This is a genomic window from Actinomycetospora atypica, assembly GCF_042653685.1.
Taxonomy (GTDB): Bacteria; Actinomycetota; Actinomycetes; order Mycobacteriales; family Pseudonocardiaceae; genus Actinomycetospora; species Actinomycetospora atypica.
The window spans coordinates 1-55062 of record NZ_JBHSIV010000017.1 but is presented as its reverse complement, the minus strand read 5'-3'; the positions used below and the strand labels follow the sequence as shown (position 1 = coordinate 55062).

Below are 55062 nucleotides of genomic sequence, written 5' to 3'. Positions count from 1 at the left end.
GTCCGTCCTGACCGTCGCCGTCGTCGGCGCGAGCCTCGGCTCGTTCGCCGGCATCGCCACCGCCCACGAGGCCGCGCCGGCCAAGGGCTGCTCGAACGCGGCGAAGGCGGCGTCGGAGAACTCGTCGGGCCGGTCGCTCGGCGACACCACGGGCGGCGCGCAGGACATCAGCGGGTCGAACTTCTGCGACATCCTCAACGGCAACAAGGTCCTGAGCGACAACAACGTCGCGGGGGCCCTCGGGACGATCACCAACGGTGACACCACCGACATCACGCGGTCGTCCACCGACACCGACACCTCGACGTCCACCACGACGCTGGGCGACTAGTTCCGAAGACCACTGGACGGGCCTGCCCGTTCGGAGTCGGAGGGGTGGGCCGGCGTTCACGCCGGCCCACCCCGCTCCCCCTCCCTCGCGGGTGTCCGACCACCCGCACTCCGTTCGCCCCCGCCCGGGATGATCCCGGCCGGCTCATCCCAGGAGAAAACCCATGTCCGTCCTCCGTTCCGCCGTCCTCGCCACCGTCATCGCGGGTGCCGGCCTCGGCTCCCTCGCCGGTGTCGCCTCCGCCCACGAGGCCGCCCCGGCCGCCGGCTGCTCGAACGCCGTCAAGGCCTCCAGCGAGAACGGCGCCGGCCGCACCCTGGGCGACACGACCGGTGGGGACCAGGACATCTCGGGCTCGAACGTCTGCGACATCCTCAACGGCAACGAGATCGCCTCGGACAACAACGTGGCCGCGCTCGCCGGCACCATCACCAACGGCGACACCGTGACCCGCACCTCGACCGAGACCGAGGAGACCTCGATCGTCACGACGATCACCGGGCTCCTCGGCCTCTGATCCACGCCCGCCACACCGCCGGCCGGTGTCCCTCCCACCACGGGAGGGGCACCGGCCGTCGTCGTCGGGACTAGGTTGTGCCGCCATGCTGCTCGTCGTCGACCACCCGCTGGCCCGCACGCGCCTGACGACCCTGCGCGACGCGCGCACCGACCGCGCCGCCTTCCGCGCCGCCGTCGCCGACCTGACCACGATGCTCGTCTACGAGGCCCTGCGCGACGCCCCCGTCACCGAGACCCGCGTGACCACGCCCGTCGCCGACACCGCCGGCACCGAGCTCGCCGCCCCGCCGGTGCTGGTCCCCGTGCTGCGGGCGGGGCTCGGGATGGCCGAGGCCGCGTACGCCCAGGTCCCGGGCGCCCTCATGGGGTTCGTCGGGGTGGCGCGCGACGAGGAGACCCTGCAGCCCACGCCGTACATGGAGTCGCTGCCCGCCGACCTCGCCGGACGGCCGGTCTTCGTCCTCGACCCGATGCTCGCGACCGGCGGCTCGATGGCGCACACGATCGACCTGCTCGTCGCGCGCGGCGCCGACGACGTGACCGCGGTCTGCGTGGTGGCCGCGCCCGAGGGCGTGGACCGCCTGACGGGGGCGCACCCCACGGTGCGGGTGGTGACGGCGACGGTCGACGAGCGGCTCAACGAGTACGGCTACATCGTCCCGGGGCTCGGCGACGCGGGGGACCGGCAGTTCGGCGCGATGTAGTCGCGGCAAGCCGTCGCTGCCCCGGCCGCTCGTACCTCGCGCCGGATCAGCCGACAGCGCCGCGGAGGGCGCGCCGCGCCCGTCGGCGGGACCGGCGGGGGCGGTCCTCGACGGCACCGGGAGAATGGGTCCATGAGCGAGTCCGTGCTGACCGCCGTCGCGTGGCCCTACGCGAACGGCCCCCGGCACATCGGCCACGTGTCCGGCTTCGGTGTGCCCTCCGACGTGTTCTCCCGCTACCAGCGGATGGTCGGCAACCGGGTCCTCATGGTCTCCGGGACCGACGAGCACGGCACCCCGATCCAGGTCCAGGCCGACGCCGAGGGCACCACCCCCCGCGAGCTCGTCGACCGGTACAGCCGGGTGATCCAGGACGACCTGGTCGGCCTCGGCCTGTCCTACGACCTGTTCACCCGCACCTCCACCGACAACCACCACCGCGTGGTCCAGGAGCTGTTCACCGCGCTGTGGCGCAACGGCTACGTGCTGCCCGAGACGACGCTCGGCGCGATCAGCCCGTCGACGGGGCGCACGCTGCCCGACCGCTACATCGAGGGCATCTGCCCCATCTGCAACTACCCGCACGCGCGCGGCGACCAGTGCGACAACTGCGGCAACCAGCTCGACCCGGCCGACCTCGGGGAGCCCCGCAGCCGCATCAACGGCGAGACCCCCGAGTTCCGGGAGACCGAGCAGCTGATGCTCGACCTCCCCGCCTTCTCGCAGTCGCTGCACCGCTGGCTCGACACGCGGACCGCGTGGCGCCCGAACGTCCTCAACTTCAGCCGCAACCTCATCGACGACCTCAAGCCGCGCGCGATCAGCCGCGACATCGACTGGGGCGTCAAGATCCCGCTCGACGGCTGGTTCGACTCGCCGATGAAGCGCTTCTACGTCTGGTTCGACGCCGTCGTCGGCTACCTGTCGGCGTCGGTGGAGTGGGCCGAGCGCACGGGCGACAAGGACGCCTGGAAGCAGTGGTGGTGCGACCCGGCGGCGTCGGCCTACTACTTCATGGGCAAGGACAACATCACCTTCCACTCGGTGATGTGGCCCGCGATCCTGCTCGGCAACAACGGCGCGGGGGACCGGGGCGGGAACCCGGGCGAGCTCGGCACCCTGAACCTCCCCACCGAGGTGGTCTCCAGCGAGTTCCTGACGATGTCCGGGTCCAAGTTCTCGACGAGCCGCGGCACCGTCATCTACGTCGGGGACTTCCTGCGCGAGTTCGGGCCCGACGCGCTGCGCTACTTCATCGCGGTGGCCGGCCCGGAGAACCAGGACACCGACTTCACCTGGGACGAGTTCGTCCGGCGCACCAACTTCGAGCTCGCCAACGAGTGGGGCAACCTCGTCAACCGCTCCGTCTCGATGGCGGCGAAGAACGTCGGCGCGGTCCCCGAGCCCACGCGGCCCGAGGCGGCCGACGCGGAGCTGCTCGCGCAGTCCAAGGCGGCCTTCACGACGATCGGCGCGCACCTGCAGCGCTCGCGGTTCAAGCAGGCCTCGTCCGAGGCGATGCGCGTGGTGGGGGCGGCGAACGCCTACCTGAGCCACCAGGAGCCGTGGAAGCGCAAGGACGACCCCGAGCGGCGCGACACGATCCTGCACACCGCGCTGCAGGTGGTGCAGGACGCCAACACGCTGCTCACCCCCTTCCTCCCGCACGCCGCGCAGAAGGTCCACGAGGCCCTCGGCGGCACCGGGGTGTGGGCCGCGCAGCCGCACCGCGAGGACTCCGGGGTGACCAGCACGCTGGGCACCACCCACTCCGTCCTCACCGGCGACTACGCGGGGGAGCAGGCCCGCTGGGAGTCCACCCCGATCCCCGTCGGCCGTCCCCTGGCCCGGCCCACCCCGCTGTTCGCGAAGCTCGACCCCGGCCTGGGCGAGACCGGCCCGGAGTGGGCCCCGATCACCCCCGCATGAGCAGCAGCAAGGACCGGGTCCCCCCGCCCCTGCCGGAGCCGATCGACGGCGGCGTCGTCGACAGCCACACCCACCTCGACGCCTGCGGGGCCACCGACCCGGCCACGCTCGCGGAGGTCCTCGACCGGGCCACCGCGGCGGGCGTCGGGGCGATGGTGACGACGGCCGACGACCTCGCGTCTGCCCGGTGGGCGGCCTGGGCGGCCGGCACCGACCCGCGGGTGTACGCCGCGGTCGGCCTGCACCCCACGCGGTCGAACGACCTCGACGACGCCGCGCGGGCCGAGATCGAGGCCCTGGCCGCGGCCCCGCGCGTCGTCGCGATCGGGGAGTCGGGGCTCGACGACTACTGGACCACCCGCCGGGAGGACTGCGCGCCCCTCGAGGTCCAGCGCGAGGCGTTCGCCTGGCACGTCGACCTCGCCAAGCGCACCGGGCTCCCGCTGGTGATCCACGACCGGGAGGCCCACGACGGCATCCTCGACGTCCTGCGCGCCGAGGGGGCGCCCGACACGGTCGTCTTCCACTGCTTCTCCGGGGGACCGGACCTGGCGCGCGTCTGCGCCGAGCACGGGTGGCTCATGTCGTTCTCCGGGACCGCGACGTTCCGCAACGCGAACGCCGTCGAGCTCCGGGAGGCGGCCGCCGGTGCCCCGGCCGACCTCGTGCTGACCGAGACCGACGCCCCGTTTCTCACCCCGCACCCGTACCGCGGTAGGCCGAACGAGCCCTACGTGATCCCCCACACGGTCCGAGACCTCGCGGAGCTGCGTGACGAGCCGGCCGAGGAGCTCGCCGCGGCGGCCACCCGGAACGCCCAACGGAGCTTCCGGCTGGCCGAACAGCCTCAACCGTGACGCGCTGTCGAACGAAGGTGCACGCAGTGACCGCGCTCGTCGTCGCCCGACTGCCGCTCGGCGCACCACGAACGTGTCGGCTTGGTAACGACGGCTCGGTGGTCGTTACCGTGCCGTGACTCGCCGGGATGGAACCAACCCCCGGCATCCGGGATGACCCGGAACTCTCCCCAGGGTTCCCGGTCGGGGCTCGACCCGGATGCGGTTCCTGCCCGGACGCACGGATGAAGCGGATTTCTTCTGTGGCTCTACTGCGCTCCCCCCTCTCGTCGGTCCTGTCGTCGTCGGTCACCGCTCACGCCGTGGCCGCCCGATGAGCGCCGACTCGACGCGGACCGCCGTCCGCGACGACTCGCAGGCGGACACCGGCTGGTTCGACGCTCTCGAGGAGCGCTGGACCGACGACGGCTGGGACGGCCTGAACGCCGGGACCGCCGAGTGGCAGGCCCGCCGCAGCGACGCCGCGGCCCAGCAGGCCCCCCGCACGGGTCCGCTCCCCACCTGGGCCAGTGACATCACCGGTCCGTTGCCGGTCGCGGGGCCGGGCTGGGCAGCGCCCGGCACCGCGACCGTCGACACCGGGTCGACTGAGGTCCCCGACCTCGACGAGTGGAACGACCTCGAGTCGCGCACCGGGCTGACCGGCTCGGCCGCCACCCGCACCGCCGCGCCGCGGTCGGTCTCCGCGCCGGCCGGGCTCGACCCGCAGACCTACCGCGAGCGCGACCTCACCGACACCGGGCGCTACTCGCTCGCCGTCAAGGGCGGCGTCGCCGCGGCCCTCATCGCGGTGGCCGCCGGCGGCAGCACCGCGGTCGCGCTGGACAAGGAGGTGACGGTCTCGGTCGACGGCGTCGACCAGGTCGTCCACACCTTCTCCGGCACCGTCGCCGGGGCGCTCTCCTCCGGGGACATCCAGGTCGGCCCCACCGACCAGATGTCGCCGTCGCCCGACGCGCCGATCCGCGACGGCGACCGCCTCGTCGTCAACCACTCGCGCCAGGTCAACCTGGTGGTCGACGGCAAGCCGCAGACCATCACGACGACCGCCACGACGGTCGCCGAGGCCCTCGGCCAGCTCGGCATGCCGACCCAGGCGCTCGCCGCCTCGGCGCCCCTCGGCGCGCTCATCCCGTCGACCGGCATGAACCTCGCGGTCGCGCTCCCGAAGACGATCACCTTCGTCGACGGCGGCGGTGCCCCGCAGCAGCTCACGACGACGGCCACGTCGCTCCAGGACCTCCTGGCCCAGCGCGGTCTGCAGATGGGCCCGCTCGACGCCGCCAGCCAGACCTCCCTGGTCGACGGCGCGGCCATCACGATCACCCGCAACGCCGTCACCCAGGTCACCGAGACCAAGCCGATCGCGCCCCCGATGCAGACCGTCGAGGACCCGACGATGAACGCCGGGACCACGAAGGTCGACCAGCCGGGCCAGGCGGGCGAGCAGGTCCAGGCCTTCACGGTGAACACCACCAACGGCAAGGAGACCGCCCGCACCGCCACCGGTGCCCCGACGGTCACCAAGGCGCCCGTCGGCGGCGTGATCCGCAAGGGCACCAAGAAGGACGCCCCGGCCATCGGCAGCACGGCCAAGTGGGACCGCATGGCCAAGTGCGAGGCCGGCGGCGACTGGTCGATCAACACCGGGAACGGCTATTACGGCGGTCTGCAGTTCGACAAGCAGACCTGGAACGCCTACGGCGGCGGGAAGTACGCCGCCCGGGCCGACCTGGCCTCCAAGGAGGAGCAGATCGCGGTCGCGGAGAAGGTGCGCGACGCCCGCGGCGGCTACGGCGCCTGGCCGGTCTGCGGCAAGAAGTAGCTCCGGCGAGCCAGCAACGGCTCAGTGCTGTCACCTGACGTGAGGGTGGCGCCACTCGCGCATCGGGCCCTGGGATCATGGACCACGTGATCCCGGGGCCCGTGCGTCTGTTCGGGGCCGCCGACGTCCGGGCGCTGGCCGACGAGCTCGGTGTGCGCCCCACGAAGAAGCTCGGCCAGAACTTCGTCCACGACGCCAACACGGTGCGCCGGATCGTGCGCCTGGCCGAGGTGCGTGACGACGACGTGGTCCTCGAGGTCGGTCCCGGCCTGGGCTCGCTGACCCTCGCGCTGCTCGAGGCGGCCGCCTCGGTGGTGGCCGTCGAGATCGACCCGGTGCTCTCCGAGCGCCTCCCGCGCACGGCGGACGAACGCGCGCCCGGGACCGAGCTCCACGTCGTCCTCGCCGACGCCCTGCGCATCACCGCGGCCGACCTGCCCGGGACGCCCACGGCCCTCGTCGCGAACCTGCCCTACAACGTCGCGGTCCCGGTGGTGCTGCACCTGCTCGCGGAGCTCCCGACGCTGCGCCACGGGCTCGTCATGGTCCAGTCGGAGGTCGCCGACCGGCTCGCCGCCGGCCCCGGCGAGCCCGCCTACGGCTCGCCGAGCGCGAAGCTCGCCTGGTACGCCGACGCCCGCCGCGCCGGCCCCGTGCCGCGCGGCGTGTTCTGGCCCGTGCCGGGGGTCGACTCGGCCCTCGTCGCGTTCACCCGCCACGACGAGCCCGACGGGGATCGTCGGGCCGTCTTCGCCGCCGTCGACGCGGCCTTCGCGCAGCGCCGCAAGAGCCTGCGGGCCGCGCTCGCCGGCTGGGCGGGCTCCCCGGCCGAGGCCGAGCGCCGCCTGCGCGCCGCCGGGATCGACCCGAGCGAGCGCGGCGAGCAGCTCGGCATCGACCGGTTCGCCGCGCTGGCGGCCACCACCTGACGGAGCGAGCGGCACTCTCGCGCACATAGAAGCAGCGGGAGTGCCGCTCGCTCCTACGCCGCGGGCGCCGGCAGCAGCCGCTCCACGAGGTCGGAGAGCGTCAGCAGCCCGAGCGGGCCGTCGGGGCCCTCCACGAGCGCGAGGTGCGACCGGCGCTCCCGCATCGTCGTGACCGCGGCCTGCAGCGGGGTGTCGGCCTCGAGGCGCAGGACCGGGCGCATGACCTCGCGGGCGGTGGTGCCCGGCGGGCTGGTGAGGGTGTCGCGGACGTGCACGAACCCGACCGGCCGGTCGCCCTCGGACACCACGAGCCGCAGGTGCCCGCTCGTCCGGGCGGTCGAGCGCACCGTGGCCACGTCGTCGTCGGCGTCGACGCCCACCGGCTCGTGCACCAGGTCGCGCACCGGGGTGCGCTCCAGCTCGAGGGCGGCGAGCAGCTGGTCGCGGCGCCCGGGGTCGAGCGTGCCGGTCTCCGCGGAGTGGTCGACGAGCTCACGCAGGTCGTCGGGTCCGCGCCCACCGCCCATCTCGTCCACCGGCTCGACGCCGACGGCGCGCAGGCACCGGTTCGCGGCGCCGTTGAGCACCAGCAGCAGGGGCCGGGTGACGACCATGAACGCCCGCATCGGCAGCGCCAGCAGCACCGCGGAGCGCTCGGGGTGGGCGATGGCCCACGACTTCGGCGCCATCTCGCCGACCACCAGGTGCAGGAAGGTCACGACGATCAGCGAGAGCACGAACGAGGCGACCCCGGCGGCCGCGGCCGGTACGCCCCATCCGGTGAGCAGCGGGTTCAGCGCGTCGTCGACGGCGGGCTTGGTGATCGCGCCCAGCGCCAGGGTGCACACCGTGATGCCGAGCTGGGAGCCCGCGAGCAGCAGCGACAGGTCCCGCGAGCTGCGCAGGGCGGCCCGCGCGGAGGCGCTCGTCGCGGCCTGCTCCTCGAGGCGGTAGGACCGCGCCGCCACGAGGGCGAACTCCACGGCGACGAAGAACGCCGACAGCGCGATCAGCGCGATCGACACGACGATCTCGACGGCGCTCATCGGCCGGCCTCCTCGGCCGGCGCGGAGCCGGTCGTCTCCTGGGACACGGTCCACTCCAGGTGCACGGTCGAGGGCACCCGCCGCTCGACCTCCCGCACCGTGACCCGCAGCGCGCGGGCGGGCTCGTCGGGATCGTCGGCGGGGATCGTCACGACGACGGCGTCGCCGGGCTCGGGCAGCCGCCCCAGTTCCGCGACGACGAGGCCGCCGACGGTCTGGTAGCCGCCCTCGGGCAGGTCGGCGTCGATCAGCCGGGACACCTCGTCGACGTGGCGATCACCCGGCACCTCCCATCCCCTATCGGAGTGCTCCCCCAGCCCGCGCGCCATGTCGGTACCGGGAGGGTCGTGCTCGTCGGTGATCTCCCCGACGAGCTCCTCGGCGACGTCCTCCACGGTGATGACGCCGGCGAGGTCGCCGTACTCGTCGAGCACGCAGGCCAGCTCCTCGCCCTCGGCGCGGAGCCGCTCGAGGACCTGCGGCAGTGCCAGCGACGAGGGCACCAGCACCGGTGCCCGCATGAGGTCGGTGACGTGGGTGGTGTCGTGCGGGCCGTCGTGGGCGAGGACGTCGCGCAGGCGGACGACGCCGACGAGGTCGGGCGCCCGCCCGGCGCCGTCGTCGTCGGCGGTCTCCGGCGGGACACCGAGCACCGGGTAGCGGGAGTGCCCGCCCGCCATGAGCTCGACGAGGGTGGCGACGGTGTCCTGCGCGTGCACCCAGGCCACGCGGGGGCGCGGGATCATCGCGGCGCGGGCCGTGCGGTCGGAGAAGTCGACGGCGCGGTCGAGCAGCGCCGCGAGGTCGGGGCGCAGGTCCCCGGAGTCGCGGGAGTCGTCGATGATCGCCTCGAGGTCGCGGGGGGTGGCCGAGTGCTCCACGTCGTGGACCGGCTCGATGCGCAGGGCCCGGAGCAGCGCGTTCGAGGCGGCGTCGAAGAGCCGGATCAGCCAGCCGAACGCGCCGAGGTAGACCTTCGTCGAGAGCGCGAGGGCGCGGGCCACCGGTTCGGGGCGGGCGATCGCGAGGTTCTTCGGGAAGAGCTCGCCGAACACCATCTGCACCACGGTCGAGACCAGGAGCGCGATCACCGTGCCGACGGCGATCCCGACGGCCGTGGGCACGCCGACCCCGCCGAGCAGCTCGCCGATGCCGTCGCCGATCAGCGGCTCGGCGACGTAGCCGACCAGCAGCCCGGTGACGGTGATGCCGAGCTGGGCGCCGGAGAGCATGAAGGAGGTGCGGCGGGTGATGTCGAGGGCGCGGACGGCGCCGGCGTCGCCCTCGGCCGCGCGGGCGCGCAGCCGGGCCCGGTCGACGGCCATGTAGCCGAACTCCTGGGCGACGAAGTAGCCGGTCGCGGCGGTGATGAGGACCACCACGACGAGGCCGAGCAGGATGCCGAGGATCGTGCCGATCATCCGGGGGCCACCGCCCGGCCGGTCGACGGGGCGGTGATGGGACTGCCGCTGGGGTCCATGGCTCCTGACTCGGGGGGTGCACGGTGCGTCCCCCCGCCAACGTGTGTCCGGAATAGGAGGTTCCCGACGACGGGGGTGCGCGGGGACACCCCCGTCGGGGACGCCGTCCGGCCGGCGGTCCGGGAGAGGTCCGTACCCTGGCCGGGTGCTCTCCGCCGTCGGACCTCCGGTGACCGTCCGTGTCCCGGCCAAGGTCAACCTCCACCTCGCGGTGGGGGAACTCCGTCCCGACGGCTTCCACGACCTCGTCACCGTGTTCCAGGCCCTGAACCTGTTCGACGAGGTGTCGGTGGTGGCCGCCCACACCGCCCAGAGCCGCGGGCCGGTCACCCACATCGGTCCCGGCGGGCCCGGCGTCGAGCTGCTCGGCGACGTCGACGCCGAGGCGGCCGGGGTCCCGCTCGACGCCACCAACCTCGCCTGGCGGGCCGCGGTGGCGCTGGGGGAGGAGGTCGGGCGGGAGCCCGACGTGCGCATCGGCATCCGCAAGGCGATCCCCGTGGCGGGCGGGATGGCGGGCGGCAGCGCGGACGCCGCCGGCACGCTGCTCGCGCTCGCCACCCTCTGGCGGCTCGACATCGGGCGCGAGGGGCTCATGGAGGTCGCGGCGCGCGTCGGCAGCGACGTCGCCTTCGCCCTGCACGGCGGGACCGCCCTCGGCACCGGCCGCGGGGAGAACCTCGTCCCGGTGCTCTCCCGGCACACCTTCCACTGGGTGGTGGCCCTGCAGGACCACGGGCTCTCCACCCCCGCCGTCTTCGGCGAGCTCGACCGGCTGCGCGCCGCGTCCGACGTGAAGCGCATCGGCGACGTCGAGCCGGTCCTCGAGGCCGTGGCCTCCGGGGAGGCGCGCTCGCTCGCGCTGCTGCTCGGCAACGACCTGCAGGCCGCCGCCGTGAGCATGGACCCGGGGCTGCGGCGCACGCTGCGGGCCGGGGTCGCGGCGGGCGCCCTCGCCGGGGTCGTCTCCGGCTCCGGACCCACCTGCATCTTCCTGTGCACTGACGGCCCCACCGCGGTGCGCGTGGCGGCCGAGCTCGCCGGGGCCGGCGTGTGCCGCACGGTGCGCGTGGCCCACGGCCCCGTCCCCGGGGCCAAGGTGATCGACGGCGACCCGGCCCGTCCGCCCCGCGGCGGCCCGCCCGCGTCGGATCCCGGCCCGAACATGTACGCCTGAAAGGCTATCCGTGCCCAACCTCGTCAACCTCGAGAACGTCGCCATCTCCTTCGGCGGCCCGAAGCCCGTGCTCGACGGCGTCTCCCTCGGCATCGACTCCTTCGACCGCGTCGGGGTCGTCGGCCGCAACGGGGGCGGCAAGTCCACGCTGATCTCGATCCTCGCCGGCCTGCAGCTTCCCGACGAGGGCCGGGTCAGCCCGGTGCGCGGGCTGCGGATGGCGGCGGTGACCCAGCAGTCGCAGCCGAAGGGCGCCACGGTGCGGGCCTCCGTCCTCGGCGGGGAGGTCCCCGACCACGAGTGGGCGGCCGACGCGCGCTCGAGGACCGTGATCGAGGGCCTCCGGCCCGGCGGCGGCCGCGGCCTGGACGCGTCGGTCGAGGGCCTCTCCGGGGGCGAGCGGCAGCGGATCGCGCTCGCCGCGGCGCTGGTGCAGGACCTCGACCTGCTCGTGCTCGACGAGCCGACCAACCACCTCGACGTCGAGGGCGTGCGTTGGCTCGCCGCTCACCTGCTCGCCCGGCGCACCGCGGTCGTGGTCGTGACGCACGACCGCTGGTTCCTCGACACCGTCGCCTCCCGCACGTGGGAGGTCGTCGACGGCAAGGTGGAGCAGTTCGAGGGCGGCTACAACGACTGGATCTACGCCCGCGCCGAGCGGACCCGCCTCGCCGACGCCGCGGAGCAGCGTCGTCAGAACCTCGCCCGCAAGGAACTGGCCTGGCTGCGCCGTGGCCCGCCCGCGCGGACCTCGAAGCCGAAGTACCGCATCGAGGCCGCGGAGGCGCTGATCGCCGACGTGCCCGAGCCGCGGAACTCGGTCGAGCTGGTGACGATGGCCCGCCACCGGCTGGGCCGCACGGTCATCGAGCTCGAGGACGCCACGCTGACGGTGCCCAGCGATCCGCCGCGCACGATCGTCGACCGCCAGACCTGGCGGATCGGCCCGGGCGACCGCATCGGCATCGTCGGGATCAACGGCTCGGGCAAGACGACGCTGCTGCGCGCGATCGCGGGGGAGCGGGCGCTCGACGACGGCAAGCGCGTGCAGGGGACGACCGTGCGCCTCGCGCACCTCTCCCAGGACCTCTCCGACCTGCCGCTGCACCGCCGGGTGCTGCAGGCGGTGGAGGACGTCGCCGAGCGCGTGTTCATCGGGGGCCGGGAGCACACCGCGTCGGCGCTGGCCGAGCGGTTCGGGTTCACGGCCGCGCAGCAGTGGACGCCCGTCTCGGACCTCTCCGGCGGCGAGCGGCGGCGGCTGCAGCTGGTGCGCCTGCTGATGACCGAGCCGAACGTCCTCATGCTCGACGAGCCCACCAACGACCTCGACGTCGACACCCTCCAGCAGCTCGAGGACATCCTCGACGGCTGGGCCGGGACGCTCGTCGTGGTGAGCCACGACCGCTACCTCACCGAGCGGGTGTGCGACCGCGTGGTGGCGCTGTTCGGCGACGGGATCATCACCGACCTGCCCGGCGGCATCGAGGAGTACCTGCGCCGGCGCGACCAGCAGGTCGACGTCTCGGCCACCGCCACGGTGGCGTCCTCCTCGGCCCCGAACACCTCGGCGGAGGTCGACCGCCGCGCCGCCCGCAAGGAGATCGGCCGGATCGAGCGGCGCATCGAGAAGCTCGACACCCGGGAGAAGCAGCTGCACACGCTGCTGGCCGACGCCGCGAACGACCGCGCCAGGCTCATGGAGCTCGACGCCGAGCTGCGGGCCCTGATCTCCGAGCGCGAGGGCCTCGAGGAGGCCTGGCTCGAGGCGAGTGTGGACTGACGTCCTCGTGAGCACTTTCCGGGGCTATGACCCCGGAAAGTGCTCACCGGCGCGGAGCGCCCACGGAACATCCGCACCGCGGAACCCGTTGGGCGCGGCATGAGCACGACGGCACTGAACTGGACGGTGGAGGGGCCGGTGACCCCGGCCGACCGGTGGATCCGCGCGACCTTCCTGTTCGACCTCCACGACTACATCACCGCCGCGCGCGAGCTGGAGGCGCTGGCGGCCGACGAGCCCGCCACGGCGGCCGTCCGCCTGCTGCTGGCCCGGGCCTACTACCACTCGGCCCAGCTCGGACGGGCCGAGCAGACCCTGCGTGACCTGCTCGCGGACGCCCCGTCCGACGGGTACGCGCACCTCCTGCTCGGCCGGACGCTGCAGCGCGGGTCCCGCCACGACGAGGCGACGCCGCACCTGCGGCTGGCCGCCGCGATGGGTGTCGCGCCCGCCTGACCCGTACTCCGGGGCCGCTCACGCAGGGCGGCCCCGGAGTCGGCGGATGGCGAGGAGGCCGCCGATCGCGGGGACGAGGCAGAGCACCGTCGCCCGCGAGCGCCACCCGGCCCGGCTCACGGTGAGCGCGATCGCCGCCAGGTAGGCGCAGCCGTGGACCGGGCCCATCAGCGAGGCGACCGCGGGGGCGTGGACCGTCGCCAGGTTCGCCAGCAGCACGACGAGGCTGACCAGCTCCACCGTCGCGGCGATGCGCAGGGGTGCGGACGGCATCAGACCCCCGTGCTTGAGCCGGGCCGCACGATCATCAGCACCGTCACCGTGGCCCACAGCAGGTTGAACATCCCCGTCGCGCCCGCCAGGCGACCGGCCAGTTCGCCGACCCGCGCCCGGTCCGTGCCGACGGTGTCGAGCAGCGCGCGCTGCTGCGGCAGGATCCGCAGCGCGAGCAGGCCGGCGGCCGCCAGCGTCAGGACGATCGAGACGAGCACCCAGGGGTCGGTCAGCACGCCCATCGACGACGCCGTGGCCAGGCCGAAGACCGGGACGGCGATCCCGACGAGGGCGTAGGTCCGGCAGATGCGGACCAGCACCGGCAGCCGCCCGGCGTCGGCGACCTCCCCGCCGTCGGCCACGGCCCGGCGGGCCTCCGCCGGGACCATGCTCGCCGCCACGCACACCGGACCGATCGCGAGGATCGCGGCGAGGACGTGGACCGAGAGCAGGACCGCGGTCACGCGCCCACCACCGCCGCCCCGGCCGCGCACCGCGCGAGGGCGAGGACGTCGAGCGGGTCGAAGCCGTCGGACAACGCGATCTGGACCAGCATGTCCGTCTCCTCTGCGGTCGTCATGCAGTTTCAGTCTGACTGTAACTCTAGACTGCCGCACCGTGACCCGTAGCTCGCCGCCCGACGGGGACGGCGGTCCCCCCGCGAGCCCGGCGTTCCTGCTGATCGCGCTGGGCCGGCGCGTCCGCGAGCAGGTGGAGACGGAGCTGAAGGCCGAGGGGATGTCCCTGCGCCACCTCTCGGCGCTCGGCCACCTCGCGTCGAGCCCGGGGCTCTCCTACAGCGAGCTGGCTCGCCGGGCCGGCATCACCCCGCAGAGCATGCAGGCGACGCTGAACGCGCTCGAGGCCCGCGGCGCCGTCGAGCGCGTCACCGAGGCGGGGCGGGGTCGCACCGCCGAGCTCCGCGTCACGGCCGAGGGCGACCGGCTGCGTCGCGCCGCGCGACGGGTCGTCGCGGAGGTCGACGAGGGACTCCGTGCCCAGCTCGGGGACGCGTCCACCGACGAGCTGACGACGGCGCTGCGCACGCTCCTCCCGAGGCCACCACAGGTGAACTAAAGTCGGTTCGGTAACGCGCGTCGACGGAGGAGGACACCGTGATCGCCTACCGGATGGTGGCTCCCGGCCGGGCCGGGCTGACCGAGGTGCCGACGCCCGAGCCGGGGCCGGCCGAGGTGCGGCTCGACGTCCTCGCCGCCGGGGTCTGCCACTCCGACCTCGCGGTGCTCGACGGCGGGGCCGGGGCGGCGTGGGCGCTGCCGTTCACACTCGGGCACGAGGTCTGCGGTCGGGTCGCGGCCCTGGGGGCGGAGGTCGAGGGGCTCCGGGTGGGGCAGCAGGTCGTCGTCCACGCGCCGTACGGCTGCGGTGGGTGCCCCCGCTGCTCCCGGGGCCGGACGAACTACTGCGACCACCGCCGCACGCTGCCGGCGGCGGGCCTCGGGCTCGGGGTCGACGGCGGGATGGCGGACGCGCTGGTCGTCGACCGGCACCGGGTCGTGGACGCCGAGGGTCTGGACCCGGTCGTCGCGGCGACGCTGACCGACGCGGGCCTCACGTCCTTCCACGCCGTCGAGGGGAGCCGCGAGGCGTTGTCGGAGTCGGGCGCGATCGCGGTCGTCATCGGGGTCGGCGGCCTCGGACACCTCGCGATCGGCATCCTCCGCGCGCTCGGCGGAGTCACCGTCGTCGCGGTCGACACCCGGGAGGAGGCCCTGGACCTGGCGCGGGAGTGCGGGGCGGACGCGGCCGTGGGCCCGGCCGACGCCCCCGCGGCCGTGGCGGCCGCCCGGGGGAGCGGGGCCGACGTGGTGTTCGACTTCGCGGGGGCGCAGAGCAGCCTCGACCTGGCCGTGTCGCTGCTGCGGACCGCGGGCGAGCTGGTGGTCGTCGGCAGTGGCGGCGGGAGCGTGGCGGTGTCCAAGCCGGGGGTGCTGCCCTCCGGGGCCCGGCTCCGGCTGCCCTTCTGGGGCTCGCGGCCCGAGCTCGCTGCCGTCGTCGACCTCGCCCGCGGTGGGGGGCTGACCGCGCGGACGACGGCCTTCGCCCTGGCGGACGCGGACCGCGCGTTCGACCAGCTGCGCCGGGGGCGGATGGTCGGGCGCGCGGTCCTCGTCCCGGGACACGCCGGCTAGCGGGCCGACCAACCGCCGTCGACGAAGACTTCCGAGCCGGTGGTGTACCCGGAGTCGTCGCCGGCGAGGAAGGCCACGGCCGCGGCGACCTCCTCCGGGCGCCCGAGCCGGCCCATCGGGGTGTTGGCCAGCATCGCGGCGTGCCGCTCGGTGCCCGCGTAGCGCCCCAGGAGCGCGGTCGTCCCGATGAAGGCGGGGACGACCGCGTTGACCCGCACGCCGCGCTGCGCCCAGTGCAGCGCGGCGTTCATCGTCATCGACCGGACGGCGCCCTTGGCGGCGGCGTAGGAGAAGCTGTTCGCGAGCCCGCCGGTCGCGCCGAGGATCGAGCCGACGTTGACGATCGACCCGCCCCCGCCGCGCTCGATCACGGGCCCGACGTGCTGCATCCCGAGCCAGGTGCCCCGCTGGTCGACCTCGAGGACCTGGTCCCAGCGCTCGCGCGTCTCGGTCTCGACGGTGCCGGTGCTCCCGATCCCCGCGTTGTTGACCAGGACGTCCACCGTGCCCCACCGGTCCTGCAGCGCGCTCACGACCCGCTGCCAGTCGTCCTCCCGGGCGACGTCCAGGGCGAGGACGGTCGTGTCCCCGCCCAGGGACGCCGCGACGTGCTCCAGCGCGGACCCGTCGACGTCGGTGAGGGCCACCGAGGCGCCCTCGTCGAGCAGCCGGCGCGCGATCGCGGTGCCGAGCCCCCCGGTGGCGCCGGTGAGGACGACCCGTCGACCCTCCAGTCCGCGCACGGTGGTCACCGGTCCGCGGGGGTGGGCACGGCCGGGGTGACCGGGGCGTCGGCCGCGGCCGGCGCGACGCCGCTCGCGAGCTCCTTGCCGGAGCTCTCGTGGATGGCGAGCAGCACGAGGAGCCCGACCGCCGCGGCGAACACGGCGTAGAAGGCCGGGGCGATCGTGACGCCGGTGGCCGCGACGAGGGAGGCCGCCACGAGGGAGGCGGTCCCGGTGCCGATGATGCCGCCGAGGTTGAAGCCCAGGGACACCCCGGAGTACCGGACCCGCGTCGGGAACAGCTCCGCGTACATCGTGTAGACGACCCCCTGCTGGATGGCGAAGGGGACGTTGAGGATCAGCGCGGCGACGACGGCGAGCGCGAGGGAGCCCTGCTGCATGAGCCAGAAGCAGGGCACGGACAGGACGACGAAGCCGACCATGCCGGTGGCGAGCAGACGCTTGCGCCCGAAGCGGTCGCTCAGCGCGCCGGCCCACGGGATGATCCCGATGGGGACCAGGATGATGAGGACCGTGAGCCAGAGGCTGCTCGAGAGCGAGTACTTCAGGACGCCCGAGAGGTGCACCACCAGGTAGATCGACGCGAGGGCACCGGTGGTCAGCGTCGAGTACGCCAGGCCGATGAGCCGGAACAGGCCCCCCTTGTGGTCGCGCACGACCTCGGTGAGCGGTGCCTTCGGCGGCGCCGCCTCCTCGACCATCTGCAGGAACAGCGGCGAGTCCTCCACCTTGAGCCGGTAGATCACGGCGGCGACGAGCAGCGGTGCGGCGATGAGGAACGGCACGCGCCAGCCCCAGGCGGCCATCTGCTCGGCGGTCGTCAGGGCGCTCACGGTGCCCACGACGGCGGCGGCGCCGGCGAGGCCGATCGCGACCCCGATCGAGGTCGCGGACCCGAACAGCCCCCGTCGCTTCGACGGGGAGGACTCGGTGGACAGCGACACGGCGCCGCCGACCTCTCCGCCCGCCGACAGTCCCTGCAGCAGGCGCAGGACGGTCAGCAGGATCGGGGCCGCGACGCCCACCGAGGCGTAGGTGGGGAGGAGACCGGTGAGCGTGGTGGCGATCCCCATGAGGGCGACCGTCGCGAGGAGCACCGTGCGCCGGCCCCGCCGGTCGCCGAGGCGACCGAAGAGCAGGCCGCCGATCGGCCGGATGACGTACGCGCCGGCGATCACCCCGAGCGTCGACAGGAGCGCCACGAAGCCCTGGGTGGCGGGGAAGAAGAGCTTCGCGAGGACGACCGCGAGGGAGCCGTAGATCGCGAAGTCGTAGTACTCGATGGCCGTGCCCACGGCCGCGGCCGTGCTGGCCCTGCGGGCGACCACGTCGCGGTCGCTCCGGGTGTTCGTCGTCATGCGGCGCTCCTTCGCGCTCCGCCGCCAGGACCCTTCGTCACCGCGGCGAGGCGACGGTAGCCACCAAACTGACATCAGTTCAAGTAGCACCATGAAGCCGATCACTGGCCCTCGACCACGCTCGACCGGCCCGCGGCGCGGGGTTGACAGGGGCTCGTCGGTCGGCCCATGCTTTGACCTGAATTCAGTTCAACATGGAGGTTCCGATGGCTGCCGAGGACGACATCCAGTTCGAGCGGGACGGGCACATCGCGCGGGTCTGGTTCAACCGGCCGCACAAGCGCAACTGCATCACCGTGCCGATGCTGCACCGGCTCGACGAGATCATCACCGAGATCGAGGCGGACGACGAGATTCGCGCCGTGGTGGTCCGTGGCCGGGGGAACACCTTCTCCTCGGGCTTCGACCTCGACAGCCTGCAGGCCGACTTCATCGGCACGAGCACGGCGATGGACGTGGCCGTGGTCTCCGCGAAGGTGTGCGACCGCTTCTACAACATGTCCAAGCCGTCGGTCGCGGTCCTCGAGGGCTACGTCACCGCGGGCGGGTTCGAGGTGATGATCTCCTGCGACTTCGCGATCGCGGACGAGACCGCCCTCATCGGGGACTTCCACATCCGCCGCGCCCTGTTCGGCGGCGCGGGCCCGATCTACCGGCTCCCGCGCATGATCGGCATTCGCAAGACCAAGGAGCTCATGCTCACCGGCAAGCTCCTCACGGGCAAGCAGGCCGAGGCCTTCGACCTGGTCAACGCGAGCGCGCCGGCCGACCAGCTCGACGAGTGCGTCGAGGAGTTCGTCAGCCACCTGACGGACAAGAGCCCGTTCCAGATGAAGCTCACCAAGATGGCGGTCGACCGCGGCCTCGACGCCGACATCGCGTCGCTGATGGTCATGGAGCACCTCGCGGTCGGCGTGACCCTCAACTCCGACGACGCCGCCGAGGGCGTGGCGGCCTTCCTGGAGAAGCGCGACCCCAAGTGGACGGGTCGCTGACCCACGCACGACGACGCCGACGGCCCGCCCGGGCCGCCGGCGGGTCCGCCCGGGCCGACGACGATCCGGTGGGAGGAAACCGATGACCCAGCAGGCGGTGTCCGTGGACGCGGACCCGGAGCTCGCGGCCCGTGTCCGGGCGTCCCTGGGTGCGCCGGGCGCCGGTCCGTTGACCGTGCTCGAGGGCGGCCGGTCCGGGCTGACGTACGTCCTGCGCGACGGCGACGCCGGCGTCGTCGTGAAGGCCGTCCCACCGGGCCGGCCCGCCCGGGGACGCCACGACGTGCTGCGGCAGTCGCACGTGCTCTCGGCGCTCGCCGGGCACGGCCTGCCGGTCCCGGCGGTGCTGGCCCGCGACGAGGTCGAGCCCGCCTGGTTCGCGATGGAGCTCGCCGACGGCGAGGCCGTCGAGCCGGTGCTCGACGTCGCCACCGCGATCCCGCCGGACCTGGCGCACGAGCGCATGGTCGCCGCCGCCCGCGTCCTCGGCGCCCTGCACGCGGTGCCCACCGACCGGCTGGCCGACGACGTCCGCGCGGCGGGCGGCGTGCTGCCCGATCCGGCCGGACCCGGCGACGAGCTGGACCGGTGGGAGCAGACGATGCGGGCGGTGCCGGTGGAGCTCCGGCCCGGCTCCGAGGAGCTGCTCGGGGCGCTCCGCGAGGACGTCCCCGATGCCGTCACGCCGGTGCTGGTGCACGGCGACTTCCGGCTCGGCAACCTGCTGTGTCGGGGGACCACGCCCACCGCGCTGGTCGACTGGGAGATCTGGGGCGTCGGGGACCCGCGCATCGACCTCGGCTGGTTCGGGGTCTTCACCGACGGGACGCTCTTCCCCGGGGTCGGACGGACCGTCGAGGGCCTCCCGACCGAGGACGAGCTCGTCGCGCCCTACCGGGAGGGCGGCGGACCCGTGCTCGAGGCCGGACCCGGACGACGGTGGTTCCGCGCGCTCGCCCGCATGAAGATGGCCGCGATCATGGGGCACAACCTGCGCCGTCATCGCGAGGGCCGCCACCACGACCCGGTGCAGGAACAGCTGCCGCCGACCGTCGCGGCCCTCATCTCCTCCGCCCGCTCCCTGCTCGCCGGGGGTGCCGCGTGACCGCCGCGGCCCCGGCCGAGCTGTTCGACCTCACCGGCCGCACCGCCGTCGTCACCGGCGCCTCCTCGGGACTGGGGGCGCGCTTCGTCGAGGTGCTCGCCGCCGCCGGCGCGACCGTGTGGACCTCGGCCCGCCGCGACGCGAGGCTCCGCGAGCTCGCGGCGGGCCGCCCCGCGATCCGTCCCGTCGCCGCCGACCTCGGCACCGAGGACGGCCGGGAGTCGCTGGTCGCGGCGGTCCGGGAGGGCTCCGGGACGATCGACCTCCTGGTCAACAACGCCGGGGTCGACAGCGGGGCGAAGCCGGCCGACGAGACCTCGGCCGGGTTCGCCGAGGTCCTCGGCACCAACCTCGTCGGGCCGTTCCACCTGGCCCGGCTCGCCGCCGAGGCGGCCGGGCCGCAGGGGCTGGCGGTGATCAACGTCAGCTCGATCCTCGGGCTGGTCTCGGCCGCGCCGCTGGGCGGGGCGAGCTACGCCGCCTCGAAGGCGGGACTGCTGGGCCTGACCCGCGAGCTGGCGGGGCACTGGGGCGGGCGCGGGGTGCGGGTCAACGCGCTGGCCCCCGGCTGGTTCCGCACCGAGATGAACGAGGCGCTCTTCGACGACGAGCGCTCGGTGCGCTGGATCGGCCGCAACACGATGCTCGGGCGCGCCGGGGAGCCCGCGGAGCTCGATACCGCGCTGCTGTTCCTCGCCTCGCCCGCCACCAGCTATCTCACCGGACAGATCCTCACCGTCGACGGAGGGTGGACGGCACGATGACCACCGTCAGCGAGACCGAGCTCGACGAGTTCACCGACCGCGCGCGGAAGTGGCTCGCCGAGAACGTGCCTCCCCGCGGGGAGGAGGGCCGCCGGTCGGTGGCCGTCTTCCACGACCTGCCCGACGACGACGAGCGCCGGCTGCTCGGGCGGATCCGGGACTGGCTGCGCACGAAGTACGACGCCGGCTACGGGGCTCTCTCGTGGCCTATCGAGCACGACGGCGCCGGCCTCTCGGCGCTGCACGAGGAGGCCTTCGCCGAGGCCGAGCGGGAGTTCGAGACGCCGGGTCAGCACGAGCTGACGTCGGTGTCGACGGCCCTGATCGCTCCGACCGTGCAGCTCTTCGGCACGCCGGAGCAGACCGCACAGCTGGTGCAGCCGCTCCTGCGCGGCGACACCACGGCCTGCCAGCTCTTCTCGGAGCCCTCGGCCGGGTCCGACCTGGCCGGGCTGTCCACCCGCGCGGTCCGCGACGGGGACGCCTGGGTGGTCACCGGGCAGAAGGTCTGGAGCTCCGGGGCGCAGTTCGCCGAGTGGGGCGAGCTGATCTGCCGCACCGACCCGGACGTGCCCAAGCACCAGGGGCTCACGGCGTTCCTCCTGCGCATGGACACCCCTGGCGTCGACGTACGGCCGCTGCGCCAGATGTCGGGCGGGTCGTCGTTCTGCGAGGTGTTCCTCGACGACGTCCGCGTCCCGGACGCGTGGCGGCTCGGGGAGGTCGGTGGCGGCTGGGGCGTCACGCTCGCGACGCTCGGCTTCGAGCGCGGGCACTCCGGCGCGAACGCCGACCTCGGGGGCGGCTTCGACCAGCTCCTCGACGACGCCCGCCGTTACGGCCGCCTCGACGACCCCGAGGTCCGGCGACTGCTCGCCGGTGTCTGGGCGGCCGAGAAGGTCGCCGCCGTGTCGGCCCGCCGCGACCGCGAGGCCCGTCTGGCCGGCGTGGAACCCGGCCCGATCGGGTCCCTGCGCAAGCTGGCGTGGACCCAGCGCCTCACCGCCGTGTCGGAGGCGGCCGCCGCGATCCTCGGGTCCCGGCTGATCGCCGACGCCGGCGACGGCAGCTACCGCTGGACCGAGCACGTCCTGGGCGCCCCGGGCTACCGGATCGCGGGCGGGTCGGACGAGGTCCAGCGCACGATCATCGCGGAGCGCCTGCTGGGGCTGCCGCCGGAACCCCGCGCCGACCGCGGCGTGGCGTGGAAGGACATCCCGAGATGAGCGCATCGGTGACCGAGGCCGTCGCGGCGGTCCGGGCGGACACGGCGCCGCTGGCCGGGCGGACCGCCCTCGTGACCGGCGGCTCCCGCGGCCTGGGGCGGGAGATCGCGATCGCGTTCGCCGCCGCGGGCGCGGACGTCGCGGTGGCCTCGCGGAAGAAGGACGCGTGTGCCGCGCTCGCCGAGGAGCTCTCGGCCGCGACGGGCCGCCGGGTGACCGCCCACGCGGCCCACGTGGGGCAGTGGGACCAGGTGGGCGACCTGCTCGACGAGGTCGAGCACGAGCTCGGGCCGGTCGACGTCCTGGTGAACAACGCCGGGATCGCCCCGACCTACCCCTCGCTCGACCAGGTCTCCGAGGAGCTCTTCGACAAGGTCTTCGCGGTCAACGTCAAGGGCCCCTTCCGGCTCACCGCGCTCGCGGGCCGACGGATGGCCGGGCGGGGCGGCGGGGTCGTCCTGAACATCTCGTCGATGGGGTCGGGCCGGCCCACGGCCGGGGACCTGCCGTACACCGCGGCGAAGGCGGCGCTGAACACGCTGACCGCCGGGTTCGCGCAGGAGTACGGGCCGACGGTGCGGGTCAACACGATCCTCGCCGGCCCGTTCGCCACCGACATCAGCCGGTCCTGGGACCCCGACGCGGTGGCGGCGATGGCCCGCAGCTGGCCGCTGGAGCGCGTGGGCGAGCCCGCCGAGATCGTCGGGGCGGCGCTCTACCTGTGCGGACCGCACGCGAGCTACACCACCGGCGCCCTGCTGGCCGTCGACGGCGGACGGCTGGCCGCGCCGTGAGCGCCCCGAGGTTCGTCGACCCGTCCCTGCTCACCGAGACCGCGGAGGGCCCCGCGCTGCGGGGGAGCCGCTGCCGCGACTGCGACGCGTACACCTTCCCCGCCCAGGACGGCTGCCCGCGGTGCACCGGCTCGGGCACCGAGGACGTCGCCCTGTCCCGCACCGGCACGCTGTGGTCCTGGACCAGCCAGGGCTTCCGCCCCAAGCCGCCGTACACCGGCACCGCGGAGCACGAGCCGTACGCCGTCGGCTACGTCGAGCTGCCCGGGCAGCTGATCGTGGAGTCGCGGCTGGTGGAGACCGACCCCGACCGCCTCGAGATCGGGATGCCGGTCGAGCTCGCGCTGGTCCCGTTCCGGACCGACGCCGACGGGCCGGTGCACACGTTCGCGTTCGTCGGGAGGGCGTCATGAGCGAGGTCGCGATCGTCGGGATCGGGATGCACCGGTTCGGGCGCACCGAGGGGGTGTCCGGGCGGGCGCAGGCCGTGCACGCGGCCCGCGGGGCGCTGCGCGACGCCGGGCTGCGGTTCTCCGACATGCAGTTCGGCTTCGGCGGGTCGCACTCCGCGGGCGACGCCGACACCCTGGTCTCCGAGCTGGGGCTGACCGGGCTCCCGTTCATCAACGTCGCCAACGGCTGCGCCACCGGCGGCTCCGCGCTCATCGCGGCCGACGCCGCGATCCGCTCGGGGCAGCACGACATCGGCATCGTCATCGGCTTCGACAAGCACCCGCGCGGGGCGTTCGACACCGACCCCGCCGAGCACGGCATCGGGTCCTGGTACGGCGAGACCGGGATGATGGTGACGACGCAGTTCTTCGGGATGAAGATCCAGCGCTACCTGCACGACCACGACATGAAGCCCGGGGTGCTGGCCGAGGTCGCCGCCAAGGCCTTCCGCAACGGCGCCCGCAACCCGATGGCCTGGCGGCGGAAGCCGATGGACGTCGCGGAGATCGCCGGCGCGACGATGATCTCGGACCCGCTGACGCAGTACATGTACTGCTCGCCGGCCGAGGGCGCGGTGGCCCTCGTGCTCTGCCGCGCCGAGGACGCCCGGCGCTACACCGAACGTCCGGTGTACCTGCGCGGGGCGACGTTCCGGAGCCGCCGCTACGGCTCCTTCGAGGTGTTCTCCCCGTGGCTCGCGACCGAGCGCGCCCCGTCCCCGACGGTCGAGTCCGCGGCCGCGGTGTTCGCGGCCGCCGGGATCGCGCCGTCGGAGGTCGACGTCGCCCAGGTCCAGGACACCGAGTCCGGCGCCGAGCTCATGCACATGGCCGAGACCGGTCTCTGCGAGCACGGCGAGCAGGAGGAGCTCATCGCCTCCGGCGCCACCGCGATCGAGGGCCGGCTGCCGGTCAACACCGACGGCGGCTGCCTCGCCAACGGCGAGCCGATCGGCGCCTCCGGGCTGCGGCAGGTCTACGAGAACGTGCTCCAGCTGCGCGGCGACGCGGGGGAGCACCAGGTACCGGGCGACCCGCAGGTCGGGTTCACCCACGTCTACGGCGCGCCGGGCATCTCCGCCTGCACCGTGCTCACACGCTAGGAGTCGCACGACATGAGTTGGGGATTCGAGTCCGAGCCCGAGGTGGCCCGGGAGCTGGAGTGGGTCGAGGAGTTCGTCCGCGAGGAGGTCGAGCCCGTCGACCAGGTCGTCGAGCACGCCTGGAACCCGCGCGACCCGGTGCGCAACGCGCTCATCCGCCCGTTGCAGCAGCAGGTGCGCGAGCGCGGGCTCTGGGCCGCGCACCTCCGTCCCGAGCTGGGTGGCCAGGGCTACGGGCAGCTGCGGCTGGCCCTGCTCAACGAGAAGCTGGGCCGCACCCACTCCGGCCCCGTCGTGTTCGGCTGCCAGGCGCCCGACTCCGGCAACGCCGAGATCCTCGCCCACTACGGCACCGACCACCTGAAGAAGACCTACCTCGAGCCGCTCATCGAGGGCGACATCGTCTCGAGCTTCTCGATGACCGAGCCGCACGGCGGGTCCGACCCCACCGGGTTCCGCACCACCGCCGTGCTCGACGGTGACGAGTGGGTCATCAACGGCGAGAAGTGGTTCTCCTCGCACGCCCTGTTCGCGGAGTTCCTCATCGTCATGGCCGTCACCGACCCGGACGCCGAACGCCACCGGTCCATGTCGATGTTCGTCGTGCCGGCGGACACCCCGGGGGTCGAGCGGGTCCGCGACGTCTCGGTGTGGGGGCACGACGAGCCCGTCGGCACCCACCAGTACCTGCGCTACACCGACGTCCGCATCCCCGCCGACCACATCCTCGGCGAGCGCGGCGAGGCCTTCGCGGTCGCGCAGACCCGACTGGGCGGGGGCCGCATCCACCACGCCATGCGCACCGTCGGGCTGGTGTCGGCCGCCTTCGAGATGATGAAGCGCCGCGCGGTCTCGCGGACGACGAAGGGCCGGCGGCTGGCCGACACCCAGCTCGTCCAGGAGATGATCGCCGACTCCTGGATCCAGCTCGAGCAGTTCCGCCTGCTGGTGCTGCGCACAGCGTGGCGGATCGACCAGTACGACGACTACCGCCGGGTCCGCGCCGACATCTCCGCGGTGAAGGCGGCGATGCCCAAGGTGCTCGCCGACGTCGCCGGGCGCGCCATCCAGATCCACGGCTCGCTGGGCATCTCCAAGGAGCTGCCCTTCGGCAAGTGGGTCCTGGAGTCCTTCCACATGGGGCTCGCCGACGGCGCGACCGAGGTCCACAAGATCAACCTCGCGCAGGCCCTGCTCCGCGGCACCGAGCCCGACGACGGCCTGTTCCCCCCGTACCTGCTGCCCACCCTGCGGGCGGAGTCGCGGGAGCGCTACGCCGAGGTCCTGGCCGCCGTGGCCGACGAGGAGGGGACGCCGTGAGCCTGCGCATCACGCCGGACGCCGACGCCGAGGACCTCCGGGCGGTCGTCCGGGACTTCCTGACCCGGCGGACCGAGCCGTCCGCCGATCCCGACCGGGGCTGGGACCCGGACGTGTGGCGCCGGTTCGCGGGCGAGCTCGGGCTGGTCGGCCTCGACGTTCCCGAGGAGCTCGGCGGGGCCGGGGCGAGCTTCCGGGAGGTCGCGGTGATCGCCGAGGAACTGGGACGCCGCCCGGTCCGGCTGCCGTGGTTCTCCACGGCGGTGCTCGGCGTCGGCGTGCTCCTCGCGCTCGACGGCACCGACGACCTGCGCCGCGAGCTGCTCGCCGACCTCGTCGAGGGGGGCCGGACCGCCACGTTCGCCCACCGGGAGGACCACGACGCGTGGGACCCCGACCGCGTCCGCACGCGCGCCGAGGGCGACGACGACCACGGGTGGCGGCTGACCGGGACGAAGCTCCAGGTCGTGGAGGGCGCGACCGCGGACCTGCTGTTCGTGGTCGCCGCCATGGAGGGGGAGCCGGCGGTGTTCGCCGTGGACGGCGACGCCGAGGGTCTCGTCCGCACCCCGCTGCGGGCGCTCGACCCGAACCGGCAGCTCGCCGACGTCCTGCTCGACGGGACGCCCGCGCGGCGCGTGGGTCACCCCGGGGACGCCCGGTACGCGGTCGAGCGGGTGCTCGACCGGGGGCGGGCGGCGCTGGCCTGCGAGCAGACCGGCGGCGCCATGGCCGCGATGGAGCTGTCGGTCGACCACGCCCGCCAGCGGGTGCAGTTCGGTCGCCCGATCGCGACGTTCCAGGCGGTCAAGCACCGCTGTGCCGACATGGCGGTCCGGGTGGAGGCCGCCCGGTCCGCGTCGGGGTGGGCGGCCGCCGCCCTGGCGGACGCTCCGCCGGAGGTCCCCGCGGCCGTCGCCACCGCCGCCCTGGTCTGCGGGGAGGCCTACGGCTGGGTGGCGGCCGAGACCGTGCAGGTCCACGGCGGGATCGGGTTCACCTGGGAGCACGTGGCCCACCTGCACGTGCGGCGGGCCGCGAGCAGTGCGGCGCTGCTCGGGACGGCCGGCGCGGACGCCCTGCTCGCCGCGATCGGGATCTGACGCGGTGAACCCGGTTCAGGTGCTGGCTAGGGTGGGTGCCACCAGCCAGCCGAAGGGGCCGAGCATGAGCATCGAGGCACTCACCGAGGTCGACGACGGCCCCCGGTCGAAGCGGCCCGCGATCCTGGCGGCCGCGGTCGAGTGCTTCGGGGAGACCGGGTACGAGGGCACCAAGTGGTCCGCGGTCGCCGACCGCGTCGGCATCGGCCAGACCGCGCTCTACCACTACTTCGAGTCCAAGGCCCACTGCCTGCTGACGGTCATGCGCCTGGGTCTGCGCAACTCCGACGTGGCGTTCCGCGAGGCCACCGACGGCGCGCCGACGGCGCTCGCCGGGCTCCGCGCGGCGGTCGGCGCGGCCTACGCGCTCTCGCCGCAGGACGTCCAGCAGAACCGGATCCTCGTCGCGAACATCGGGCTGCTCGCGGGCGCCCGGGTCTCCGCGCGCGAGGAGTCCGAGCGCGAGGCGTGCCGGGTGCTCGTGGCGCGCGTCGAGCGCAACTGGGTCGAGCTGATCGAGCGCGGGATCGCCGACGGGGAGTTCCCCGACCGCGACCCGCAGGTCATGGCGCGCAGCCTCCTGGGGCTGATCGTGGGCGTCTGGCGGTGGTACCGCCCCGGCGGCCCGCTCGACCTCGCCGACATCTCGACCTTCGTGGAGGGCTGCGCCGTCCGCATGATCGCCGGGCGCGACGAGACGCCCTGAGGTGCGACCGCCGGTCGCGCCGACCCACCCGTGACCGACGAGGAGGACGGCACCGTGGTCATCGAGGAGTACTACGAGCGGCTGGACGGCCCGGACCCCCTGCGGGGACTCGAGCTGGTCGACCCGGACGTCGAGTTCCTGATCGCGATCCCCGGGGCGGACGTCCGTGGGACCGGTCGGGCCGACCTGGAGGCCTACGTCGCGGGACGCCCGGCCGTCGGCCGCCGCCATCAGGTCCGGCGCAGCAGCGTCGACGGCGACCTCGAGATGGTCCACGGCATCGTCACCGAGGCCGACGGCCGCGGGACCGGCTCCTTCACCGCCACGGCCCTGGTCGTCGACGGCCGGGTCGTGCGCTACCAGGCGTTCTTCCGGCCCGACTTCGGCATGTTCGAGCTCCCGGCGGGCGGTGCCTGAGCGATGGAGATCGACGAGGTCCTCGCGACCACCCGCGCGGTCCGACGCCGCCTCGACCCGGGCCGCCCCGTGCCGGTCGAGCTCGTCCGGGAGTGCGTCGAGCTGGCGCTCCAGGCGCCGGCGGGCTCCAACGTGCCGCGCGCCCGCTTCGTCGTCGTGCGGGATCCCGACCTGCGTGCGCAGCTCGCCGGGATCTACAGCCAGGTCTACGAGGACACCTACCGCGGGTCCGAGGGCTACATCGGGCGCGTCGAGGTCGACGACCCGCAGGCCGCGCAGACCCAGGAGCGCACCGCTCGCAGCGCGGACGCCCTCGAGCGCGCGTTGCACGAGGTGGACACCATCGTCATCGCCTGCCTGGACGGCGCCCGGCTCGACCACGTCTCGGCCATGGCGAGCGCCTCCCTGCTCGGCGGCGTGCTGCCGGCGGTGTGGAGCTTCATGCTCGCCGCCCGCGCCCGCGGGCTCGGGACCTGCTGGACGACGATGCACCTGAACCGGGAGCGCGACGTCGCCGACCTGCTCGGCATCCCCTACGGACGCGTCCAGCAGGTGTGCCTGACCCCGCTGGCCTTCACCGTGGGCGAGCGGTTCGGCCGGGCGCGCCGACCCGCCGTCGACGACGTCGTCCACTGGGACGGGTGGGACGAGGCCCTGCCGAGCGCCCCCGACGTCCGCGGCCTCGCCGCCCGCTGACCGCTCTTGTCAGCCCGTGTCCTCGAACCTAGTCTCGGTACTGAAGTGAAGTCAGCTCAACTTGCTACACCGTCAGAGAGGACGGCCGGGATGACGACCGACAGCCCGCCCGGGACCACGGCGCCCTTCCTCCGCCGCTGGTTCGCCAGCCTGGACGGGGACGCGCCGGACGACATCCTCGACATGATCGCCCCGGGCTTCCGCTTCTCGATCGTCTTCGGGACGGGCGGCGGGGCCGCGCGCGACTTCGCGGGGGGACGCGAGGCGATGGAGGGCTACCTCGCGCAGCGGGAGAAGGGCGTCCTGACGCACCACGTCCTCAGCGCTTCGACCGTCGGCCCGGACGAGCTCGTCCTCGGGCAGGCCCGCCGGGCAGGCGAGTTCGAGTCGACGTTCGTCGCCGCCGCGAGGCTGGGCCCGGACGGGCGGGTCACCGACCTGATGATCGGCCGCTCGCCGGAGCTCGACGTCGAGGCCACCGGTACCGACACCCCGAGGAGTCGATGATGTTCAACCTGGTCCTGCTGGCCGCGCGTCCCCCCGAGTGGACCCACGACCAGTTCATCTCCTGGTGGCGCGGCGAGCACGCCGAGATGACCTACCCCCTGCCCGGTCTCCGGGCGTGGCGGCACACGGCCGTCTCGAGCGCCCTCGAACCGCGCTCGGAGGGCTGGGACGGCCTGTCCGTCCTCACCTTCGACGACGAGGAGGCCGCGCGCGCGGCGCTGGCCAGCGACGAGTGGGCCGCGGCCGTGAGCCACGTCGGCTCCATGCGCGGGAAGCGGATCGCCCTGCTCGGCGACGAACGCGAGATGTTCCGGGACGGGCGATGAGGCAGCTGGTCGCCGACCTCGACCGGCGGGCCGCCGACGCGCCCGACGACGTCGTCGCCGTGGACGCCGACGGGCCGCACCGGCTCGCGACCGTCCTGGCGCGGGCCGACGAGTTCGCGGCGCAGCTCCGGGCCCGCACGGGACCCCGTCCGACGCTGATGGTGCAGGCCGACAACTCGGTCCGGACGGTCGTCGCGGCGCTCGCGGTCGGCCGGCTCGACGGCACCCTCGCCCTGATCAGCCACCACACCACGCGCCAGGAGTTCGTCGCGGCGTGCGAGGACGTCGACCCGGACGCCGTCGTCGTCTCGCCCGCCGTCTCCGCGGAGCTGGCGCTCCCGGAGCACCGGCCCGTGGACGGCGAGGCCCTCGAGGGCTGGCACCTCGCGGCCCGCCCGGCCCGCCCCGCGGAGCGCTGGCGCGGCGGCGCGGTCATCGGCCTGACGTCGGGATCGACGGGCCGGGCCAAGGGCGTCGTCCAGACCGAGGACGCCCTGCGCTACGCCGGCCGGGCCACGATCGACGCCTCCGGCCTGCGCCCGGGCGACACCGTCGCCGCCCTCGTCCCCCTGTCCTCGGCCGCCGCCGTCTGCTTCGGGCTCTACCTGCCGCTCCTGCTCGGCGGCCGCGTCCTCCTGCTGGACCGCTGGGACGCGGCCGGGGCGGTCGACCTCATGGCCGAGTACGACGCGCGGTGGACGATGTGCGTGCCCACCATGGCGCTGCAGATGGGTGCCGCGGCCCGCCGCGGAGGCGAGCTGCACGCGATGACGGCCATGACCGTCGGGGGCGGCCCCATGGACGCCGGCGCCCTCGGCCGGGCCGAGCAGCGTCTCGGTACCCGGTTCCTGCGGGTGTTCGGCATGTCGGAGTGCCTCGGGCACACCACCTCCCTGCCCGGCGACGCCGCGGAGGTCCGGCTCGGGACCGACGGCACGCCCTTCCCCGGCACCGAGCTGCGGGCCGTCGACGAGGCCGGGGAGCCGCTGCCCCCGGGCTCGACCGGCCGGGCGCAGGTGCGCGGGCCGTCGCTCTTCGTCGGCTACGCCCGCGCCGGCGAGGTCGTCCCGCCCGCCCTGACCGACGACGGCTTCCTCCCGACCGGCGACCTCGTCGAGATCGCGCCCGACGGCACCGCCTCGATCCGGGGCCGGGAGAAGGAGATCATCATCCGCGGGGGCCGCAACATCGACGTCTCCGAGGTGGAGGCCGCCGTGGCCCGGCACCCGCACGTCGACCAGGTCTGCGTGGTCCCGGTGCCCGACGAGGTGCTCGGGGAGCGGGTCGCCGTCCTGGTCGTCACCGACCGGGACGACCTGGAGCTCCCGGAGCTGCAGCGCCACCTCGGCGACCTCGGCCTGACCAAGGGCAAGTGGCCGGAGTACGTGTTCCGGGTGGGGACGCTCCCGCAGAACCGGGTCGGCAAGCTCTCCCGCGCCGACGCCGCGCGCATGGCCCACGAGATGCGCGAGGGGGCCCGGGCGTAGGTGGGGTCCTCGCCGATCCCCGCCGTCGGACCGAGGCGCGGTGGACGATCGCGTAGGCGTCCTGGAGTCCCGACGATGGGCGCGGGCGCCTCGGCCGCCCAGGCTCGGGTCATGGACATCGCGGTACTGGCGGGGACGGGCAAGTCGGGGCGGCGGCTCGCGTCGACGTTGCGGGTGGCGGGCCACCGGGTCCGCGTGGCCGGGCGGCGCGGCCCGGTGCGGTTCGACTGGGACGAGCCGGCGACGTGGCGCGGCGTGGTCGTGGGCGCCGACGCGGTGTACGTCGTCGCCCCGTTCGCCGACCCCGATCCGATCAAGCCGTTCGTCGACGAGGCGGTCGCTGCCGACGTGCAACGGCTGGTGATGATCTCGGGCCGGGGGCTCGAGCACTTCGCCGGCCACTTCGGCGACACCATGGCCGTGACGGAACGGGCGGTCCTCGCCACGGGGCGCGGCACGATCCTGCGGGCGTCGAACTTCGCCCAGAACTTCACCGAGGACGTGCAGACCCCGGGCGTGCGCGCCGGACGGCTCGCGCTGCCCGGAACAGGGATCGCGGACTCCTTCGTCGACCTGGTCGACGTCGCGGCCGTCGCCGCGCGGGTGCTCACGGAGGACGGGCACGAGGACCGGACCTACGAGCTGACCGGCCCGGACGTGCTGACGTTCGAGCAGGCCGTCGACGTCCTCGCCGCCGCGTCCGGCGGGGAGATCAGGTACGAGGCGGTGGCCCCCGACGACTACGCGGCCGAGCTGCGTGCCGAGGGCGTGGACGAGTTCGCGGTCCGCGAGCTCGTGGGTCTGTTCACCGTCATGGCCGAGGGCCACATGAACGGCGTGAGCGACGACGTCCCCCGCCTGCTCGGCCGGCCCGCCCGCGCCTTCACGGACTGGGCGGTCGAGCAGGCCGCGCTCGGGGCGTTGGGCTGACCGGCCGGCAGCCGCGAAGAGCCCGGCCCCGTGATCAACAGGCCCTCACGTCGCTCGGAGGGGGCCGGGGAGACCCGTGAGGGTCCGTTGATCATGGGTTGCGGCGTGGGATGCCCGCAGGACGGACCGCCGTCCGGGCTGACCGTGTGCGCGCCGCAACGCTCACCGGCCGCGGTGCCCGGCGCGGTCGCCGCCACCGGGCTCGTGTGCCTGCACGCCGCTCCCGCGGCCCGCTACTTCCCGCACCCCGGGGTCCGCTACCGCCCCGTGGCGGGCGGCCCTGCGAGGTCGCGGTCGCCACCCGCGAGGGCGACGAGCGACCGGCGGTCACGGCGTTCCGGGCGACCGCGCGGGCGGTCGCCGGAGCCGGCTGAGGCCCGACCAGGTCAGGCCCGGACGGCGGCGCGGAACCGGAAGCGGTCGCCGTTGCTCTCGACGGTGACGTCGACGAAGCCGGCGGTCCGGAGCCGCCGCTCCAGGTCGGCCGGCTCGGACGGGGCGAAGACGTCGCCGACGTGCAGGGCGCGTCGGGACGGGGTGTCCTGCCCGTCGGTGCCCATCAGGAACCCGCCCGGGCGCAGCACCCGCGCGGCCTCGGCGAGCACGAGGTCCTGGAGCGCGTGGGTGGGGACGTGGTGCAGCATCGTGAAGCACGCGACGGCCGAGAAGCGGTCGTCGGCGAACGGCAGGGCCGTGGCGTCCGCCGTGACCACCTCCACCGCGTGCCCGGCCATGCGCGCCTCCAGGGCGGTCGCGAGGTCGGGGTCGATCTCGACCGCCGTGACCTGGGCGGCGCGGTCGACCAGCAGGTCGGTGACCAGGCCCGGGCCCGCACCGAGCTCGAGCAGGTCCTCGCCGAGGTCCTCGTCGCCGAGGACCCAGGGCAGGAGCTCGTCCCGCACCAGGGCCGCCCACTCGGCGCTCGCGCACAGCCGGAGGTGTTCGTCGTTCACGGGTGTCCGCCTCTCGTCGACCGGTCCGCACCAGCATGGCGGGGCCGTCCCGCTCCACCCCGCCCGGTCACCGGAGGATCAGTCGCGCAGCATCGCGACGTCGCTGACCATCACGACGTGCTCCTGCATGGCCCGCGCGGCCCCCTCCGCGTCGCCCGCGCGGATCGCCTCGGCGACCCGCCGGTGCCCGTGCAAGGAGTCGGCCGGACGCTCGGGCTGCGACAGGGACGCGATCCGCGTCTCCCGGATCAGGTCGCTGATCTCGGCCATGAGGCGCGCCAGCAGACCGGAGTGGCCGGCGGCGGTCACCGCCGCGTGGAAGCGCTCGTCCCCCTCGACCCCCCGGCCGCCCGCGGCCACGTCGCGCTCCATCACCTCGAGCGCCTCGTCGATGGCCGCGAGGTCGGCGTCGGTGCGGCGCTGTGCGGCGAGGCCGGCGAGCTTGGTCTCGAGGGCGTCGCGCGCCTCGATGATCTCGGGGAGCTGCTGGGCGTGGCGGCGCAGCGCGTTGACGACCTTCGTCGAACCGACGGGTTCGACGAGGACCACCCCGTCGCCGTGGCGGACGGACACGAGGCCCGCGACCTCCATGGCCACGAGGGCCTGACTGACGGTCGCCCGGCTGACGCCCAGCCGGGTCGCGAGCTCCCGCTCGGGCGGGAGGTGGTCGCCGACCTGCAGCCCGTTGTCGGTGACCCAGGACTGGATCTGCGCGACGACCTGCTCGTAGAGACGTGGTCGGGTCACGGGGCGGAGGGTGTCGCCGGCTGCCATGCCCCGAGTCTATTGACACAGTGGTTCACACTGCTATTGGCTAGGCCACTGAGCCAACGAGCCAGTCGCCCCCGCCGTGGCTCACCGTCGAACCACCACCCGGGCCCGCGGGCCCCGGATCCGAGGTCCCGCCATGTCACCTGAGCTCGTCTCGATCATCGCGCTGGTCGCGTTGTTCGTCGTCGGCACCGTGCTGCCGATCAACATGGGAGCCCTGGGCTTCGTCGCCGCCTGGCTGGTGGGGATGTACTCCCTCGGACTCTCCGAGAGGGAGATCATCGGGGGGATCAGCGGAGACCTGATCCTGACCCTCGTCGGGGTCACGTACCTGTTCGCGATCGCCCGCAACAACGGGACCGTCGACCTGATCGTGCGGGCGGCGGTGAGATCGGTGGGCGGCCGGGTGGCACTCATCCCCTGGGTGATGTTCGGGGTCACCGCCCTGCTCACCGCGATCGGCGCCGCGAGTCCCGCCGCCTGCGCCATCATCGGCCCGATCGCCCTCGGGTTCGCCGGTCGTTACCGGATCAGCCCGCTGATGATGGGCATGCTCGTGGTGCACGGGGCCCAGGCCGGTGGCTTCTCGCCCATCAGCATCTACGGCGTCATCACCAACTCCGTGATGGCGGAGAACGGCCTGCCGGTCAGCCCGGTCGTCGTGTTCCTGGCCAGCTTCCTGTTCAACCTGGTGATCGCCGTCGCGCTCTTCCTGACCCTCGGCGGGCGCAGCCTCTGGTCGCGGCGCCTCAGCAGGGACGAGCTCGACGACGACCGCGGGTCCGAGGACGACGCCCCGGACGACGGCACCGGCACGACGACCACCGGCACCAGGACGCCCGCCGGCGGCGTCGCCACCGCGGAGGCGACCGGCACGACGACGACGCGGCGCCGGCTGCTCGACCAGGTCATCACCCTCGTCGCCTTCGCCATCGTCGCGTTCGTCGCGCTCGTGTTCGAGAAGAACATCGGCTTCACCGCGATCACGGCGGCCGTCGTGCTGACCGCGCTGTTCCCGAAGGAGCAGAAGGGCGCCATCAAGCAGATCGCGTGGCCGACGGTCCTCCTGGTGGCCGGGGTCAGCACGTTCGCCACCATCCTGAACGAGGCGGGCGCCCCCGAGGCGGTCGGCACCTGGGCCGCCACGCTCGGCACGGTCCTCATCGGGGCGCTGGTCCTCTGCTACGTCGGCGGCATCACCTCGGCGTTCGCGTCGTCGACCGCGCTGCTCCCGATCATCGTGCCGATCTCCGTCCCGCTGATCGCCACGGGCAACGTCAGCGCCGTCGCCGTGGTCGCGGCCCTCGCGATCGCCTCGACGATCGTCGACGTCAGCCCCTTCTCCACCAACGGCGCCCTCATGGTCGCCAACCGCCCCGACACCATCACCGAAGAGGCCTACTACGGCCAGGTCCTGAGATACAGCGTGCTGGTCACGCTGGTCGGACCCCTCGTCGCCTGGGCCGCCCTCGTGGTCCCCGGCTGGATCTGAGAGGCATGACGATGACCGACGACTCCGCCGGCCCCCTGGCCGGGACCCTCGTGGTTGACCTGTCCCGCGCCCTGGCCGGCCCCCACGCGACCATGATGCTCGGCGACCTCGGTGCCCGGATCATCAAGATCGAGGTGCCCGGCACGGGCGACGACACCCGGGGCTGGGGCCCGCCCTTCGTCCAGCCCCCCGGCACCTCCGACCCGGCGGACCGGCAGTCCACCTACTTCCTGTCGGCCAACCGCAACAAGGAGTCGATCGCCCTCGACCTCAAGGCCGACGCCGACCGGGAGGTCCTCCTCGACCTCGTCCGGCGCGCCGACGTCCTCGTCGAGAACTTCCGCACCGGGGTGCTCGACCGGCTCGGTCTCGGCTTCGAGGCGCTCCACGCGGTCAACCCGGCCCTGGTGATCCTCTCGATCACCGGGTTCGGGCACGACGGCCCCGAGGGCGGCCGGTCGGGCTACGACCAGATCGCGCAGGGCGAGGCCGGGCTCATGTCGCTGACCGGGTCCGGCCCCGACGACCCGCAGAAGGTCGGGACCCCGATCGCCGACCTGCTCGCCGGGATGTACGGCGCCTACGGCGTGCTGGCCGCGCTGCGCGGACGGGACCGCACCGGCGTCGGCACGGTGGTCCGCACCTCCCTGCTCGCCGCGGTCGTCGGGGTCCACGGCTTCCAGTCCACCCGCTACACCGTCGCCGGCAAGGTCGGGCGCGCCCAGGGCAACCACCACGCGTCGATCGCGCCGTACGGACTGTTCCGCTGCGCGGACGGCGCCGTGCAGATCGCGGTGGGCAGCGAGGGGCTGTGGCGGCGCTTCTGCGGCGCCTTCGACATCGATCCCGCGACCCCCGGCCTCGCGACCAACGGGGAGCGGGTCGCGGCCCACGAGCGCCTGGTCGCCCTCGTCGAGGACGTGTTCGCCCGGTGGGAGGCCCCGGAGCTGCTGGCCCACCTCGACGAGCACGGGGTCCCGGCCGGGAAGGTCCGCACCATCGACGAGGTCTACGCGTGGGAGCAGACCCGCAGCCAGGGGCTCCTCGTCGACGTCGAGCACGAGACGCTCGGGACGGTGCAGCTCGCCGGCCCGCCGCTGCGCTTCTTCGACCCCACGGGCGACGAGACCACCCGCACCGGCCACGTCGCGCCCCCGGTCCTCGACGCCGACGGCACCGCCATCCGCGAGTGGCTCGCCGACTCCTGACGTCGGTGCCCGCCCACGTCCCCGACCTCGAGAGGAGGCTGCGGTGCAGCCCTTCGTCATGAACAGCCACGGGCGGATGGTCTTCCCGTCGAACTTCCTGCCCGAGCTCGACTTCACCGTCCTCGACGACCTCGACCAGCTGTCGGCCGTGATCCGCCGCGACTTCGAGGACAAGGCGCCGAGCGGCACCGAGATCCTGCGGCGGATCGAGCTGGGCAGCCACTACGGCTCCCGCTACGAGCTCATGCGCGACGTCGCGCTGAACCTGTTCTGGAGCAACCGGTTCGCGATGACGATGTACGAGAAGCGCCCCACGCGCTGGCGCGACGTCCCGCGCCACCGGGACGACGTGTTCCTCCCGGTGCTCACCCCGTGGGAGGACGCCGACCGCAAGGCCGCCGCCGTGCAGAACGCCTACGGTGCGCTGCCGGCGACCTGGGACGAGGCCGCCGAGGACCGCATCTTCGCCGTGCTGTTCGACGTCTGGCGCTCGCGCCGCTTCCACGCGACCGAGCTGCCGGCGATCAAGCCGACGGTCGCCCAGGCCCTCGTCGTCCCCGAGCAGCTCACCTACCGCCTGGCGTCCTACGACCCGAACTACCCGGTCTACGCCCAGCAGGAGATCCTCGACGCGAGCCAGGACGTCGCCGAGCTCGAGGCGCTCGACCGGTGGTCGATGGTCCTGCACAACCAGTACCCCTGGCAGCGCAGCGAGACGTCCCTGGTGCCGGTCGGCGAGCTGCACGACGACGACTACGTGGTGGTCTTCCACCCGCGCGACCACCACGTCCTCGACTTCCTCCGCCGGGCGTCCCGTCCGGCCCCCGCCACCCGGCGACGCCGGTTCGGGCGGTCGCGGGACATCGAGGCGACGCCCCCGGTGCGGCCCTACCCGCCGGTCCGGGTGGCCGAGCAGTTCGAGGTCCTCCCGCGGATCGAGGCGCTCGCCGCCGTCCGGGGCGAGCACCTGTGTACCAACGACGACCTCATCCGCAACTCGGCCTACAGCTGGTCGCCGATGTCGGCGCAGGAGATCGTCGACAAGACCGGCATCGAGTCGCGCGTCTACACCGAGCGCCCGCTGGAGGACCTCGCCCTCCAGGCGGCCGAGGCGGCGCTGCAGCACTCCGGGCGTCGCCCCGAGGAGATCGGCGCCGTCCTGTTCTGCACCTGCACGAGCGCCCGCCTCATCCCCTCGGTGGCCACGTGGCTGACCGGTCAGCTCGGGATGCACCAGACGCACGCGTCCTGCGACATCGTCGCCGCGTGCGCCGGGCTGCCCTACGGGCTCTCCGAGGCGACGCGGCTGCTCCAGGAGGTCCGCCGGCCGGTGCTCCTGATCTGCGGCGAGAAGTTCTCCGACAAGATCGGCTCGGTGCGCACGTCCCGCATGATCTTCGGCGACGCCGCCGCGGCGATGGTCGTCGGCCCGGTCGAGGACGGTGGCCGGTCGGACGTCGAGGTGCTCCAGACCTACGCCGGCGGCCCCGTCAGCGAGGTCAACTCGATCATCTGGCCGAACCCCGAGTTCGACAACAACATCACGGTCTACGGCCCCGAGGTGCGCTCGCTCGCCGGCCGCTACCTGCAGCAGATGATCGACGAGCTCCGGGACCAGCCCGCTCCCGAGGGGCGGGCGGGCACCCTGCTGGACGGCATCGACCTCGTCGTGCCGCACCAGGCCAACAAGACCATGGTGGTGGGCCTCGCGGGCTCCGCCGGGCTGTCGCCGGAGCAGCTCTACTTCAACATCGCCACGGTCGGCAACACTTCGGCCGCCTCCATCCCGCTGGCCCTGGTCGACGCCGTCACCGACGGCGTGATCACGGAGCCCGTGCGCGTCTTCGCTCCCGGGTTCGGGGCGGGCGCGGTCGGCGGCTACGCGGTGATGACCGTCGACCCGGCGGTCGTCGCGCCCGAGTCGTCCGCCCGCGAGGTGGGATCGGAGTCGCCGCAGCCCGACGACGGGACGCCCTCCTCGGACCACGTGCAGGCCGCCTTCGGCTGAGCGGGACGCCGGCAGCCCCCGGTCAGGGCCCGTCGTCGGGGGGCTGCAGGCCGGCGAGCCAGACGTCGGTCATGGCGTCGAGCACGTCGTCGGCGGTGAACTCCGCGTCCTCGCCGTCGACGGGCACGCGGAACGCGAGCGCGGCCCGGAACTGGTTGGTCAGCAGGGCGATCCGGGTGCGCGCCTCGTGGCGTCGCCGCTCGGGCCACCGCGCGAGCCAGCGGGGCATGCAGGCGACGAAGGCGTCGACGGCGCGGAACGACTCGGGCCCGGCGAAGGCCGCGGCGCTCTCCGGCGCGGTCATCACCGCGCGGTTGGTCTCCATCCACGCCAGGGCGCGGGCCATCCAGTCGCGCATCGCCTCGCGCGACCCGCCCGCGAGCACCTCGTCGAGCTCGGCGTAGAACGCCCGGGCCTCCACGGCCAGGCGCCCGTTGAGCTCGATCACCACGTCGGCCTTGGTGCGGAAGTGCAGGTAGAAGGTCGCCCGGCTGGCCCCGGCGGCGCCGACGATGTCGTCGACGGTCGCGGCGGCGTACCCCTTGCGCTCGAAGATCTCCGCCCCGGCGCGCACGAGGCGCTCGCGGGTGTACGCGCGCTGCTGACCGCGCAGCGACACCGTCCCGCCCGCCTCGCCCACGGGCCGGATCGTAGCCGCGCCCCGTGGCAGGTCGTCGTGCCCATTGACCAGACAGAGTGTCCATCTTAGCGTCGTGGGTCACACGACGAGGTGAGGGAGGCGCACCGGGATGGTGGCCTTGGACCGCAGGGTGCGGCTGCTCGGACGGGCGATGCGGCGGGCCGCCTCGATCTCGTCGATGACGCCGGCGGACATCGAGAAGGCCCAGCAGCAGGGCGCCCCGCCCGCGCTGCTCGCGCGGCTGTTCGGTCGCCGTCGCCCCGGGGTCGACGTCGAGAACCGGGTCGTCGACCTCTCCGGGGGCCGGCGGCGCCTGCGGATCTACCGGCCCAGCGGCACCCCGCGGGCGAGCCGGCCCGTCGTCGTGAACTTCCACGGCGGGGGCTGGACGCTCGGCTCGGTGGAGGGCGGGGACTGGCTCTGCTCGGGCGTCAGCGCCGACCTCGACGCCGTGGTGGTCTCCGTCGACTACCGGCTCGCGCCCACCGACCGCTTCCCGGCCGCCGTCGAGGACTGCTACGAGGCGACCCGCTGGGTGGCCGAGCACGCCGCCGAGCTGGGCGTCGACACGGACCGGCTCGCCGTGATGGGCGACAGCGCCGGCGGCAACCTCGCGGCCGTGGTCTCGCTGCTCGCCCGCGACCGCTCGGGCCCGGCGATCGCGAGCCAGATCCTGATCTACCCGGCCACCGACCTCACCCTGGCGAGCCCGTCGCTGACGACGAACGCCGAGGCGCCGGTGCTCTCCACCGACGAGGTCCGCGCCTTCCGCGGCCACTACCTGGGTGACGACGAGGCCGTGGCGCTCGACCCCCGCGCGTCGCCGCTGCTCGCGGACGACCACACCGGGCTGCCGCCCGCGCTGGTCCAGGTCGCCGAGCACGACCCCATCCGCGACGACGGCGTGCGCTACGCCGAGGCGCTCCGCGACGCCGGGGTGCCGGTGCGGATGACCGAGTACGTCGGGATGCCGCACGGCTACATGAGCCTGCCCGGCGTGTGCCGGTCGGCGCCCCAGGCCCTGCACGAGGTGGTCGCCGAGCTGCGCGACCGCCTCGTCGCGCGCCACCCCCACCGGCAGGAGGCGCGATGAGCGACCAGGTCCCGAGCAGCGTCGACGTCGCCGTGGTCGGGGCCGGCTTCGCCGGGCTCTACACCCTGCACCTGATGCGCGAGCGGGGACTGAGCTGCCACGTCTTCGAGGCGGCCGGCGACGTCGGCGGCACCTGGTACTGGAACCGCTACCCCGGCGCGCGCTGCGACGTGGAGAGCGTCGACTACTGCTACTCGTTCTCCGAGGACATCCACCGCGAATGGGCGTGGAGCGAGCGGTTCGCCACCCAGCCCGAGATCCTGCGCTACGCCGAGTTCGTCGCCGACCGCCTCGACCTGCGCCGCGACATCAGCTTCGACGCCCAGGTCACGTCGGTGGAGTGGGACGACGACGACCGCACCTGGGCCCTGGGCACGAAGGACGGCCGCGGCACCCGCGCCCGCTTCGTCGTCGCGGCCGTGGGTCTGCTCTCGGCGTCGAACACCCCGCGCGTCCCCGGGCTCGACCGGTTCGCCGGCGAGGTCCTGCACACCGGGCACTGGCCGCACGAGGGCGTCGACTTCACCGGACGCCGGGTCGCGGTGATCGGCACCGGGTCGTCGGGGGTCCAGGCGATCCCCGAGATCGCGGCCGACGCGGCCCACACCACGGTCTTCCAGCGCACCGCGAACTACGTGATCCCCGCGCGGAACCGGCCGCTGACCGCCCGGGAGATCTTCCACGCCCAGCTCGACCGCGCGTTCATCCGCGAGCAGGCCGACATCACGCCGGCGGGCTACTACACCTCCGGCACCGGCCGCGCGGCGTTCGACGACACCCCCGAGCAGCGCGAGACCGAGCTGGCGCGGCGCTGGCAGGCCGGCGGCACGGAGTTCGTCGGGACCTACGCCGACGTCGTCACCTCGCGCGAGGCCAACGAGGTCGTCGCCGAGTTCGTCCGCGAGCGCATCCGGGAGACGGTGCACGACCCCGAGGTCGCCGCGCGCCTCGAACCGCACGACCACCCGATCGCCTCGAAGCGGCCCACCGTGGGCACCGACTACTACGAGACGTTCAACCGCGAGAACGTCGAGCTCGTCGACGTGCGCCGGGAACCGATCGTCGAGATCACCGAGCACGCCGTGCGCACCGACGCCGGCGAGTACCCGGCCGACACCCTGGTGATGGCGACCGGCTACGACGCCATGACCGGCCCGCTGACCCGCATGGGCATCCGCGGCCGCGACGGTGCCGACCTCGCGGTGGAGTGGGCCGACGGCCCGCTGAGCTACCTCGGCCTGGCGACCGCGGGCTTCCCCAACCTGTTCACCGTCACGGGCCCGCTCAGCGCCACCGCGCTGACCAACGTCATGCGCTCCATCGAGCACCACGTCGAGTGGATCGCCGACTGCCTGACCCACCTCACGCGCACCGGCGTCACGACGATCGAGGCCGACGCCGCCGCGCAGCAGCAGTGGGACCAGCAGGTCGACGCGGTCGGCGGCTACACGTTCCACCGCGAGGTCGCGTCCTGGTACACGGGCGGCAACATCGAGGGCAAGGCCCGCAAGCTGATGATGTGGGTCGGCGGGCTGAACACCTACAAGCAGATCTGCTCCCACGTCGCCGACGGTGGCTACGTCGGGTTCCGGCTCGACGGGGCCGACCCCGTGCCGCCGCCGCAGGCCCCGCCGGAGCCCGCGCCGTCGTCGGAGGAGCTCACCGCGGCGGCCGCCACGCCGTAGGTCCCGCCGGCTCACTCACCGCCGGCGGCCCGGCTGCGGTGCGCGCGGACCCGGTGGCGGACGCCGCAGACCGCGGCCGAGCACCACCGGCGGCGTCCGGTGACGTCGTCGTAGAGCATCGCGCAGTCGTGGTCGTCGCAGGTCCGCAGGCGGGCGGCGGTCGGGCCGGCGAGGTGCTCGGCGGCCTGCCGCGCGACGCGGGTGAGGGCGTCGGCCGCCGTCGCCGGGGGTTCCGCCGCCAGTCCGGCCGTCAGCCGGATCGGCGTGTCCCGCGCGAGGACCGCGTTGAGGGCGTCGACGTGGGCGGGATCGGGAGCGCGGCCCGCGGCCGCGGCGAGCCCGAGCGGACGGAGCAGCTCGCGCAGCTCGCGCGCGCGGACGACGTCGTCGGGACCCGGCGGGGCCACGGGGGAGAGGCCCTCGTGCTCGAGCCACTGCACGAGGAGCTCGACGCTGCCCATGCGGTCGACCGGGTCGGGCCCGTACGCGCTGCCGACCGTCGCGAGGAGATCGAGCCAGACCGCGCCGGTGTCGAAGCGCTGGGCGGGGTTCGGTCGCACGTCTTCATCGTAACGGATCGACCTGTTACGTTCCTCGCCATGTCGAGTAACACCTCCAGTTGTTACGCCGCGGTCACTCCACCCCGGGTGAGCTCGGGCCGCCTCGTCGGTCTCGCCCTCGCGACCGGGTTCGTGCTCATCTGGACGAGCGGCTACCTCGTCGGCGACCTGGGGACGAGCGCCAGCCCGCCACTGACCCTGCTGTTCTGGCGCTTCCTGCTCGCGACCGCCGTGATGGGGGCGATCGCGTTCGCGACCCGGGCTCCCTGGCCGACGCGGGTGAGGGACTGGGTGCGGCCCGCGGCGGCGGGGGTGCTCCTGCTCGACGTGCAGTTCACGGGCATCTACGTGGGCCTCTCGCTCGGCGTGTCCGCGGGCCTCGCCTCGGTGATCGTGAGCGCGAGCCCGCTGGTCATCGCCCTCGCCGCCGTCGCGTTCGACGGCGAGCGGCTGCGACCCGCCGGGTGGGTGGGGCTCGCCCTGGGATTCGCGGGGGTCGTCGCCGCGGTGGGCACGGAACTCTCCGGCGGGGCGCGCACGGCCGGGGTCGTCCTGGTCGTCGTCGGCCTCGCGGGCTTCGTCGGCGGCACCCTGCTGCAGAAGCACGCGCCCGCCGCGGCCGACCTGCGGACCGGCACGACGATCCAGATCGGCGCCGCGACGATCGTCGCCGTGCCGCTCGCGGCCGCCACCGGGGGGTTCGCGCTGCCACTGACGCCGACCGCGATCGGGTCCGTCGTCTGGCTCGCCGTCGTCAACTCGGTGGGTGGGCTGCTGCTGTTCTTCGTCCTGCTCCGGCGCCGCCCCGGCGCGGGGGCCACCAGCAGCCTCTTCCTCGTCCCACCCGTCACCGCGCTGCTCGCGGTCCCGGTGCTCGGTCAGCCGCTGCACCTCGCGGCGCTCGCCGGGGTGGCGCTGGCGGCCGTCGGGGTCGGGCTGGTCAGCCGGTCCGAGAGGACGATCGCCCGGGGAGGCGTCGTCCGGACGGGGCGGGGTTCGCGGGCGGGGCGGGGTTTGCGGGCGGGGTTAGAACGCCGATCACGGGCGGCGTGAGCGACGACGAGTACGTGCACTGGCAGGACGTCACGACCCGCTGGAACGACAACGACACCTACGGGCACCTGAACAACGTGGTGCACCACGACATCATGGACAGCGTCGTCAACCGGTGGATGATCGAGAACGGCTGCCTCGACCCGCACGACGGCGACACCGTCGGGCTCGTCAAGCAGGTGCACTGCGAGTACCGGGCGCAGGCCGGGTTCCCGGACGTCGTCTCGGTCGGGCTCCGGGTCGGGGAGATCGGGCGGTCGAGCGTGCGCTTCGAGCTGGGGATGCGCCGCGGCGACGGCGAGCTCTTCTTCGAAGGCAGCTTCACGCAGGCGTTCATCGACCGGTCGAGCGAGGAGACGGTCCCGATCGAGGGTGACCGTCGCGCGGCGCTGGAGACCCTGCAGCTCGGCTGATCGAGCCGGGCCGTCCGGCCCCGGCGGGTGCCGGGGCCGGGACCGGCGTCAGGGCGCGGTCGTCGCCGAGGAGTCGCCGTCCTCGTCGAGGTCACCGGCGGTGGGGTCCTCCTCGAGGGCGCCCTCCAGGGTCGCCGAGGAGTCGCCGTCCTCGGCCTCGGTCTGTCGTCCCATGGACGTCGGGTCCATCACGCACCTCCGGGTGGAGCGGGGTCGGGCCGCGGACACGGTCCCGACGACGGCGCGGGCTGGCTGCCGCGCCGGGCGCGGGTGCCCACCGCGCACCGGCGGGCACACGCCGGACCGGGCGGCGGGTCACCCGGTGATCCCCGACGACGTGGTCCGGCCGATGATCTCGCGCAGGGCGGTGAGGAACCGTTGCGGCGCGGAGGCCGACTGCTCCCGTCGGGAACCGGTGACCGTGAGGATGCGGGACCCGACGTCCACCGACGCCGGGTAGACCGTCACCCCCTCCGTGCTGAGGTAGGCGAGGGTGAGGTCGGGGACGATCGCGGCGCCGAGGCCGGCCGCGACGAGGGCGAGCATCGTCTGGGACTCGGTGCAGACGTGCTGCGCCCCCGGCGTCACGCCGTGCTGGGTGAGGAGCCGGTCGAGCATCTGCCGGGGTGCGTGCCCGGCCGGGGAGGTCACCCAGGTCCCGGCCAGCAGCTCCTCGAGGCTCCCGGGGACCGGCCACAGCTCCGGGAGCACGATGCGGAACGACTCGCGGAAGAGCTCGTTCTCGACGAGGCCCGGGTACGGCGGGGGCGCGGGGCCGGTGGTCTGGACGTAGCGCTCCCCGAGGAGCAGGTCGAGGTCGCCGGCGCGGAGCAGGTTGGTGCCCTCCCGGGCGTTCACCTCGATGACCTGGACGCGCAGGGCCGCGTCGGTGATCGCCAGCTGCTGCAGCGTCGGGACCACGAGGTGTCCGAGGGCCGTGGCGAACCCGCCGATCCGGACGATGCCGGTGGTGCCCTCGCGCAGCCGGTCGGCCTCGCGCTGCGCCTCGGCCAGGGCGACGGCCACGTCGTCGGCGCGCTGGGCGAGCGCGAGCCCGGCCCCGGTGAGCCGGACACTGCGCCCCCCGCCGCGCTCGGTCCGGTCGACGAGCGGGATCCGGGCCTCGGCCTCGAGCCGGGTGAGGTGCTGGGAGACCCCGGAGGCAGTGAGGTGCAGGGCGGTGGCCGCGGCCTGGACGCTGCCGGTGCGGTGGACCGCGCGCAGGACGAGGAGCCGGTGGGGGTCGAGCGGCATGAAGCGATACTGAAGCACAGCGGGAGCAGGTCTCACTGCCGTCGACGGCGACCCTCGCGCAGACTCGGAGCCGTCGGAGGGGCAGGCCCACCGCGACGCGGTGCCCGGCCCACCGCCCCGTCCCCGACGTCCCCCGTACCCGTGCCCGGGCACTCCCGTGTCCGCTGCGCGCGGCCCTCCTCCCCCGAAGGGACCCGTCCTCGTGGAGATCACCGCATCTCTCATGACCCGCCCGAACGAACCGCTCGAGACGGTCTCCCTGGAGCTCTCGGGTCCCCGGACCGGCGAGGTCCTCGTGCGGCTCGCGGCCACCGGGGTCTGCGCCTCCGACGTGCACACCCACACCGGCCGCATCCCCTCGCCCGCCCCCTGCGTCCTCGGGCACGAGGGTGCGGGGGTCGTCGAGGAGGTCGGGGCGGGCGTCACCCACGTCGCCGTCGGCGACCACGTGGCGCTGTCCTGGATGCCGAGCTGCGGGGTCTGCCGGCACTGCACCGCGGGCCGCCCGGTGCTGTGCACGGCCGCGGCCCCGGCCCTGCTCGCCGGCACGCTGCTCGACGGCACCGTCCGGCTGCACCGCGGGGCGCAGCCGGTCAACCACTACTCGTTCCTCTCCACCTTCGCCACGCACACCGTCGTCCCGGCCTCCAGCGCGATCCGGATCGACCCGCGGGTGCCACTCGCGGTCGCGAGCCTCGTCGGCTGCGGTGTGCTCACCGGATACGGCGCGGTGATCAACCGGGCGAGGGTGGCGCCGGGCTCGTCGGTCGCGGTCTTCGGTGCCGGGGGCGTCGGACTCAGCGCCGTGATGGCCGCCCGCCTCAGCGGCGCCGAGCGGATTCTCGTGGTCGACCCGGTCGTCGCGAAGCTCGAGGAGGCCGGGGTGTTCGGGGCCACCCACCTGCTGGCGCCCGGCGACGACCTGGTGGAGCGCATCCGCGAGATCACCGGCGGCGGCGTCGACCACGCCATCGACGCCGCCGGCGCGGAGGGCGTCCTCGCCCAGGCGTTCGCCGCGACCGTGCCCGGCGGGACCATCGTGTGCGTGGGCATGCCCGACTCCCGGGCCCGCCCCTCGCTGCCCGGGCCCGAGCTGGTCCGCGAGGAGAAGATCGTCACCGGCAGTCTCTACGGCTCGTCCTGCCCGAGCGTCGACATCCCGACGATCCTGCGCCAGTACCTCGCCGGGAGCCTCCCGCTCGACCGGATGATCACGAGGTCCTACGAGCTCGAGGGGATGAACGACGCCTTCGCCGACCTGCGCGAGGGCCGGCTGACCCGCGGCGTCGTCGTGTTCGACGAGCACCTGGCCGGCCTCGGCGTGCGCGCCGACGCCGTCGCACTGGCGGCCTGAGCCGTGGCGGCCCGGGACCTCGACGGTCGGTTGGCGCAGGGCTGGGGAGGGGCGAGTCCCGACGGCGTGCACGTCAACGTGCTGCTCGCGCGCCGCGGCAGTCCCACCGCGGCGGCGATCGCGACCGCGTTCACCGGCCCCTCCGCCGGGTTCACCCCGGTCCTCGCGAGCGTCGGGGCGACCCAGCAGGAGTACCGGACCCTGTATCCGCCCACGGTCGTCGTCGCGAAGACCGCGCCCGTCGACGAGCGCCACGAGCGGCTCGTCTTCGGGGCGTGCGGGGCGGGCGTCGCCCGCGGGGTCCTCGACGCCGTCGCCGCGGGCGCGGTGGCGGCCGACCAGGACACGCTCGTCCTGGTGTCGCTGTGGCTCGACGCCGCGGCGCAGGACGAGACCGCCGTCTGCGCCGCGGCGCGGGTGGCCACCGCGACGGCGGTCCGGGAGGCCGCGACCGGCCGGGACCCGGAGGTCGCCGAGCACATGGTCCGGGACCGGGACGCGGTCCGGCACCCCTTCTACGGAGGGCGGTGATCACCGGTCGCGGCGTGACGTCAGCACCTCGTGCCACCCCTGCCGGGGCTCCCACAGCTGGTCGCGGGCGGTGAGCAGGGCGAAGTAGGCGTCGGTGAGGGCGCCGGCGGCGAGATGGGCGCAGGCGACGCGGGCGGCGCTCCCATGGACGTCGGGTTCCGTCGTGCCGAGTGCCCGGTGGTGCGATCCGCGACGGGTCGGAGTCCGGGTGCGGCGGGGACGAGCGTCGGGTCGGGCGTGGTCGCGCATCGGCGTTCCTCTCGATCAGCTGCTCGTGAGCCCGGGAAGGACCGGGCCGGTGTCGGTCCCGGGTGACGGAGAAGGTAGGCAGCCCGCCGTCGCGCGGCCGAGCCGCTCACGGCAGGGACCGGGGTGCGGAATCGGCCCGGATCGCGGGACCCCGCCGATCCACGAGGGGCGGCCGGGGCGACGGGCCGACCGCCTGCCTCGCACCGTCAGAGCGAGCGCCGTCGGTCGATCTCGTCCCCGCGTGACCGCGACGACCGAGGCGTGCGCGGCGGATCGTGGGCCGCTCCGCGAGAGGCGCTGTCGGGTTCCGGCAGGGCGGTTCCCGTGGGTCGGACGGTTCGGGTGCGTGGCGAGGGAGCGATCATGGGAATCATCGGGTGGATCGTGCTGGGACTCGTGGTGGGGGCGCTGGCCAAACTGGTCATGCCCGGTGACGACGGCGGCGGGATCGTCCTGACGATCCTGCTGGGGATCGTCGGTGCTCTGCTGGGCGGCTTCGTCGGCCGGTTGATCTTCGGGACCGACCTCGGCGGGTTCTTCGACCTGCGGACCTGGGTGCTCGCGCTCCTCGGTTCCCTGATCGTCCTCGGCATCTACCGCCTGGTGACGAGACGGCACGCCCGCACGTGAGGGTGCCGGGGGCATCGGCCTCGTCGGGTGGCGGGGTGTCCGACGAGGCGCCGCCGCGGGTGGGCGGCGACGGGGGCACGACGACGCTGGTCGCGGGATCGTCCTTCTGCCTCTCCACGGCCGGCGGGGACGTGGTCCCGGGCGGGGTGCAGGGGCTCTTCGTCGACGACACCCGCGTGGTGTCCGGGTGGCGGCTGCGGATCGACGGCGATCCGGTGGAGCCCCTGGGCGTCCTCGAGGGCGAACGCTTCCGGGCCGGCTTCCTCGGGCGCACGCCGCCGCGGAAGGGCCGGACCGACGCGACGATCCTGGTGGAGCGCACCCGCAGGGTGGGTGACGGGATGGTCGAGGAGCTGAGCATCCGGAACCTGTCCGCGGAGGCGGCCGGGCTGACCGTCGAGCTCGACGTGGAGGCCGACTTCGCCGACCTCTTCGAGGTCAAGGAGGGCCGCGTCGACCGGCGCCCGCGGGTCGCGAGCGAGGACGAGGACCACGCGGTGACCTTCGTCCTGTCGTCCTCGCCGCACCGGCCACGGGTGCGCATCGCCGGCGAGGGCGAACCGGACGTGACGGGCACGACCTTCCGGCACACGGTCCTCGTCCCCGGTCGGGCGACGTGGACGACCCGGTGGGTCGTCGGGGTCGCGCTGGGACCGCACGACACCTTGCCGCCCCGGGACGAGACGTGCCCGGAGGGCGAGGCCGCCCGACGGATGGCCCGCTGGCGGCTGTCGGCCCCGGTGGCCGGGACGCCGCACCCGGGTCTCGAGACGACCCTGCACGCCAGCTCCGAGGACCTCGGCGCGCTGCAGATCGTCGACCACTCCCACCCCGACCGCCGGGTCGTCGCGGCGGGGGCACCGTGGTTCATGGCGCTCTTCGGTCGCGACTCGCTCCTCACCGGACTCATGGCGCTGCCGCTGGACCAGCAGCTCGCCCTGGGGACGCTGCGCATGCTCGCCGACCTGCAGGGCCGCCGGGTCGAGCCGCTCACCGAGGAGGAGCCCGGCCGGATCGTCCACGAGGTCCGCTGCGGCCGGGAGGGGAGCGTGAGCCGGGTCGGCTCCTCGGCCTACTACGGCTCGGTCGACGCCACCCCGCTGTTCGTGGTGCTGCTGGGTGAGCTGCACCGCTGGGGTCTGGCGGACGATGAGCTGCGTGAGCTGCTGCCCGCGGCGGACAGGGCGATGGCCTGGGTGCAGCGCTACGGCGACCGGGACGGCGACGGCTTCGTCGAGTACCGGCGCGCCTCCGACCGGGGTCTGGTCAACCAGGGCTGGAAGGACTCCTTCGACGGGGTGACCACGTCGGGCGGGCGCATCGCCGAGCCGCCGATCGCCCTGGCCGAGGTGCAGGGCTACGTGTACGCGGCCCATCTCGCCCGCGCCGAGCTCGCGGAGGCGGTCGACGACCCGGCGACCGCGGCCGACCACCGGCAGCGCGCCGCGGTGCTGCGCGACCGGTTCGACACGCGCTTCTGGTTGCCCGACCGGGGGTGGTACGCCATGGCGCTCGACCGGGACAAGCGTCCGGTGGACGCGCTGGGCAGCAACATCGGCCACTGTCTCTGGTCGGGGATCGTGCCACCGGAGCGGGCGGCGGACGTGGCCCGTCACCTGGTGGGCGAGACGATGTGGACCGGGTTCGGGGTCCGGACGCTCGCCTCGGACATGGGGGCCTACAACCCCATGGGCTACCACACCGGCTCGGTCTGGCCGCACGACAACGCGCTGGTGGCCGCGGGGCTCATGCGCTACGGGTTCGTGGCCGAGGCACAGCAGGTGGCGTTGGGGGTGCTCGACGCCGCCCGCGCCTTCGGCGGGCGCCTGCCCGAACTGTTCTGCGGGTTCGACCGCGACGAGTTCCCCGTTCCCGTGCCCTACCCCACGTCGTGCTCGCCGCAGGCGTGGGCGGCGGCGACACCCGTGTCGCTGGTCCGGACCCTGCTGCGGTTCCACCCCGACCTGCCGCGGGGCCGGCTCGGTCTCGACCCGGCCCTCCCGGCGGCGATGCTCCCGTTGCACGTGGGCAACCTGCCGTTGGCGGGGGCGCGGCTGGGCCTCGAGGTCGACACCCGTGGCTGGGACGTGCACGGGCTGCCGCCGCACGTGGTCCCGACCCCGTCGCCGCCCGGTCGCGCCTGACCACTCCCGACCTCCCGTGCCGACCGGGAGGTCAGGAGGCCGGACGGGAGACGACCGGTCGGGCGGCCGCGGCGATCCGGCGGTACACGCGCTCGTAGCCGGCGGCGAGCGCGGCGGCGGAGAACCGGTCCTCGACGAGCGCGCGGCAGGCCCCCGGGTCGAGTTCGTGGGTCCGCAGCAGCGCGACGGCCAGCTCGGACGGCCGGTCGCACACCCAGCCGGTGCGTCCGTGCTCGACCACCTCGGGCACCGCACCGCGACGCAACGCCACCACCGGGGTGCCGCAGGCCATGGCCTCGATCATCACGAGGCCGAACGGCTCCTCCCAGTCGATCGGGAACAGCAGGCAGCGTGCATCGGCCAGGAGCTCGACCTTCCTCCTGCCGCCGACCTCGCCGATCCACTCCACGTCACCGCCGAGGAGCGGTGCCACGGCGTGCTCGAAGTACTGCACCTCGGCATCCTCCCGGCACTTGGCCGCGATGAGCAGGGGGACGCCGGCCGCGCGGGCGGCCTCGATGGCCCACACCGGGCCCTTGTCCGGGCTCATCCGCCCGAGGAAGACGGCGTACTCGCCCTTGGCGGCGCGGAACGGGAACCGGTCGGGGCGGACCCCGTTGGGCACCGTCGCCGCCCACCGGGCCGACGGGAGCTGCTCGCGCTGGGCGCGCGAGAGCGCGACGAGCGAGGCGCGGGCGGACAGGGTCCGGTAGTACGCGCCCATCTCGCCGTGCACCGGCCCGTGCGCGGTGACCACCGTGGGGAGCCCGTGCGCCGCGCCGACCAGCGGCCCCGCGAGCGTGTGGTCGTGGACCACGTCGACGGCCAGGTCGGCCAGCAGCCCGGGGAGCCGGGCCGCCTGCTCCACCTCGGGCAGCGCCCGGCCCATCCCCCGGGGGTCGGCGACCGGGCCGGTCGGGCGGAAGGCCGCGGTGGTCCCGTGGCGTCCCGGACCCAGCAGGGTGACCTCGACGCCGCGGTCGACCAGGGCGTCCACGAGGTCGCTGCACACCGACTCCACGCCGCCGTAGGCGTCGGGCGGGAGCTCCAGCCAGGGCGGCGCGACGACGGCGACGCGGAGCGGGCCGTCGGCGGGCTCCTCGTCGGTGGTCCGGAGCGGTCCGACGGTCGGGGGCCGCCGGAGGACCGTGGTGCGTTCCGGCGTCGGTGCCGGATCGATCGCGTCCGCCGCCGGATCCGTCTCCGCCCGTCCGCCCACCGCGTGCTCCTCGACCGTCGACGACCCTCGTCCGCTGCTCCGCCACGGTGCAGGCCCCCGGCCTGCCGGGCTTCGGCTCGGCAGGTCACATCCGCGTGGTGGCGCCCCTCCCGCCGGGCCGAGCCCTCCGGCGTCGACCGCGGGCGGGCGCGTGGCGGCCCGGTCCCGCCGAGATCGACGTGCGGCCGGCGGGCGACCCCGGTCGTCCGGGACCACCTCGACCCGACGGGTCGGAATCGCCGTCGCGGCGTCCCCCCGGGCGCACGGGATCGTCCGGAGCCCGGTCCGTGGCGTCGCCGTCGGCGCTATACCTCGCCCCGCACGACATCGGACCGGCAACCCCTGGAGATTCCATGACGGACGACCTACGCGGCCTCACGGTCGCGATCCTCGCCACCGACGGAGTCGAGCGGGTGGAGCTCGAGGCGCCGCGCGGCGCGCTCTACGGCGCGGGCGCCCGGACCGAGCTGCTGTCGATCCACGACGGCGAGATCGCCGCCCGACAGTTCGACCTCGATCCGGCGGGCTCGTTCACGGTGGACCGCCGGGTCGGCGACGCCTCGGTGGACGACTACGACGCGCTGCTCCTGCCCGGGGGCACGATGAATCCCGATCAGCTGCGCACCGACCGCGACGCCGTCGACTTCGTGCGCGTGTTCGTGCAGAGCGGGAAGCCGGTCGCCTCGATCTGCCACGGCCCGTGGACCCTCGCGGAGGCCGACTGCGTGCGCGGGAGGCGGCTGACGTCGTGGCCGAGCATCCGCACCGACCTGCGCAACGCCGGCGCCGAGGTCGTCGACGAGGAGGTCTGCGTCGACGGCCAGTTCACGACCAGCCGTGGCCCGCAGGACATGGCCGCGTTCTGCGCCGCGATCGTCGAGCAGTTCGCCGCGGCCCCCGCGCTCAGTTCCTGAGCCCTCCCGGACTCCGTCCGGTCCCGAGACCCGCTCCAGAGAGAAGGACACGACCATGAAGGCACTCGTCTACCACGGGCCGCGCCAGGTGAGCGTCGATGACGTCCCCGACGCCCGGATCGAGAAGCCCACCGACGTCCTGGTGCGCATCACCTCGACGAACATCTGCGGCTCGGACCTGCACATGTACGAGGGGCGCACCGACTTCGAACAGGGCCGCATCTTCGGTCACGAGAACCTCGGCGAGGTCGTCGAGGTCGGGGACGCCGTCGACAAGATCGCGGTCGGCGACATGGTGTCCGCGCCGTTCAACGTCAGCTGCGGGCACTGCGAGAACTGCGAGCACGGCCTCACCAACTACTGCCTGCGCGCGAACGAGCCGGGGTTGGCGGGAGCGGCCTACGGGTTCGCCGACATGGGTCCCTGGCCGGGAGGCCAGGCCGAGTACCTCCGGGTCCCGTGGGGCGACTTCCAGTGCCTGCGCCTGCCCGAGGACGCCCGGGAGAAGCAGGACGACTACGTCATGCTCTCCGACATCTTCCCCACCGGCTGGCACGCGGTGGAGATGTCCGGCATGAAGCCGGGCGAGAGCATCGTCATCTACGGCGGTGGCCCGGTCGGGCTGATGGCCGCGCTCTCGGCGGTCACCCGGGGCGCCGCCCAGGTGATGGTCGTCGACCGCCATCCCGACCGGCTCCGGCTGGCCGAACAGATCGGCGCGATCCCGATCGACGACTCGCAGGGTTCGCCCGTCGACCAGGTGATGGAACTGACCAAGGGCCGGGGCGCGGATCGCGGGTGCGAGTGCGTGGGCTACCAGGCGCACGACCCGCAGGGGAACGAGGACAACGCCGACACCCTGAACAAGCTGGTGTCCTCGGTGCGGTTCACCGGCGGCATCGGCACCGTCGGGGTGTTCGTCCCCCAGGACCCCGGGGGCCCCGACGAGCTGTCCCAGCAGGGCAAGGCCCGCTTCGACTTCGGCAACTTCTGGTTCAAGGGCCAGCAGATGGGCACCGGGCAGGCCCCCATCAAGCGCTACAACCGCCACCTGCGCAGCCTGATCGCCGCGGACAAGGTCAAGCCCTCCTGGATCGTGTCCCACGACCTGCCCCTCGACGGTGCCCCGGAGGCCTACAAGCGCTTCGACGCCCGCGAGGACGGCTGGACCAAGGTCGTCCTCCACCCCGACCAGACCGCGTGACCTCCCACCATGACGAGTGCATGGGGCCGGGAACAACGGCGGCGCCTCGAGGCGACGCTGGGGGTCCTGGCGGAGGTGGCGTCGGCACCGGCCCGTGAGGACGAGCCGGTGATCGCGATCCGCTCGTTCGGGCCGGGCCGGTTGGCCCTGGCGGTGGCCGGCACGGTCGACGGCGGCGTCGTCGACCGGCTCCGGGCCCTGCTCGACGAGCGCCTGGTCCGGCAGCTCAGCGCCCGGGAGCTCGTCATCGACCTCTCCGAGGTGCGTACCTGCGGGCCGGGTCTGGCCCGCCTGCTGGACCGGGTGCGCAGCCGGAGGATCGCCGAAGGGTGCCGGGTGGAACTGCGCAACCCGTCGGAGGCGTTCGGGACCGGTCTCGAGAAGGCGACGCTGACCGAGGCGTTCACCGTCTACGAGGCGGTCCACCGCCATGCCCCGGGCTGAGACCGGCAGCCGGCTGGTGTCCCAGGGCCGGCGCGGTCGTCGCGCCGGCCACGAGAGAGGAGTGCGGATGAGCAGAGTGGTGATGGACCCGACGAACTGGGCCGATCGTGCGATCGGAGCCGTCCGGGCGCTGGTCGGGTCCGTGGAGGAGCCTCCTCGCGGGGAGACCGCTCCGGGCCGGTGGCTGGTGGTCACGATCTACCGGCAGCCCGACGACGTCCGGACCGAGGTGGACGGCTCCGGTCCCCTGAGCCGGATGCGCGGCGAGATCGAGCTGACCGTGCGGCCGGCCCCCGGTGACAAGGGCACCGAGCTGGCGGCGCGGCCGACGGCCCCCGACGGGGGCTCGGTCGAGCAACGCCGCGCGGTGCGCGCGGCGTTGCGCGAGACCAAGTCGATCCTCGAGTGCGGTGAGGTCGTCGAACCGTCCCGCCCGGGGTCGAGCCATCCCGGCCCGGCCGGACAGCTGCTGCGCGCGGCCACCACGCGGGCATGGGGAGAGGGGCGACTGTGAAGGCCTTGTGCTGGGAGGGCGTCAACCAGCTCGCGATCGAGCGCGTCCCCGACCCCCGTATCCAGAACGCCCACGACGTCATCGTGAAGGTCCGTTACACCGTCACCTGCGGGTCGGACCTGCACCTGCTCGGTGGCTACGTCCCGGCCATGGAGGCCGGCGACGTGATCGGTCACGAGTTCATGGGCGAGATCGTCGAGGTCGGACCCGAGGTCACCAAGCACCAGGTCGGCGACCGGGTCGTGGTGGTCTCGTTCATCGGCTGCGGGACCTGCTGGTACTGCGACAACGACCTGTGGTCGCTCTGCGACAACACCAACACCAACCCCGGCATCACCCAGGGGCTGTGGGGCTCCGACCCGGGCGGCATCTTCGGCTACTCGCACGCGATGGGCGGGTTCATGGGCAGCCACGCCGAGTACGTCCGGGTCCCGTTCGCCGACCACGGGGCGTTCACGGTCCCCGAGGAGGTCGACGACCTCTCCGCCCTGTTCGTCTCCGACGGGGTCCCCACCGGCTGGATGGGTGCGCACCTCGGCGGGGTCGGACCGGGCGACACGGTCGCGGTGTGGGGCGCCGGGGGGGTCGGTCAGATGGCGGCCCGCGCGGCGATGCTGCTCGGCGCCGAGCAGGTCGTCGTCATCGACCGGATTCCCGAACGCCTGGCCATGACCGAGAACCACATCGGCGCCGAGACCCTCGACTACAGCAGCACCGACATCGGCGCGGAGCTGCGCGAGCGCACCGGGGGCCGCGGGCCCGACGTGTGCATCGAGGCCGTCGGCCAGGAGTCCCACACCACCGGGCCGGCCTACCTCTACGACCAGGTCAAACAGCAGCTGCGCCTCGAGAACGACCGGCCGATCGCGATCCGCGAGGCGATCATGGCCTGCCGCAAGGGGGGATCGGTGTTCGCCCTGGGGGTGTTCGCCGGGCTGTCCGACAAGTTCCCGCTCGGGGCGCTGATGAACAAGGGCCTGACCCTGCGCGGCGCCCAGCAGCACGGCCAGCGATACGTCCCCATGCTGCTCGACCGCCTCGCCCGGGGGGAGATCTCGACCAGCCACCTGGCCACCCACGTGATGTCGTTGGACGAGGGTCCGCGCGGCTACGACATGTTCAAGAACAAGCAGGACGGTTGCGTGAGGGCCGTCTTCCGCCCCTGAGGTCCCTGGTCGGGCCGCCGCCGGTCCTGCTCATGGTGTCGTGGATACCGGGGGTAGGACGGGTG

General features: G+C 74.1%; 58 protein-coding genes (1 of these 58 only partly in view). 44 read left to right on the top strand and 14 right to left on the bottom strand.

The genetic code is table 11. The features are described 5' to 3' along the window. The 7 genes from ACFPBZ_RS16655 to rsmA form a co-directional block, all read left to right on the top strand. A protein-coding gene (locus ACFPBZ_RS16655) for a hypothetical protein (protein ID WP_378037201.1) crosses the window boundary here: on the top strand, positions 1–331 show its 3' portion. It extends 17 nt beyond the left edge of the window; 331 of the gene's 348 nt are visible here — the last part of the coding sequence; its start codon lies beyond the left edge, outside the window; the stop codon is at positions 329–331. A gap of 163 nt (positions 332–494) precedes the next feature. After that, positions 495–848, top strand: coding sequence for a hypothetical protein (locus tag ACFPBZ_RS16650; RefSeq protein WP_378037200.1), 354 nt, complete (start codon positions 495–497; stop codon positions 846–848). A gap of 85 nt (positions 849–933) precedes the next feature. After that, positions 934–1554, top strand: coding sequence for a uracil phosphoribosyltransferase (gene upp, locus ACFPBZ_RS16645; RefSeq protein ID WP_378037199.1), 621 nt, complete (start codon positions 934–936; stop codon positions 1552–1554). 132 nt (positions 1555–1686) lie between these two features. Beyond that, positions 1687–3483, top strand: coding sequence for a methionine--tRNA ligase (metG, locus tag ACFPBZ_RS16640; RefSeq protein WP_378037198.1), 1797 nt, complete (start codon positions 1687–1689; stop codon positions 3481–3483). Next, positions 3480–4340: a TatD family hydrolase gene (locus ACFPBZ_RS16635; RefSeq protein WP_378037197.1), complete on the top strand. Its 861-nt coding sequence runs from the start codon at positions 3480–3482 to the stop codon at positions 4338–4340. Before metG ends, ACFPBZ_RS16635 begins: the two co-directional genes overlap by 4 nt. A 313-nt stretch (positions 4341–4653) precedes the next feature. Next, the gene (locus ACFPBZ_RS16630; protein WP_378037196.1) at positions 4654–6165 is read left to right on the top strand and encodes a transglycosylase family protein; all 1512 of its coding nucleotides are present in this window, start codon (positions 4654–4656) and stop codon (positions 6163–6165) included. Between the two features lie 77 nt (positions 6166–6242). Continuing rightward, positions 6243–7094, top strand: coding sequence for a 16S rRNA (adenine(1518)-N(6)/adenine(1519)-N(6))-dimethyltransferase RsmA (gene rsmA / locus ACFPBZ_RS16625; RefSeq protein ID WP_378037195.1), 852 nt, complete (start codon positions 6243–6245; stop codon positions 7092–7094). 53 nt (positions 7095–7147) lie between these two features. Here rsmA and ACFPBZ_RS16620 read toward each other — a convergent pair whose 3' ends face one another. Together ACFPBZ_RS16620 and ACFPBZ_RS16615 are read right to left on the bottom strand one after the other, a co-directional pair. Further along, the gene (locus ACFPBZ_RS16620; protein ID WP_378037194.1) at positions 7148–8140 is read right to left on the bottom strand and encodes a hemolysin family protein; all 993 of its coding nucleotides are present in this window, start codon (positions 8138–8140) and stop codon (positions 7148–7150) included. After that, entirely contained in the window at positions 8137–9561 is a 1425-nt protein-coding gene (locus ACFPBZ_RS16615) for a hemolysin family protein (protein WP_378037193.1), read from the bottom strand. The genes ACFPBZ_RS16620 and ACFPBZ_RS16615 overlap by 4 nt, the downstream gene beginning before the upstream one ends. Positions 9562–9766: 205 nt before the next feature. Here ACFPBZ_RS16615 and ACFPBZ_RS16610 point away from each other — a divergent pair, with 205 nt between their 5' ends. The 3 genes from ACFPBZ_RS16610 to ACFPBZ_RS16600 all read left to right on the top strand — a co-directional run bounded on the left by ACFPBZ_RS16610 (position 9767) and on the right by ACFPBZ_RS16600 (position 13037). Beyond that, positions 9767–10798, top strand: a complete 1032-nt coding sequence (locus tag ACFPBZ_RS16610) for a 4-(cytidine 5'-diphospho)-2-C-methyl-D-erythritol kinase (RefSeq protein WP_378037192.1) — start codon at positions 9767–9769, stop codon at positions 10796–10798. A 10-nt stretch (positions 10799–10808) separates the two neighbouring features. After that, complete coding sequence (locus tag ACFPBZ_RS16605; RefSeq protein ID WP_378037191.1) at positions 10809–12581, top strand: ABC-F family ATP-binding cassette domain-containing protein; 1773 nt, start codon at positions 10809–10811, stop codon at positions 12579–12581. A 99-nt stretch (positions 12582–12680) separates the two neighbouring features. Beyond that, positions 12681–13037, top strand: coding sequence for a tetratricopeptide repeat protein (locus ACFPBZ_RS16600; protein ID WP_378037190.1), 357 nt, complete (start codon positions 12681–12683; stop codon positions 13035–13037). An 18-nt stretch (positions 13038–13055) separates the two neighbouring features. On the opposite strand, the gene ACFPBZ_RS16595 is transcribed toward ACFPBZ_RS16600, so the two are convergent. Next, positions 13056–13310, bottom strand: a complete 255-nt coding sequence (locus tag ACFPBZ_RS16595) for a DUF3817 domain-containing protein (protein ID WP_378037189.1) — start codon at positions 13308–13310, stop codon at positions 13056–13058. Next, positions 13310–13774, bottom strand: coding sequence for a hypothetical protein (locus ACFPBZ_RS16590; protein WP_378037188.1), 465 nt, complete (start codon positions 13772–13774; stop codon positions 13310–13312). The genes ACFPBZ_RS16595 and ACFPBZ_RS16590 overlap by 1 nt, the downstream gene beginning before the upstream one ends. Before the next feature lie 154 nt (positions 13775–13928). Between ACFPBZ_RS16590 and ACFPBZ_RS16585 the strand changes: the two genes are divergently transcribed. Together ACFPBZ_RS16585 and ACFPBZ_RS16580 are read left to right on the top strand one after the other, a co-directional pair. Then, complete coding sequence (locus ACFPBZ_RS16585) at positions 13929–14387, top strand: MarR family winged helix-turn-helix transcriptional regulator (RefSeq protein WP_378037187.1); 459 nt, start codon at positions 13929–13931, stop codon at positions 14385–14387. Positions 14388–14425: 38 nt separating this feature from the next. After that, positions 14426–15463: an alcohol dehydrogenase catalytic domain-containing protein gene (locus tag ACFPBZ_RS16580; protein WP_378037186.1), complete on the top strand. Its 1038-nt coding sequence runs from the start codon at positions 14426–14428 to the stop codon at positions 15461–15463. Here ACFPBZ_RS16580 and ACFPBZ_RS16575 read toward each other — a convergent pair. Together ACFPBZ_RS16575 and ACFPBZ_RS16570 are read right to left on the bottom strand one after the other, a co-directional pair. After that, positions 15460–16206: an SDR family NAD(P)-dependent oxidoreductase gene (locus ACFPBZ_RS16575; protein ID WP_378037185.1), complete on the bottom strand. Its 747-nt coding sequence runs from the start codon at positions 16204–16206 to the stop codon at positions 15460–15462. The genes ACFPBZ_RS16580 and ACFPBZ_RS16575 overlap by 4 nt on opposite strands. Positions 16207–16211: 5 nt before the next feature. Further along, positions 16212–17567, bottom strand: coding sequence for an MFS transporter (locus ACFPBZ_RS16570; RefSeq protein WP_378037184.1), 1356 nt, complete (start codon positions 17565–17567; stop codon positions 16212–16214). Positions 17568–17773: 206 nt separating this feature from the next. Between ACFPBZ_RS16570 and ACFPBZ_RS16565 the strand changes: the two genes are divergently transcribed. The 16 genes from ACFPBZ_RS16565 to ACFPBZ_RS16490 all read left to right on the top strand — a co-directional run bounded on the left by ACFPBZ_RS16565 (position 17774) and on the right by ACFPBZ_RS16490 (position 31498). Next, a complete protein-coding gene (locus tag ACFPBZ_RS16565) occupies positions 17774–18562 on the top strand; it encodes an enoyl-CoA hydratase/isomerase family protein (RefSeq protein WP_378037183.1) in 789 nt (262 codons plus the stop codon). 82 nt (positions 18563–18644) lie between these two features. After that, positions 18645–19667, top strand: a complete 1023-nt coding sequence (locus ACFPBZ_RS16560; RefSeq protein WP_378037182.1) for a phosphotransferase family protein — start codon at positions 18645–18647, stop codon at positions 19665–19667. Then, the gene (locus ACFPBZ_RS16555; RefSeq protein WP_378037181.1) at positions 19664–20431 is read left to right on the top strand and encodes an SDR family NAD(P)-dependent oxidoreductase; all 768 of its coding nucleotides are present in this window, start codon (positions 19664–19666) and stop codon (positions 20429–20431) included. The genes ACFPBZ_RS16560 and ACFPBZ_RS16555 overlap by 4 nt, the downstream gene beginning before the upstream one ends. Beyond that, complete coding sequence (locus ACFPBZ_RS16550; protein ID WP_378037180.1) at positions 20428–21657, top strand: acyl-CoA dehydrogenase family protein; 1230 nt, start codon at positions 20428–20430, stop codon at positions 21655–21657. Before ACFPBZ_RS16555 ends, ACFPBZ_RS16550 begins: the two co-directional genes overlap by 4 nt. Next, complete coding sequence (locus ACFPBZ_RS16545) at positions 21654–22451, top strand: SDR family NAD(P)-dependent oxidoreductase (RefSeq protein ID WP_378037179.1); 798 nt, start codon at positions 21654–21656, stop codon at positions 22449–22451. The genes ACFPBZ_RS16550 and ACFPBZ_RS16545 overlap by 4 nt, the downstream gene beginning before the upstream one ends. Beyond that, on the top strand, positions 22448–22864 hold the full coding sequence (locus ACFPBZ_RS16540; protein WP_378037178.1) for a Zn-ribbon domain-containing OB-fold protein: 417 nt from the start codon (positions 22448–22450) through the stop codon (positions 22862–22864). Before ACFPBZ_RS16545 ends, ACFPBZ_RS16540 begins: the two co-directional genes overlap by 4 nt. Beyond that, a complete protein-coding gene (locus ACFPBZ_RS16535; protein WP_378037177.1) occupies positions 22861–24006 on the top strand; it encodes a thiolase family protein in 1146 nt (381 codons plus the stop codon). Before ACFPBZ_RS16540 ends, ACFPBZ_RS16535 begins: the two co-directional genes overlap by 4 nt. Positions 24007–24018: 12 nt before the next feature. Next, the gene (locus ACFPBZ_RS16530; protein ID WP_378037176.1) at positions 24019–25326 is read left to right on the top strand and encodes an acyl-CoA dehydrogenase family protein; all 1308 of its coding nucleotides are present in this window, start codon (positions 24019–24021) and stop codon (positions 25324–25326) included. Beyond that, positions 25323–26429 carry an acyl-CoA dehydrogenase family protein gene (locus ACFPBZ_RS16525; RefSeq protein ID WP_378037175.1) on the top strand — a complete coding sequence of 369 codons (1107 nt, stop codon included), beginning with the start codon at positions 25323–25325 and terminating at the stop codon, positions 26427–26429. Before ACFPBZ_RS16530 ends, ACFPBZ_RS16525 begins: the two co-directional genes overlap by 4 nt. Positions 26430–26493: 64 nt before the next feature. After that, positions 26494–27135, top strand: coding sequence for a TetR/AcrR family transcriptional regulator (locus ACFPBZ_RS16520; protein WP_378037174.1), 642 nt, complete (start codon positions 26494–26496; stop codon positions 27133–27135). Between the two features lie 30 nt (positions 27136–27165). Continuing rightward, positions 27166–27552 carry a nuclear transport factor 2 family protein gene (locus ACFPBZ_RS16515; protein WP_378037173.1) on the top strand — a complete coding sequence of 129 codons (387 nt, stop codon included), beginning with the start codon at positions 27166–27168 and terminating at the stop codon, positions 27550–27552. A 3-nt stretch (positions 27553–27555) separates the two neighbouring features. After that, positions 27556–28248 (top strand): nitroreductase family protein, encoded by a 693-nt coding sequence (locus ACFPBZ_RS16510; protein ID WP_378037172.1) that lies wholly within the window; start codon positions 27556–27558, stop codon positions 28246–28248. A 90-nt stretch (positions 28249–28338) separates the two neighbouring features. Next, a complete protein-coding gene (locus ACFPBZ_RS16505; RefSeq protein ID WP_378037171.1) occupies positions 28339–28755 on the top strand; it encodes a hypothetical protein in 417 nt (138 codons plus the stop codon). Next, the gene (locus ACFPBZ_RS16500) at positions 28755–29081 is read left to right on the top strand and encodes an EthD domain-containing protein (protein WP_378037249.1); all 327 of its coding nucleotides are present in this window, start codon (positions 28755–28757) and stop codon (positions 29079–29081) included. Before ACFPBZ_RS16505 ends, ACFPBZ_RS16500 begins: the two co-directional genes overlap by 1 nt. Next, on the top strand, positions 29078–30568 hold the full coding sequence (locus ACFPBZ_RS16495) for a class I adenylate-forming enzyme family protein (RefSeq protein WP_378037170.1): 1491 nt from the start codon (positions 29078–29080) through the stop codon (positions 30566–30568). The genes ACFPBZ_RS16500 and ACFPBZ_RS16495 overlap by 4 nt, the downstream gene beginning before the upstream one ends. 111 nt (positions 30569–30679) lie before the next feature. After that, positions 30680–31498, top strand: a complete 819-nt coding sequence (locus tag ACFPBZ_RS16490) for a Rossmann-fold NAD(P)-binding domain-containing protein (protein WP_378037169.1) — start codon at positions 30680–30682, stop codon at positions 31496–31498. A 386-nt stretch (positions 31499–31884) separates the two neighbouring features. Here the strand turns inward: ACFPBZ_RS16490 and ACFPBZ_RS16485 are convergent, their stop codons facing one another. Then, complete coding sequence (locus ACFPBZ_RS16485) at positions 31885–32451, bottom strand: class I SAM-dependent methyltransferase (protein WP_378037168.1); 567 nt, start codon at positions 32449–32451, stop codon at positions 31885–31887. A 78-nt stretch (positions 32452–32529) separates the two neighbouring features. Beyond that, entirely contained in the window at positions 32530–33198 is a 669-nt protein-coding gene (locus ACFPBZ_RS16480) for a FadR/GntR family transcriptional regulator (protein ID WP_378037167.1), read from the bottom strand. Between the two features lie 160 nt (positions 33199–33358). Here ACFPBZ_RS16480 and ACFPBZ_RS16475 point away from each other — a divergent pair, with 160 nt between their 5' ends. Genes ACFPBZ_RS16475 through ACFPBZ_RS16465 form a run of 3 tightly spaced genes read left to right on the top strand, consistent with a single transcriptional unit; the run spans position 33359 to position 37930 of the window. Further along, positions 33359–34714, top strand: a complete 1356-nt coding sequence (locus tag ACFPBZ_RS16475) for an SLC13 family permease (protein WP_378037166.1) — start codon at positions 33359–33361, stop codon at positions 34712–34714. Between the two features lie 5 nt (positions 34715–34719). Then, positions 34720–35922, top strand: a complete 1203-nt coding sequence (locus ACFPBZ_RS16470; RefSeq protein ID WP_378037165.1) for a CaiB/BaiF CoA transferase family protein — start codon at positions 34720–34722, stop codon at positions 35920–35922. 43 nt (positions 35923–35965) lie between these two features. Then, positions 35966–37930: a 3-oxoacyl-ACP synthase III family protein gene (locus tag ACFPBZ_RS16465; protein ID WP_378037164.1), complete on the top strand. Its 1965-nt coding sequence runs from the start codon at positions 35966–35968 to the stop codon at positions 37928–37930. A gap of 22 nt (positions 37931–37952) precedes the next feature. Here ACFPBZ_RS16465 and ACFPBZ_RS16460 read toward each other — a convergent pair whose 3' ends face one another. Then, complete coding sequence (locus ACFPBZ_RS16460; protein WP_378037163.1) at positions 37953–38570, bottom strand: TetR/AcrR family transcriptional regulator; 618 nt, start codon at positions 38568–38570, stop codon at positions 37953–37955. Positions 38571–38679: 109 nt separating this feature from the next. On the opposite strand from ACFPBZ_RS16460, the gene ACFPBZ_RS16455 reads away from it, so the two are divergent. Both ACFPBZ_RS16455 and ACFPBZ_RS16450 read left to right on the top strand, forming a co-directional pair. After that, positions 38680–39663 carry an alpha/beta hydrolase gene (locus tag ACFPBZ_RS16455; protein ID WP_378037162.1) on the top strand — a complete coding sequence of 328 codons (984 nt, stop codon included), beginning with the start codon at positions 38680–38682 and terminating at the stop codon, positions 39661–39663. After that, positions 39660–41348, top strand: a complete 1689-nt coding sequence (locus ACFPBZ_RS16450; protein WP_378037161.1) for a flavin-containing monooxygenase — start codon at positions 39660–39662, stop codon at positions 41346–41348. The genes ACFPBZ_RS16455 and ACFPBZ_RS16450 overlap by 4 nt, the downstream gene beginning before the upstream one ends. Before the next feature lie 11 nt (positions 41349–41359). On the opposite strand, the gene ACFPBZ_RS16445 is transcribed toward ACFPBZ_RS16450, so the two are convergent. After that, a complete protein-coding gene (locus tag ACFPBZ_RS16445; protein ID WP_378037160.1) occupies positions 41360–41908 on the bottom strand; it encodes a CGNR zinc finger domain-containing protein in 549 nt (182 codons plus the stop codon). 39 nt (positions 41909–41947) lie between these two features. Here ACFPBZ_RS16445 and ACFPBZ_RS16440 point away from each other — a divergent pair, with 39 nt between their 5' ends. Next, entirely contained in the window at positions 41948–42961 is a 1014-nt protein-coding gene (locus ACFPBZ_RS16440; RefSeq protein ID WP_378037159.1) for a DMT family transporter, read from the top strand. After that, entirely contained in the window at positions 42958–43374 is a 417-nt protein-coding gene (locus ACFPBZ_RS16435) for an acyl-CoA thioesterase (RefSeq protein ID WP_378037158.1), read from the top strand. Before ACFPBZ_RS16440 ends, ACFPBZ_RS16435 begins: the two co-directional genes overlap by 4 nt. 48 nt (positions 43375–43422) lie before the next feature. Here the strand turns inward: ACFPBZ_RS16435 and ACFPBZ_RS16430 are convergent, their stop codons facing one another. Together ACFPBZ_RS16430 and ACFPBZ_RS16425 are read right to left on the bottom strand one after the other, a co-directional pair. Then, positions 43423–43548, bottom strand: a complete 126-nt coding sequence (locus ACFPBZ_RS16430; RefSeq protein ID WP_378037157.1) for a hypothetical protein — start codon at positions 43546–43548, stop codon at positions 43423–43425. Between the two features lie 141 nt (positions 43549–43689). Further along, entirely contained in the window at positions 43690–44628 is a 939-nt protein-coding gene (locus ACFPBZ_RS16425; RefSeq protein WP_378037156.1) for a LysR family transcriptional regulator, read from the bottom strand. A gap of 223 nt (positions 44629–44851) precedes the next feature. Between ACFPBZ_RS16425 and ACFPBZ_RS16420 the strand changes: the two genes are divergently transcribed. Together ACFPBZ_RS16420 and ACFPBZ_RS16415 are read left to right on the top strand one after the other, a co-directional pair. After that, positions 44852–45982 (top strand): zinc-binding dehydrogenase, encoded by a 1131-nt coding sequence (locus tag ACFPBZ_RS16420; RefSeq protein WP_378037155.1) that lies wholly within the window; start codon positions 44852–44854, stop codon positions 45980–45982. A gap of 66 nt (positions 45983–46048) precedes the next feature. Then, a complete protein-coding gene (locus ACFPBZ_RS16415; RefSeq protein ID WP_378037154.1) occupies positions 46049–46513 on the top strand; it encodes a formaldehyde-activating enzyme in 465 nt (154 codons plus the stop codon). On the opposite strand, the gene ACFPBZ_RS16410 is transcribed toward ACFPBZ_RS16415, so the two are convergent. Then, entirely contained in the window at positions 46514–46762 is a 249-nt protein-coding gene (locus tag ACFPBZ_RS16410; RefSeq protein WP_378037153.1) for a hypothetical protein, read from the bottom strand. It lies immediately after the preceding gene. Positions 46763–47125: 363 nt separating this feature from the next. Here ACFPBZ_RS16410 and ACFPBZ_RS16405 point away from each other — a divergent pair, with 363 nt between their 5' ends. Together ACFPBZ_RS16405 and ACFPBZ_RS16400 are read left to right on the top strand one after the other, a co-directional pair. Next, positions 47126–47392 (top strand): GlsB/YeaQ/YmgE family stress response membrane protein, encoded by a 267-nt coding sequence (locus ACFPBZ_RS16405; protein WP_378037152.1) that lies wholly within the window; start codon positions 47126–47128, stop codon positions 47390–47392. A gap of 35 nt (positions 47393–47427) precedes the next feature. Next, positions 47428–49536 (top strand): amylo-alpha-1,6-glucosidase, encoded by a 2109-nt coding sequence (locus ACFPBZ_RS16400; RefSeq protein WP_378037151.1) that lies wholly within the window; start codon positions 47428–47430, stop codon positions 49534–49536. Between the two features lie 31 nt (positions 49537–49567). Here the strand turns inward: ACFPBZ_RS16400 and ACFPBZ_RS16395 are convergent, their stop codons facing one another. Then, positions 49568–50755 carry a glycosyltransferase family 4 protein gene (locus ACFPBZ_RS16395; protein WP_378037150.1) on the bottom strand — a complete coding sequence of 396 codons (1188 nt, stop codon included), beginning with the start codon at positions 50753–50755 and terminating at the stop codon, positions 49568–49570. 353 nt (positions 50756–51108) lie between these two features. On the opposite strand from ACFPBZ_RS16395, the gene ACFPBZ_RS16390 reads away from it, so the two are divergent. The 5 genes from ACFPBZ_RS16390 (at position 51109) to ACFPBZ_RS16370 (ending at position 54997) form a co-directional block, all read left to right on the top strand. Further along, positions 51109–51669, top strand: a complete 561-nt coding sequence (locus tag ACFPBZ_RS16390) for a type 1 glutamine amidotransferase domain-containing protein (RefSeq protein WP_378037149.1) — start codon at positions 51109–51111, stop codon at positions 51667–51669. Positions 51670–51724: 55 nt separating this feature from the next. Continuing rightward, the gene (locus tag ACFPBZ_RS16385; RefSeq protein WP_378037148.1) at positions 51725–52873 is read left to right on the top strand and encodes a glutathione-independent formaldehyde dehydrogenase; all 1149 of its coding nucleotides are present in this window, start codon (positions 51725–51727) and stop codon (positions 52871–52873) included. A gap of 9 nt (positions 52874–52882) precedes the next feature. After that, entirely contained in the window at positions 52883–53317 is a 435-nt protein-coding gene (locus tag ACFPBZ_RS16380; protein ID WP_378037147.1) for an STAS domain-containing protein, read from the top strand. 67 nt (positions 53318–53384) lie between these two features. After that, positions 53385–53831 carry a hypothetical protein gene (locus ACFPBZ_RS16375; RefSeq protein ID WP_378037146.1) on the top strand — a complete coding sequence of 149 codons (447 nt, stop codon included), beginning with the start codon at positions 53385–53387 and terminating at the stop codon, positions 53829–53831. Then, the gene (locus ACFPBZ_RS16370; protein WP_378037145.1) at positions 53828–54997 is read left to right on the top strand and encodes a zinc-dependent alcohol dehydrogenase; all 1170 of its coding nucleotides are present in this window, start codon (positions 53828–53830) and stop codon (positions 54995–54997) included. The genes ACFPBZ_RS16375 and ACFPBZ_RS16370 overlap by 4 nt, the downstream gene beginning before the upstream one ends. Positions 54998–55062: the final 65 nt, after the last annotated feature.

Excerpts from the sequence above, each read along its gene's own strand:
- ACFPBZ_RS16425 (WP_378037156.1), bottom strand. The coding sequence starts at position 44,628 with ATGCCGCTCGACCCCCACCGGCTCCTCGTCCTGCGCGCGGTCCACCGC.
- ACFPBZ_RS16630 (WP_378037196.1), top strand. The coding sequence starts at position 4,654 with ATGAGCGCCGACTCGACGCGGACCGCCGTCCGCGACGACTCGCAGGCG.
- ACFPBZ_RS16470 (WP_378037165.1), top strand. The coding sequence starts at position 34,720 with ATGACGATGACCGACGACTCCGCCGGCCCCCTGGCCGGGACCCTCGTG.
- ACFPBZ_RS16500 (WP_378037249.1), top strand. The coding sequence starts at position 28,755 with ATGTTCAACCTGGTCCTGCTGGCCGCGCGTCCCCCCGAGTGGACCCAC.
- ACFPBZ_RS16550 (WP_378037180.1), top strand. The coding sequence starts at position 20,428 with ATGACCACCGTCAGCGAGACCGAGCTCGACGAGTTCACCGACCGCGCG.
- ACFPBZ_RS16565 (WP_378037183.1), top strand. The coding sequence starts at position 17,774 with ATGGCTGCCGAGGACGACATCCAGTTCGAGCGGGACGGGCACATCGCG.
- ACFPBZ_RS16380 (WP_378037147.1), top strand. The coding sequence starts at position 52,883 with ATGACGAGTGCATGGGGCCGGGAACAACGGCGGCGCCTCGAGGCGACG.
- ACFPBZ_RS16620 (WP_378037194.1), bottom strand. The coding sequence starts at position 8,140 with ATGAGCGCCGTCGAGATCGTCGTGTCGATCGCGCTGATCGCGCTGTCG.
- ACFPBZ_RS16455 (WP_378037162.1), top strand. The coding sequence starts at position 38,680 with ATGGTGGCCTTGGACCGCAGGGTGCGGCTGCTCGGACGGGCGATGCGG.
- ACFPBZ_RS16520 (WP_378037174.1), top strand. The coding sequence starts at position 26,494 with ATGAGCATCGAGGCACTCACCGAGGTCGACGACGGCCCCCGGTCGAAG.
- ACFPBZ_RS16560 (WP_378037182.1), top strand. The coding sequence starts at position 18,645 with ATGACCCAGCAGGCGGTGTCCGTGGACGCGGACCCGGAGCTCGCGGCC.
- ACFPBZ_RS16615 (WP_378037193.1), bottom strand. The coding sequence starts at position 9,561 with ATGATCGGCACGATCCTCGGCATCCTGCTCGGCCTCGTCGTGGTGGTC.
- ACFPBZ_RS16545 (WP_378037179.1), top strand. The coding sequence starts at position 21,654 with ATGAGCGCATCGGTGACCGAGGCCGTCGCGGCGGTCCGGGCGGACACG.
- ACFPBZ_RS16635 (WP_378037197.1), top strand. The coding sequence starts at position 3,480 with ATGAGCAGCAGCAAGGACCGGGTCCCCCCGCCCCTGCCGGAGCCGATC.
- ACFPBZ_RS16430 (WP_378037157.1), bottom strand. The coding sequence starts at position 43,548 with ATGGGACGACAGACCGAGGCCGAGGACGGCGACTCCTCGGCGACCCTG.
- ACFPBZ_RS16595 (WP_378037189.1), bottom strand. The coding sequence starts at position 13,310 with ATGCCGTCCGCACCCCTGCGCATCGCCGCGACGGTGGAGCTGGTCAGC.
- ACFPBZ_RS16450 (WP_378037161.1), top strand. The coding sequence starts at position 39,660 with ATGAGCGACCAGGTCCCGAGCAGCGTCGACGTCGCCGTGGTCGGGGCC.
- ACFPBZ_RS16475 (WP_378037166.1), top strand. The coding sequence starts at position 33,359 with ATGTCACCTGAGCTCGTCTCGATCATCGCGCTGGTCGCGTTGTTCGTC.
- upp (WP_378037199.1), top strand. The coding sequence starts at position 934 with ATGCTGCTCGTCGTCGACCACCCGCTGGCCCGCACGCGCCTGACGACC.
- ACFPBZ_RS16420 (WP_378037155.1), top strand. The coding sequence starts at position 44,852 with ATGACCCGCCCGAACGAACCGCTCGAGACGGTCTCCCTGGAGCTCTCG.
- ACFPBZ_RS16375 (WP_378037146.1), top strand. The coding sequence starts at position 53,385 with ATGAGCAGAGTGGTGATGGACCCGACGAACTGGGCCGATCGTGCGATC.
- ACFPBZ_RS16650 (WP_378037200.1), top strand. The coding sequence starts at position 495 with ATGTCCGTCCTCCGTTCCGCCGTCCTCGCCACCGTCATCGCGGGTGCC.
- ACFPBZ_RS16490 (WP_378037169.1), top strand. The coding sequence starts at position 30,680 with ATGGACATCGCGGTACTGGCGGGGACGGGCAAGTCGGGGCGGCGGCTC.
- ACFPBZ_RS16495 (WP_378037170.1), top strand. The coding sequence starts at position 29,078 with ATGAGGCAGCTGGTCGCCGACCTCGACCGGCGGGCCGCCGACGCGCCC.
- rsmA (WP_378037195.1), top strand. The coding sequence starts at position 6,243 with ATGGACCACGTGATCCCGGGGCCCGTGCGTCTGTTCGGGGCCGCCGAC.
- ACFPBZ_RS16440 (WP_378037159.1), top strand. The coding sequence starts at position 41,948 with ATGTCGAGTAACACCTCCAGTTGTTACGCCGCGGTCACTCCACCCCGG.
- ACFPBZ_RS16530 (WP_378037176.1), top strand. The coding sequence starts at position 24,019 with ATGAGTTGGGGATTCGAGTCCGAGCCCGAGGTGGCCCGGGAGCTGGAG.
- ACFPBZ_RS16570 (WP_378037184.1), bottom strand. The coding sequence starts at position 17,567 with ATGACGACGAACACCCGGAGCGACCGCGACGTGGTCGCCCGCAGGGCC.
- ACFPBZ_RS16410 (WP_378037153.1), bottom strand. The coding sequence starts at position 46,762 with ATGCGCGACCACGCCCGACCCGACGCTCGTCCCCGCCGCACCCGGACT.
- ACFPBZ_RS16390 (WP_378037149.1), top strand. The coding sequence starts at position 51,109 with ATGACGGACGACCTACGCGGCCTCACGGTCGCGATCCTCGCCACCGAC.
- ACFPBZ_RS16385 (WP_378037148.1), top strand. The coding sequence starts at position 51,725 with ATGAAGGCACTCGTCTACCACGGGCCGCGCCAGGTGAGCGTCGATGAC.
- ACFPBZ_RS16405 (WP_378037152.1), top strand. The coding sequence starts at position 47,126 with ATGGGAATCATCGGGTGGATCGTGCTGGGACTCGTGGTGGGGGCGCTG.
- ACFPBZ_RS16535 (WP_378037177.1), top strand. The coding sequence starts at position 22,861 with ATGAGCGAGGTCGCGATCGTCGGGATCGGGATGCACCGGTTCGGGCGC.
- ACFPBZ_RS16505 (WP_378037171.1), top strand. The coding sequence starts at position 28,339 with ATGACGACCGACAGCCCGCCCGGGACCACGGCGCCCTTCCTCCGCCGC.
- metG (WP_378037198.1), top strand. The coding sequence starts at position 1,687 with ATGAGCGAGTCCGTGCTGACCGCCGTCGCGTGGCCCTACGCGAACGGC.
- ACFPBZ_RS16510 (WP_378037172.1), top strand. The coding sequence starts at position 27,556 with ATGGAGATCGACGAGGTCCTCGCGACCACCCGCGCGGTCCGACGCCGC.
- ACFPBZ_RS16600 (WP_378037190.1), top strand. The coding sequence starts at position 12,681 with ATGAGCACGACGGCACTGAACTGGACGGTGGAGGGGCCGGTGACCCCG.